The following is a 54,034-nucleotide window of genomic DNA, read 5'->3' on the forward strand; positions in this document are numbered from 1 at the left end:
TCGTCGGCACGGACGGCGCGCTCGATTCCCTTCCTGGCGCTTCGCTCGATCGCGTCCGCCGTTCGCCCGTCGACCTCGGTCATCGTTCGATCGACCCGGTTTCCGAGCGCGGCCATGCCGGGCCGGGCATCGAGCAGGTCGCGTGCCAGCACCGCGAGTTCCTCCCATCCCTCCGCGCCGTCCCCGTCGTCCGCCAGCGCACTGGCCCGATCGCGGAGCACCTCGAGTGCTCGGATGGAGACGTACGCCGAGCCGTGGAGCGCGTCCTCGCGAACGCTCTCGACCGTCGGCGCGATCGCCTCGTACGCCTTCCAGAGCGACGGCACCGTCTCCCGGCGACGGATCTCGGTCGGATGCACCCACTCGACGTGCTCGAACTCCCGGTTCGACGTCGCCTCGCCCGGCCCGCAGTCGAAGAGGTACGGATGGACGACCCACGTTCGCTCGCCGTCGACGACCTCGAGGGGGTCGCCCGCGCGGACGAACGAGACCGCTTCGAGCAGCCTTACCTCCTCGTCGATCTCGCGACGAGCGGCGGCGTCCGGATCCCCCTCGGCGTATCCCGAAACCGCGCCCCACTGTCCTCGATACGTACCGACGGCCTCGCTCCGCCGTCCGAGGAGTACCCGTCCCTCACGCCGGAGGAAGCAGGTGACGACGTCCGCGCTCATCGACCGTACTCCGAGCCGGATCGGCTTCAACCTCCGGCTGCTCCTTTCTCGATTTAATTGGTAAGAAATTATATGTATACGGGAGTACGTATCATCTGATGGATATGAAATCGCCACAGAACCGCCGTCGATTCCTCGCCGCGCTGGGAGTCGGCACTGCGACGCTCGCGGGCTGCATGGACGTGATCGGCTCCACCGATCCAGACGCGGACGACGAGGACGAGGGGACGAACGGCAACGAGACCGGCGGCGAGGACGAGAACAAGAGCGGGAGCGGGAACCGCGAGATCGTCGCACCCGCCATCGAGGCGGGCGATCTGGTCGACGACTTCGAGGCGATCGAGTGGAACCCGATGCACGACCACACGACCGTCTCGAGCGACGAGGAAGCGCTCGTCGGCGAGAGCTCGATGCTGGTCGAGTCCGAGAACGAGGACGCCGCCGGCGCGTTCCGAGTGTTCTCGGAGGGACAGGACTTCTCGGGGAAGGACCTCTCCTTCGCCGTTCGGGTCGAGTCGCCCCTGCCGGCACGGGTGGTCCTCGACGTCCGCGCACCTGGGGCGAGCGACCGGCTCGTGAGCGCCCGGTCGATTCCGGGGGAGTTCGACGGTTGGCTTCGGGTCGAGGGCGGCTACACCGGGAAGCGCGGCGAACCCAACCTTGGGAACGTCCAGGAGATACGGATCCACGTCGAGCCGCGCGGCGACGCCGAGGGGCCGATCCGCTTCCGGATCGACGACCTCCGGGTGACGGAACGGTCGGACCAGGGTAAGGTGATCCTCACGTTCGACGACGCCGTCGAGAGCCAGTACACCACCGCGCGGCCGATGCTCGAGGAGCGCGGCTGGCCGGGCGTCGCCGCGATCATCCCGGGCTCGCTGAACCAGCCCGGTCGGCTCAACATCGACCAGTGTCGCCAGCTCCGCGACGCCGGCTGGGACGTCTCGGCACACCCCCACACGGCGCTGCCCGAGATGGACCCCGACGAGCGCGTCGATTACCTCCAGAACGCCCACGACTACATCGCGAACCGCATCTCCGAGGACGGCGCGCGCCACTACTTCGCGCCCTACAACCGGATGGACGCCGACTCCATCGCTGACGTCCGCGAGGTGTTCGAGACGTCGTTCATCTTCGGCGGCCAGCCCAACGTCGCCCCGCCGCTCGACGGCCACATGCTCCCCCGGGTCAATGGCCACGACGCCGGCTCGATCGCTTCGATGCTCGATCTCGCCGCCGAATACGGTCAGGTCCTCACGCTGATGGTCCACGGCGTCGGCGATACCGAGAGCGAGGACAGCCGTAACGACGTGACCGAGGAGGACTTCGAGGCCGTCCTCGACGCCATCGAGTCCCGCGATCTGGAGGTCACTACCGTCTCCGGCCTGATCGACGACTGACCGCTTCGCTTCGGCCCTCCCCGTCTTCTCCGGTGTCGGCGGCCTTTTGATCCGCCGACCCCGACCCCCGCTATGGAACTCATCGCAGTCCCCGGGATTCCCGAGATCGACCCCGGCGACGACCTCGCCGACCTCGTCGCCGACCGGATCGATCTCGACCCGGGAGCGCAGTCCGACGAGCGTGACCGGCCAGGATCGCCGCCGGTCGGCGACGTGCTCTGTATCGCGAGCACGGTCGTCTCGAAGGCCGAGGACCGGCTCGCGGATCTCGAGGCGTTCCCGGCCGGTCCGCGTGCCCGCGAGATCGCCGATCGTCTCGAGGGGATCACCGGCGAGGAGAGGGATCCCCGGTTCGCCCAGGCGGTCCTCGAGGAGAGCACCGACCTCGTGATGGAGGCGCCGTTCCTTCTGACGGAGACGCGCTTCGGACACGTCTGCGTCAACGCCGGGATCGACCGTTCGAACACCGGGGGCGCCGACCTGCTGTTGCTGCCGAAACGTCCCTCCGAGAGCGCCGCCCGGCTGAGCGAGGCGCTTTCCGTCCCCGTGATCGTCACCGACACCTGCGGACGGCCGTTTCGCCACGGCCAGCGCGGCGTCGCCATCGGCTGGGCCGGCTTGCCTGCGAGCCGCGACTGGCGCGGCGAGCGCGACAGGGACGGTCGCGAGCTCGGCGTCACCGTCGAGAACGTGGTCGACGAACTCGCGGGCGCCGCGAACCTCGTCGCCGGCGAGGGCGGTGGCGGGACGCCGGCGGTCGTCGTTCGTGGCTTCGAGTTCGGTGCGATGGCGGGGAGCGACGAGCAGTTCCGCTCGGTCGAGACCGACTTCGTCCGCCAGGCGCTCCGGGGGTGGTCGCATGAGTGAACGAAGTGAGCGATTGCGACTATGCCGAGGCGAAGCCTCGGAGGTGGTCCCATGAACGAGCGTAAGCGAGCGAACGGGACTACGTCGGATCTTCGATCCGACGGTGGTCGTATGAGTGACCGCGGCGAACGAGGACGGATCGACCGAACCGTCGTTTCCGAGGAGATTCGATGAAGGGAATCGAGCTCACGCCGGAACACCCCCTCGACCGGATCGCCGACCTCGGTGCGGCCGCCGAGGCGGCGGGCTTCGATGCGGCCTTCGCGAGCAGTCACTACAACAACCGCGACCCGTTTCTCGCGCTCGATCGGATCGCCGCGCGGACCGAGTCGATCCGGCTGGGACCGGGCGTCGCGAACCCCTACGAGACCCACCCGGTGACGCTGGCCTCGCGGACCGCGACGCTCGACGAGGTGAGCGGCGGGCGAGCCGTCTTCGGGATCGGCGCGGGCGATGGCTCGACGCTCTCGAACCTGGGCTACGATCGCGACCGGCCGCTGCGCCGCGTGCTCGAGACGTTCAAGGTCGCAAAGCGGCTCTGGGCGGGCGAGCGGGTGAACCACGAGGGATCGTTCACCGCGATCGACGCGGGGCTGAACTACTCGTCGAACGAGATCCCCGTCTACGTCGGCGCCCAGGGACCACACATGATCCGCATGAGCGCGAAGCACGCGGACGGCGTGCTGCTCAACGCCGCCCATCCCGACGACTTCGCGTGGGCGAACGAGCGGGTCGAGGAGGGGCTCTCCGAGCGACCCGATTTTCGTGGTGAGTTCGAGTTCGTCGCGTTCGCGAGCCTCAGCGTCGCCGAGGACGGCGACGCTGCCCGCGAGGCCGCCCGTCCGCCCGTCGCGTTCATCGCCTCGGGGGCGGCCCCGCCGGTGCTCGATCGCCACGGGATCGACGAGAAGCGAGCCGACGCGATCGGCGAGCGCATCGAGGCCGGCGAGTTCGGCGAGGCGTTCGAGGCCGTTACCCCGGCGATGATCGAGGCGTTCTGCATCGCGGGGACGCCCGACTCGGTGACCACACGAGTGGGGGAAGTCCTCGAGTACGCCGACGGCATCGTCGCGGGATCGCCGCTCGGTCCGGACCTCGAGGAGGCGGTCAGTCTCGCGGGGGCGGCGATCGACCGAGGCTCTCGGGCATGACCGAGTCGAGGACGGCGCCGGCGGCGAGCCCGAAGAAGAGGAGGAAGGTGAAGGCGAAGATGAGGTTGCTTATCAGGATCAACAGCCCGGCGATCGGGTCGTTGAGCGCGACCTCCGTCGTGTAGCCCAGAAGCTGGAACAGCTCGGCGATCGGGTTGACCATGTCGGCCGTTCGCGTGGCGGGTATTTGTGTGTGGCGCTCCGCCGGGGATCCCCTCCGACGAGTGCTGGCGGTCACATGGACGAGAACGCCCGTTCGATGCGTTCGAATACGTACCAGTCAAGCGGCGCTCGGATCGTGCGTCGTCTCACCGATCGTTCGGGATCGCGTCGGCCTTCGGTTGTTGCCCCGACAGTGTTTAATAGGTCGATTTCGTACGTTTGGCTGTAATGTCGGAAGTCTGCTCGACGTGTGGACTGCCCCAGGAACTCTGCGTCTGCGAGGACGTCGCCAAAGAGTCCCAGCAGGTTAACATCCGCATCGACGAGCGCCGCTACGGAAAGGAGGTAACGATCATCGAAGGACTCGACCCACGGGACGTCGATCTCGACAGCCTCTCGTCGGACCTGAAGTCGAAGTTCGCCTGCGGAGGCACCGTCGAGGACGACTCGATCGAGCTCCAGGGCAACCACACCGGTCGCGTCGAGGACTTCCTCCGCGACAAGGGGTTCTCGGTCGCCTGATACGTACGCCTCCCACTCGACCCGACCGATCAGAACGGCGCCTCGGGCGACGACTCGCCGTCGCTCCCGTCGCGCTCCTCGTTTCTTCCGTTTTCGAGGCCGTAGTCACGACTCCACGCGTCCAATCCGCCCGCGAGGCTTCGAACCTCCGTTCCCTCAGCCCCCTCGTAGGACTCGATCAGCCGCATCGCCCGAAGGCTCGCCTTGCCGTGGGGACAGACGGTGACGACGCGATCGGCGTCGGCGAACGCTTCGACGTGTCCCGGCAGCTCCCCGAACGGGACGTTCTCGCTCCCGGGTATCGCACCCCGATCGAACTGCGCGGGCGCACGGATGTCGACGATCCGCACCTCCTCGTCGCTCTCGAGCAGTTCCTCGAGTTCCGCCGGCGCGATCTCGTCGTCTCGATGGTCCATGCCGAACGGTAGCCCCCGCCGGCTGAATAGTTCGTCGGCTGGCGTCCTCAGCGAACCAGGCGGCGTGGACGGATCCCCGCCTCATAGACGTCGGCGGCCCTCTCGAACGGCGGCGCGACGACGAGTGAAACCGTTTATCAGGCTCGGCGATGGAGCGCCGGTATGAGCGACGGTCCGTTCGACGCGACGATCCGGGTCGCCCAGGTCGAGGACGCCGAACCGTTCCCCGAGGCGAACAAGCCGGAGATGGTCAAACTCCGTCTCGATCTCGGCGACGAGTCGCTCCGCTCCGCAGCACAGTTGGGCTACCACCACGACGTCGACGACCTGGTCGGACGGCAGGTGCTCTGTGCGACGAACCTCGGGTCGGTCCGGATCGCGGGCTTCGAGTCCGAGGCGCTGACCGTCGGCGTCCCCGGCGACGACGGAAACCCGGTTCTCGTCACGCCTGACGAACCGGTCCCGCTCGGTGGCGCGCTCTACTGAGCCCGTCGTCGCCGGTCTCTCCGTCGGCGATACCGCCCGCCATACTGAGGTCACGTCCGGCGGGACTCGAACTTGACCTGACGCTAAATCAATCCCTCCTCGCGGGCGAGCAGGATCCCCTCGACGGTCGCCTCGTTGGTCGGTTCCTCGCGCGCTCTCGTAAGCGCCCCCTCGATCGGCACCGACCTGATCGTGAGGAACTCGTTCTCGTCGAGCGTCTGTTCGACCGGGGTGAGTCCCTCCGCGAAGACGATCGCGCGTTCGTGGCGCATCGCGCCCGTCGCGACCCACATCCGCTGGAGCAAGGAGACGCCCTCGGGATCGAACCCGGTCTCCTCGCGGAGTTCGCGCGCGCCGGCTTCGGTGAACGACTCGCCCTCCTCGACGATCCCGGCGGGGAGTTCGAGGTGTGTCTGGCGGATCGCCGGCCGGTACTGTTCGACGAAGACGATCTCCTCGCCGGTGGAGGCGACGATCACGACCGCGGGATCGAGGTCGGCCCAGTAGTATCGTTTCGTCGACCCGTTGGGCTGTTCGACGAGGTCGTAGCCGCCGGTGTACCAGCCGGTCTCGTACTCCACCACGGACTCGAGGACCTCCCACTCGCCGTTTGCGTCGTCGGAGCCGCTCGCGTTCATGGCTCCCGTGTGATCTCGACCCGGTAAAGCGTCCCGTTTCGCTCGACGGACGCCGCCTCCTCGTCGCGCCCCTACGGCGTTCGAGCGTCGTTCGCTTCGCCCTCGAACAGCGGCCGGTAGAACCGCCCGAACGCCTGTCGTCTCAGGGTCCCTCGGGCGGCCTCGGGTTCGTTCTGGTAGGTCGCCGCCACCGCCCGCCCGTCGAAGGCGTGCCAGACGGCACGATCGACGTTCTCGCTGCCGAGCAGCTCACACTCGCCGTCGTAGGCCTCACGCCAGCGTTCGAACTCCTCGAGCGACCCCCCCTGGACCTCGAGGAGGGAGGCGAACAGCGCGTCGCGCGCCGTCGCGATCACCTCGCCGGTGACGCGCTCGCGGTACTCCTCGCGGCCGAGCCCCATCGCCTTCGCGACCTCCTTGGTAACGACCTGTGCGGTCGGCCCGACCGCCTCGTACGCGGCCCGTGCCTCCTCGGGGGTCTCGGGGGCGAGCAGTCCGTCGGTCTCGTTCATACCGACGTGTGTATCGCTCGCCTCCTTACCGTTACGATGCGATCGTAGCGGCGCTCACGACACTCACATCCCGAGCAGCCGGAGGACGACCCCTGCGACGAACACCACCAGCCCACCTCCTGAGACGATCGGCGGGAGGACCGGCAGAGGGAGCAGGAACAGTGCGATCCCGAGGATCATCACGACGGTGGAGATTCGTACCATACCGGGTGGACGGATCGGAACCGAATAGTCCTGCTCACTCCTCGTCGCTCTCGCGGAGCATCTCGCGAGTCATCGCCTCGGCCTCCGCGAGCACCTCCGTCGCGTCGGCGTTCGCCGCCTCGCGGCCACGTTGGCGGGGGATCGACTCCTCGAACCGCGGCGCGCGCTCGCGCTCGTGGTCGTGATCGTCGGTCGTGTCCTCGAACAGCTGGGGGAACTCCTCCTCGGGGGCGTACTCCGCCACTCGCGGACCGAGCGTTTCGGGATCGAGCGACTCCCACTCGGTGACGTGGTCCCCGAGCCACGTCTCGTGGTCCTCGCGGCCGAGCATCGCGGTGAAGGCGAGGTGGTTCGCGAGGTGTTCGGCGTCGCGCTGGGGGTCGCCGCAGACCGGACAGGCGTATCCCATGTCTCTCGGTATGCGGGCGAACCCTAACGGGTTTACGCCTCTCTACCGACTCACCTCGTCTACGTCCGAAGCGGCGCGACGAGTACCAGCGCGGTCTCGCCGTCGTCGTAGTACCGTGGAACGCGTCGGTGGAGGTCGAACCCGAACTCGCGATACAGCGCGATCGCCGGCTCGTTGCCCTCGCGGACCTCGAGCTTCACCCACCCGGCCCCCTGCGAGGCGAGGACCGACAGCGCGCGCTCGAGCAGGCCGCGGCCGATTCCCCGGCTCCGGTGCTCCGGATGGACCGCGAGGTCCTTCACGTGGCCGATCGTCCGGCCGTGGTTCGGGACGCCGTCGGCGACGACGAAGCCGACCATGCGCTCGCCCTCGTGGGCGACGAGAAAGCCCGGCTGGCCGAGAAATCGCTCGAACGCCGAGTAGGGCCACGGCTGGGGAAACGACGCCTTCTCGATGCGAAACACCGAGAGGAGGTCGGCCCGTTCTGCCTGTCGGTACTCGACGGCGGGCACGGACGGGCTACGACCTCCGCGGATAAAAACTCCCTCTCCTCGAAAAAACCGAATCGACGTGCGCGATCAGTCGTCCGCGGGACTGGCGTCGAGACCGCCCTCCTCTGCCTGCTGCTTGGTGTAGGAGAGCTTGCCGCCGGAGGTGACGATCTCGCGCTCGCGCTCGCTCGCGTCGAGGCGGGCGGTCGCCTCCCAGTCGTCATTCACGCGGATGGTGAACTCGTTCTGGCCGGAGGCGATCGCCTCCTCGACGTCGTCGACGATCTCGATGTCGTCGCCCTGTTCGATGCGATCGTAGGTGTCGTCGTCGATCGTGAGCGGGACGATTCCGAAGTTGAAGAGGTTCGCCTTGTGGATCCGGGCGAAGCTCTTCGCGAACACCGCCTCGATGCCGAGGTACATCGGACAGAGCGCGGCGTGCTCACGCGAGGAGCCCTGACCGTAGTTCTCTCCGGCCACGAGGACGCCGCCGTCGGCCTCCATCGCGCGCTCGGGGAAGGTGTCGTCCACCCGCGAGAGGGTGAACTCCGAGATCTTCGGGATGTTCGAGCGGTACATCAGGATGTCGCTGGAGGCGGGCACGATGTGGTCGGTCGTGATGTTGTCCTCCATCTTGAGCAGCGCCTCGCCCCCGATGTGGGCGTCGAGGGGGTCCTTCAGCGGGACGTCGGCGATGTTCGGACCCTTGATGAGCTCGTCGTCGACGGCCTCGTCGGGCGCGATGAGGTCGGCCTTCGATCCCGTGTACTCGTCGGGCATCTCGAAGCCGGGGTCCTCGAGGTCGCCGAGTTCGTCCGCCAGGTCGCGCGGGTCGATCAGCTCGCCCTTGATCGCCGCTGCCGTGGCGACCTCCGGCGAGGCGAGGAACACCGAGTCGTCCTCGATGCCCGAGCGGCCCTCGAAGTTGCGGTTGAACGTCCGCACCGAGACCGAGTCGCTGCCGGGGACGTGACCGATGCCGATACACGGCCCACAGGTCGACTCGGAGAAGTTGACGCCCGCGGCCATCAGCTCCGCGGTCCAGCCCTCGCGGGCGAGCATCTCGCTCGCCTGCTTCGAGGCCGGCGCGACGATCATGTCGGTCTTCATGTCGATCGTACGCCCCTCGAGCATCTTCGCGGTCGGCAGGATGTCCTCGTAGCCGCCGTTCGTACAGGAGCCGATGATGACCTGGTCGACGGCAGTGCCCGCGACCTCGCGCACCGGAACGATGTTGTCGGGCATCGACGGCTCGGCGACCAGCGGCTCGAGCTCGGAGAGGTCGAGCGTGATCTGGTCGTCGTACTCGGCGTCCTCGTCGGGACCGATCTCGACGTACTCGTCGCCCCGTCCGAGGCTCTCAAGGAACTCCTCGGTCCGCTCGTCGGTCGGGAAGATCGAGGAGGTCGCGCCGAGCTCCGTGCCCATGTTGGTGATCGTCGTCCGCTCGGGCGCCGAGAGCGTCTCGACGCCGGGGCCGGTGTACTCGAAGATCTTACCGACGCCGCCCTTCACCGTCAGCCGGCGCAGCATCTCGAGGATGACGTCCTTCGCGGTCGCCCATTCCTCGAGTTCGCCCTCGAGGCGGACCTCGACGATCTCGGGCATCTCGATGTAGTAGGGGCCGCCGCCCATCGCGACGGCGATGTCGAGACCGCCCGCGCCGATCGCGAGCTGGCCGAGTCCGCCCGGCGTCGGGGTGTGGCTGTCCGAGCCCAGCAGCGTCTTGCCGGGCGCGGCGAAGTTCTCCTTGTGGACGTTGTGGCAGATCCCGTTGCCGGGTCGCGAGAAGTGCGCGCCGTAGGTCCCCGCGGCCGAGCGCAGGAAGCGGTGATCGTCGGTGTTCTTGAAGTCGAACTGGTAGGTCTGGTGATCGCAGTACTGGGCGGCGATCTCCGTCTGGACCTGGTCGAGTTCGAGCGCCTCGAACTGGAGCCAGACCATCGTCCCCGTCGTGTCCTGCGTGAGCACCTGGTCGATCTCGATGCCGATCTCCTCGCCCGGCTCGAGCTCGCCGTCGAGGAGATGGTCCTCGAGAATCTTCTCCGTTAGCGTCTGTCCCATATCGAGCTAGGGTCGGCCGTCCACGGATATAAATCCCGCGTGTCTAATTACCGATAATCGTGGTAAATCGGCCGACGGAACGGCAACTCTTGCGGCTCGGCGGATCGCTTCGTCAGGGTTTAATCCGCCGACCGGAACCCTCCGACATGTACCGCGATGGCGCCTTCGTCTCCGACTACGTCAGCCCGACGACCCACGCCCAGATCCAGCCCAACGGGGTCGACCTCACCTTCGATGCGGTGTTCGAACCGGTCGAGTCGGGCCGGATCTCGCGGAACGACAAACAGGTCGGCGAGCGTCGACGGGTCCCCGCCGAGGAGCGCGAGCGAAAGGGCCCCGAGACCTACGTCCTCCCGCCGGGCGGCTACGTCGTGCGCTACGACGAGCTCATCCGCGTTCCGGAGGGCCACGTCGGCTTCGTCTACCCCCGTTCGTCGCTCATGCGCAACGGCTGCATGCTCAACACCGCCGTCTGGGACGCCGGCTACGAGGGCCGCGGCGAGGGCCTGCTACAGGTCCACCACGAGATCGAGCTCGAACGCGGGGCGCGCATCGCCCAGTTCGTGCTGAGCGAGGCGGAGCACGAGGGGACCTACGACGGCAGCTATCAGGGCGAGAACCGGTAGCCCTGCCGGCCGACCCCGATCGTCCTCCACGCCGGCTCACCGCAGGCGCAGCTTCTCGCGATACCGACGATACGACTCGTAGGGCTTGATCACGTCCCAGTCGACGCCGCCCTCCTTCTCGTCGAGGAAGAACAGCTGTTCGAGGGTGCGGGCGCTCTGTGCCGAGTGGGCCTCGGGGACGAACTCGACCTCGCCGTCGAGCCGGCGGGGGAAGAGCAGCTGCTCCTCGATCATCACCCGCAACAGCGCCTGTCCGTCGCGCTCGAGCCGATAGCCGCCGGCGTCGAAGTACGCCTCGGTCCTGATCGCCCGGTTCGACCCGCTGACCCAGTCCAGTCCGAGAAGCGGCAGGCCGTACTGCATCGCGAGCCTGATCGCGGCGTCGACGTTGCCCCTCTTCTCGCCGCCGACGGGGCCGTAGGTCAGCGCCACGTCGTCGTCCTCGAGGGGCGCGAGCAGCGCCTCGAGGAACCCCGGCGGGTAGACGCTGTCGGCGTCGACGGCGACGACCACGTCGCCGTGTGCGAGCTCGAACCCCCGGTGGCGGGCGTGGAGGATCCCGGGCTCGACGAAGTCCACGCAGTCGACGACGGGGTGGGCCCGGGCGATTCGGGCGGTGGCGTCGTCGCTGTAGGAGTCGAGCACGATCACCTCGAACTCGTACCGGTCGGGTGCGGCCTCTATCGACGCCTCGAGGCTGTCGAGACAGCCCGTTATGTGGCGCTGTTCGTTGAGGCTCGGAAGGGTGATCGAGATCTGGAGGGACATCGGGACCGTCGTTTCGGAGTTCGTCAACGGGTTGATTTAGGTGTTATGGCGAGAGAGCTTAGGCCGTACACCCCGTCAGTTCCGCTTACATGCACTTGCCGGCCGTCTCGTCCGCCCTCGTTCTCGCCATCGACTGGAGCGAGTGGCTCGAGCCGTTCGAGGAGCTCATCGCGACCGCGACCGGCTGGCCGGGGCTGGCGATCGTCTTCGTCTACTCGTTCGTCCTCGGATTCGCGGTGGTGCCGCTGCCGAGCGAACTCGTACTGATCGCACCCCTCGATCTCGGGTTCGGGGAGACCGTCCGGCTGGGGCTGATCATGCTCGTCGCCGGCCTCGGAAAGGCGCTCGGCAGCGTGATCGTCCTCTGGTTCAGCGTTGCGGTCCGCGAGTCGGATCCGGTCCAGCGAGCCCTCCGGAGCTCGCGCTTTCGGTTCCACGAGTGGTCACGCCGAGCGACGATCCGGATGGCGAAACGCTACGGGTATCTCGGGATGGCGATCGTCCTCTCGATCCCCTTCTTCCCCGACACCGCCTCCGTCTACGCCTTCTCCGTCCTCGAGGACGATTACCTCCGGTTCTCGATGGCCGCCTTCGTCGGCAGCGTCGGTCGACTGCTGGTCGTCGCGCTCGTCCTCGAGGAGACGATCGGTCTCTGAACGCTTTTGCCGGCGGCCGCCGACGCTCCGACATGAATCGCACGTTCGGTTTCGGAGCGGGGCTGACCGTGAGCGGACTCGTCGGCTACGCGATCGGCGTCACGATCGCCTACCCCGGTCGGGCGCTCTCGGTCACGGCCGTCCTGATCGGGATCGCGATCGCCGCGGCCGGGCTCGACGGCCCATGATCGAGGCGATCGTCGGAACCGACCGCGAGGCGTCGGAGACGTCGCTCGCCGACGCGGTCGAGGCGGCCGATCCGGTCTGGGTTCGGGTGACCGACGCCTCGAACGAGGAGCTCGACCGCGTCGCGGGGGCGTTCGGGATCCATCCGCTCACGGTCGAGGACCTCTCCGGCGTGGTGCGGACCAAGACCGAGGAGTACGCCGACTACACGTTCGTCCTGCTCAAGACCGCCAAACTCGCACGCGGCGAGACCACCTTCGACGAGGAGCTGCTCGTCGAGCCGGTCGGGATCTGCGTCGGCGACGACTGGCTGGTGACGATCTCCTACGGCTCGACGCCCGCCGGCCGCCGGGCGTGGCGAGCGGTGAGCGACGACCGCCGGCTCCTGGTTCGCGGGCCGGACTTCGTCGCCTCCAAGATCGTCGACGGCCTCGCCGAGGAGTACTTCTCGATCCTCGAGCAACTCGAGTCGGCGATCGAGGAGGTCGAGGACGGCGTTCTCGAGGCGAGCGGACCCGCCACGCTCGAACGGATCAACAGCCTCCGTCGCGAACTGCTCCAGTTCCGAAAGCTCGTCTGGCCGGTCCGCGAGGCCGTCGGCTCGCTCGCGGCGACCCCGATCACATCCGTCCCGAGACCGAGAAGTACTTTCGCGACGTCTACGATCGGCTGGTCCACCTCATCGAGCTCGTCGAGACCTATCGCGAGCTGGTGAACGGCGCCCGGGACATCTACCTCAGCACCGTCTCACAGTCGACCAACGAGGTCATGAAGCGGCTTACCGTCGTCGCGACGATCGTCCTCCCAATCACCTTCGTCGCCGGCGTCTACGGCATGAACTTCGAGGCGATGCCCGAACTCTCCTGGACGTGGGGCTACCCCGCCGTGGTGCTCGGCATGGCCGGTATGACGGCGGTGCTCGTGCTCCACTTTCGGCGACGGAACTACCTCTGAGACACGGCGGGACGGACGTCGGCTGACGCTCGGCGAGCAGAAGCAGTTAAATGGATACCCTGCAACTATCAGCAATAACGCAGTATCGGGCGCTCCCCCGCATCGAGGCACCAGTACATGACGAACGAGATCACGATCGCCGTCGATCCGCACGTTCACTCGGACGGATCGTACGACGGGCACGAGCCGGTCGAGCTCATCCTCGAACACGCCGCCGACATCGGGCTCGACGGCGTGGTCATCACCGACCACGACGAGATCGAGGAGTCGCTCTACGCGGCGGAGATCGCCCCCGAGTACGGGCTGATCGGCATTCCAGGCGTCGAGGTGTCGACCGCCCACGGTCACCTGCTCGCGCTCGGCGTCGAGGAGCAGCCCTCGCCGGGCCAGCCCTTCGCCGACACCGTCGAGGAGGTCCGGGAGTTGGGCGGCGTCGCGGCAGTCCCCCACCCCTTCCAGCGCAGCCGCCACGGCGTCAGAAAGCGTCGCATCGACGACTGTGACGCCGTCGAGGTGTACAACTCGATGCTCTTCACCGGCTATCGGAATCGCCGGGCGCGGGCGTTCGCCGAGCGAAACGGCTATCCCAAGCTCGGGGCCAGCGACGCTCACTACCTTCCGAACGTCGGGCGGGCCTACACCGAGATCACGCTCGAGACCGATCACGGCCTGACGCGGGCCGACGTCACCCGCGAGACGATCATCGAGGCGCTAGCGGAGGGCTCGACCGCGATCCAGGGCAAGCGCACCCCGATCCACAAGAGCACGAGACAGTACGCGAAGGGCGCGGTCAAGAAGGCGTCCTATCTCTTCACCTCGCGGATGCCGGTCGTGCCGACGATTCCGGCCTCGATGGATCGATAGCCACGCCGAACCCGACGATCGCGTCGGTCTACCCGTCTTCGAGCAGGCTCTCGACGTGCTCCGCGTACTCCGCCGGCACCGCCGAGCGCAGCCGCTCGGGATCGGTCTCGCCGTCGGTGCTCACGAGGTACGTCCGTCCCGGCGCCGAGCCGTAGACGCCCTGGAAGTCGTAGACGAAGCCGTAGATCCGCTCGTCCTCGGGCACCTCGTCGGATTCCTCGAGGAACTCGACCTGTCGGCGGACGTTGTACTCGACGAGCCGGTTGATCACCTCCGAATCGGACGCGTCGGTGTCGACGACGCCGTGTTCGATCGCCTCCCCGACCACGGGAACGAGCAGTTCGACCCGCCTCCGGATGCCCGCCGGCTCGTCGCCGCCGTCCGACCGGACGGCGTCGTAGGCGGCCGTCACGGCCCCACAGCCGGTGTGGCCGACGACGGCCGTCGTTCGCGTCTCCGTGTGACGGATCGGGTAGAGCACCGACCCGTCGACGACGAGCTCGCCGTCGTGGCGATCCCAGACCTGATTGCCGATGTTGCTCGGCGTGAACAGCCAGCCGGGCTCGTCGACGCTCCACATTCCCTCCTGGGGAACCCGGGAGTCAGAGCAGCAGATCGAGACCACCTCGGGCCGCTGGCCGTCGCGGACGGCGTCGAAGTGCCCCCCGGGTAGCGAATCCACGTGTTCTCGGTTCCGTTCGAGCAACGTCTCGAGCGAGGCTCCTGGCATACGTTCGCCTTCACGGATGATGCCAAAAGAGTTATCGGCGTGATCTCCTCGCACGGCGTTCGGTCGGGACGTCCGCTCTCCCCACGGGAGACCCGCTATCGCAGCCGATCGATCAGCTCCCGAAGCGTCGCGAGGTCGTACTGGCCCGGCGCGGTCGCGTTCGCCGGATCGACCGGCGCGTAACCGATCCGCGAGCCGTAGATCGGCGCGATCGCCCGCGAGTGGCGTCCCGCCTCGCCCATCGCCATCGTCGCCACCCGCCGGTCCTCGCTCGCCAGTTCGTGGGTGACCGAGAGCAGCGTGAGGGCGTCGCCCGGGTCCGCGGCGGTGACGGCGAGCTTGCCGACGTCGCCGTGCTCGGTGGCGCGGACGAGCGTCTCACGCAGTTTCTCGCCGGCGGGCGTTCCCTCGAAGTCGTGGGTGGAGACGACGACCGTGGTTCCCTCCTCGCGTGCCCGTCGGACGGCCCGCTCGCCGTCGGCTCCCTCCTCGTCGAGCGCGGCGAGCTCGACGTCGATCGCGCCGACGCACTCGAACTCCGCCGCGCGACCCAGGTCGTCGAGCCGGTTCTCCTCGCGTGCCTCGCCGCCCTCCCAGTCGGCGCGGTTGGTGGCGATCAGCGGCAGTTCGCCGTCGTAGGAGGCGAGCGCCGTGAGCGGATCGTTCGCGAGGTCCATCCGGAACTCGACGGCGTCGGCGTGCTCGCGGGCGCGTGGCTCCTCGTCCAGGTCGGCGGTGGCGGCGGCGAGAACGAACGAGTCGAAATCGAGGTCCATGTCCGGTGCTCGACTGGCCGGCGGTTAAGCGTTCACGTCGATTACGACGGCGGCCAACCGCGAGAAAAAGCCGCTACGCGACGCCGATGTTCTCCTCCGCCTCGAGGAGCTCGTGGTAGCGGTTCCTGATGGTGACCTCGCTGATGTCGGCGACCTCGCTGACGGCGGCCTGGGTGGTCTTCTCGTTGGTGAGCAGCGCGGCGGCGTACACCGCGGCGGCCGCCAGTCCGACCGGCGACTTCCCCGAGTGGACGCCCTTCTCCTTGGCGTTGCGGAGCAGTTGGCGTGCGCGGTGTTCGGCCTCGTCCGAGAGCTCGAGTCCGGAGGCGAAACGGGGGACGTAGCTCTCGGGGTCGGCGGGCTGGACCTCGAGGCCGAGCTCCCGAACGACGTATCGGTAGGTTCGGGCGACCTCGCTCTTCTCGACCCGGGAGACCTCGCTGATCTCGTCGAGGCTCCGGGGAACGCCGGCCTGGCGGGCGGCGGCGTAGACGCTCGCGGTGGCGACGCCCTCGATGCTTCGTCCGGGAAGCAGGTCCTCGTTCAGCGCCCGGCGGTAGATCACGCTGGCGGTCTCGCGGACGTTGTCCGGCAGGCCCAGCGCCGAGGCCATGCGGTCGATCTCGCCGAGCGCCTGTTTCAGGTTGCGTTCCTTCGAGTCGCGGGTGCGAAAGCGCTCGTTCCACTTTCGAAGCCGCTGCATCTTCTGGCGCTGGCGGCTCCCCAGCGAGTTGCCGTAGGCGTCCTTGTTGCGCCAGTCGATGTTGGTCGAGAGCCCCTTGTCGTGCATCGTGTTCGTCGTCGGGGCGCCGACGCGGGACTTCTGGTCCTTCTCACGGGAGTCGAAGGCGCGCCACTCGGGACCGCGGTCGACCGAGTCCTCGGCGACGACGAGTCCACAGTCCGTACAGACCGTCTCGCCGTGTTCGTCGTCGCTGACGAGCTGCCCGCCGCACTCGGGGCAGCTGTACTCCTCCTGTTCGGTCTCCTGCTCCTGTTCGTCTTCCGTCTCGCGCGTTCGTTCGCGGATGTTCTCGCTCATTGTGTAGGCCTCGGTGAGAGGGCGGGCGCTGGCCGGGCAGGGGTACCTGGAAAAATCCCGGAACTACTGGTTGATAACTGGTTAGTCCGAAACTTACTTAGTCGTTTCGATGACGCGCTCCGATCAGCCACGAAACCCGTCAATACCCGCGCCTCCTCCGTTCTTCACGAAAGATTTAATTACTCTCGTCGGCGCCACAGCAGAAACGCGACCGTCGCCGCACCGGGAAGCGAAACGGTCGCCACCGGACGTCGGCACCGACGACGCTCGAGGGTTAGGGAGCCGTACCAATCGGCCCCCTGTTTCGGCCGTCTCCGCGCCCTCATGTCGGAAAACCGCCGGACGTGATCGGGTTAACCGATCGTACCAAACCCGCTAAAGGAACCCGTTCCGTAGCGGGAGACATGAGTCGAGTCGCGACCGTCAGCCTGAACGAGAAACAGGAGCGCATCCTGCAGTACCTCCGCGAGCACGCCGAGTCCCGGACGTACTTCAAGTCCAGGATCATCGCGAAGGATCTCGGTCTCACGGCCAAGGAAGTCGGCACGAACATGGGCGCGCTCCAGGCGGGGGAGTTCGACGTCTCCGTCGAGAAGTGGGGCTACTCCTCCAGCACGACCTGGATGGTGAACGTTTAGGGTCGACGGCGCGCTCAGGGATCGTATCGGAGCAGGTCGTCGGCCCGGTCCGCGATCTCCACCGCCGCGGGACCGAACGAGTCGGCGTATCGAACGAGCAGGGTCAACAGCGTCTCGGGCCGTTCGACGGCGTAGCCGTCCGTTCGGGAGATCAGCCCCGCCTCCTCGAGGTCCGCGGCGGTGTTGCTCACCGTCGCCGTCGAGACGTCGAGCCGTTCGGCGATCGCGCTGCCGGTCGTTCCCGGCTCCGAGAGCAGCGCGATCAGCATTCCCCGCGGCGTCTCGCGGCGGAGATATCCCAGCGCTCGCCGTTCGAAGGCCGAGAACCGACCGACCGGGAAGTATCGGCGGTACTCCCCGTCCGGGTGGCTCTCGATCGCGCCCGCCTCGACGAGCCGTCGGAGGTGGTGTTGGGTCTCGCCGGTACCCAACGAGAGGTCGTCACGGATCTTCGAGAAGTGTGCGCCGGGGGTCGTCGAGAGGTAGCCCGCGATCGCCCCGCGGGCGTCGCTGTCACGATCGGGCGAGCCGACGAACGCCGCCAGCGGGCTCGCGGCTCCGACCGCGGCGAACCGCCGAAGCGTCGTCCGTTTCTCCCGATCGACGGGCTCGCGATCCGGCATCTACGGTCTAGTAGGGTGAACGGTCGGTAAAACAGCTTCGGCTTACTCGGTCTCCGGTTCGGTCTCGAGGTCCTCGCGGTCCGACCACTCCTCGTCGTCGGCGTCGAACTCGTCGCTCATGCCGCTGACCGCCTCGTCCGGGTCCTGGATCGCCTCGATGTCCTCGCCCTCCTTGATCGCCTGGGCCTCCTGTTCCATCTCCTCGACGTCCAGGTCGGCCTCCTCGTCGATCTGGCCGAGGATCTCGTCGATGTTGTCGAGTCCGAGCATCTCCCGGGTCTCCTGGTCGAAGTCGAGGCTGTCGAGTTCGCCCTCGGTGATCTTGGTGTCGCTGCCCGTGAGATGCTTGCCGTACCGGCCCACGAGCGACGTGAGCTCCTGGGGCATGACGAACGTCGTCGACTCGCCCTGGCCGATCGATTCGAGGGTTTCCATCCCCTTCTCGATGATCGCGCGCTCGCCCATCGATTCGGCGGACTTCGCTCTCAGTACGGTGGAGACGGCGTCACCCTGCGCCTCGAGGATCTGGCTCTGTTTCTCACCCTGTGCGCGGATGATGTTCGACTGTTTGTCCCCCTCTGCGGTCTCGACCGCCGACCGGCGTTCACCCTGTGCCTCGAGGATCATCGCGCGGCGCTTCCGTTCGGCGCTGGTCTGTTGCTCCATCGCACGCTGGACGTCCTGGCTCGGGTTGACCTCCCGCACCTCGACGCTCTCGACGCGGATGCCCCACTCGTCGGTGGGCTCGTCGAGCTCGAGTCGGATCTTGGCGTTGATCTCCTCGCGCTTGCTCAGCGTGTCGTCGAGCTCCATGTCGCCCAGCACGGCTCTGAGGGTCGTCTGGGCGAGGTTCGAGACGGCCCGCTTGTAGTCGTCGACCTCCAGAAACGCCTTCTTCGCGTCCATCACCTTGATGTAGACGACGGCGTCGGCCGTGACGGGGGAGTTGTCACGCGTGATGGCCTCCTGGTGGGGAACGTCGAGCGTCTGGGTCCGCATGTCGAAGCGATGGGTCGCCGAGACGAACGGGGGGATGAAGTGGATCCCCGGCTCGAGCAGTTTCCGGTACTCGCCGAAGACCGTCAGCGCGCGCTTCTCGGTCGCGTCGACGATCTCCACCATCTGCCAGACGGTGACGATGGCGAGAAACAGCAACAGCAACGCGACGAACGTGAGCGTGAGCGCCGCCTGCAGCGGTACGAGTGGTAACATATCCCCTCGTTAGTATGTCGTTACCAAAAGGGTTCCCCCGGTCGTCAGGTCGCCCCACTCAGACAGGTCGGGAAGCTACCGCTCGCGCTCGTGTTCGTACTCGTACTCCCGTTCTCGCTCGCCCTCGCCGTCGGTCTCGGCGCGACCCTGCCGGAGCGCGCGGTCGATCTCGTCCTCCGCTACGCCGAGCGACTCGACCGTCACGACGTTGCCGCCGCCGGGATCGATCACGATCACCTCCTGGCCCTCCTCGATGGTACTCTCCATCGACCGCGCGGTGTAGTAGGGATTGAAGCCGCCCTTCTCGAGTTTGATCTGCCCTCCGTTGGGGGTGACGCGCTCGGTGACTCGGCCCGTTCGGCCCTTGAGCGCGCTCGAGTCGCTCGTGCGTCCCGTACCCTTGCCGCCGTAGATGTCGAGTTCTCGATAGGCGAACAGAGTGACGCCCCCGACGACCATCACCGTCAGCGCGAGCGCGATGGCGAGCGCGCCCCCCGAGACGAACGGGCCCAGCGCCAGTCCAACGAGACCCGCGACGAGCAGGGCGATCCCGAGGACGATCAGGTGAGCGCCCGGCGCCATCGCCTCCGCGATCGCCAGTGCGACCCCGGCCACCAGCAGGATCAGCGGGAGCGATTCCCCGAGAATCTCTACCATACCTCCTGTTGGAACGCGGACCGATTAACGCTTCGGACTCAGATGAGTCCGAGTCCGTGGACGACCGTACCGAGCGCCAGCAGCGCGCCCAGCACTACGAACAGGGCGTTCTCCAGGCTCGGTGATCCCGGTTCGATCCGCCGGTCGACCGCCTCGGGATCGGCCGGCTTCTCCGCCTTCGTCCCCGGAGTCTCCCCGTCCTCCGAGTTCTCAGCGTCCTCGCCGACGTCCTCGATCGAGTACTTCCACTTCCCGTCCGAATCGTTGGCCATGGTTATCGTCTCTCCTCCTGCAGTGAAAAGCTCGTCTCCCGACGGGCCTTCGGATCGGCGAGTTCTCCCTCGTAGATCACGCCGCGTTCGGCGTCGACGGTCGCGAGCGTCCCCTCGGGGACCGCGCCCAGATCGGCGCCGCTCACCATCGGGATTCCGAGTTCGCGCGCGATCATCGCGGGGTAGCCGGTCATCCCCGAGCGGGCGTCGACGACCGCGCCGATCCGTGCGAGATTGCCCGTGAACTCCGCGTCGAAGCCCGGCGGGAGCACGACGATCGTGCCGTCCTCGATTCCCGAGAGATCGCCGTCCGCACAGCGGACGACCGGTCCGCTCGCCCGCCCCGAGACGACGCCCGTCCCCGTCGCGAGCGTCTCGGCGGCGATGTGGACCTTGAGCATGTTCGTCGTCCCCGCACCCTCGATCTCGGTCATCATCCCCGAGAGCACCACGACGGTGTCGCCGCTCTCCGCGGCGCCGGCGTCGAGCGCCGCCTGGACCGCGTTGTCGATCACGGCGTCGGCGCCCTCGTCGGTGAAGGGTGCGTACTGGGCCTGGACCCCCCACGAGAGGGCGAGCTGTCTGCGGACCCGTTCGGTCGGCGTCGACGCGACGACGGGAACCCCGGGGCGGTACTTCGCCATCTTCCGTGCCGTGTAGCCCGACTCGCTCGCCGCCACTACCGCGCTCGCGCCCAGATCGCGTGCGAGGTAGCGGGCGGCGCGGGCCAGCCCCTCGGTTCGCGATTCGCTCGGGGCGGGCACGCGCTGTTCGCGCAGTTCGTCGTACTCCGTCGAGTTCTCGACCTCGCGAATGATGCTACTCATCGTCTCGACCACGCGCACCGGGTGGTCGCCGATCGCGGTCTCGCCCGAGAGCATCACCGCGTCGGTGCCGTCGAGGACGGCGTTAGCCACGTCCGAGGCCTCCGCGCGGGTGGGCCGTCGGGAGTGGACCATCGAGTCGAGCATCTCCGTCGCCGTGATCACGGGCACGCCCGCGTCGCGACAGCCCCGGATGATGCGTTTCTGGATCATCGGGACGTCCTCCATCGGACACTCCACCCCCAGGTCGCCGCGCGCGACCATGATCCCGTAGGAGGCGTCGATGATCCCCTCCAGGTTCTCGACCGCGCCGGCGCGTTCGATCTTCGCGATGATCGGGATCTCCGCGTCGAACTCCTCGAGGACGGCCCCGATCTTGTAGACGTCGCTCGCGTCGCGGACGAAGCTCGCCGCGACGAAGTCGACCTCCTTTCGGGCGGCGAGTTCGAGGTCCCGTCGGTCCTTCTCGGTCACGACGTCGAGGTCGAGATCGACGCCGGGGACGTTCACTCCCTTGCGCGCGCCCAGCTCACCGCCGCTCTCGACGCGGGCCACCACGGCGTCGTCCTGGATCTCGGTGACGGTCGTCTCGATCCGGCCGTCGTCGAGCAGGATCCGGTCGCCCGGCTCGACGGCATCGATCGAGAGCGAGAGGCCGACCTCCTCGCTCGTGGCGTCGTCGCCCTCGACGAAGCGCACCTCCGTGTCGGTCTCGAGTCGGATCGGCTCCTCGATCTCGGCCGTGCGGATCTCCGGACCCTGGGTGTCGAGCATCGCGGCGAGGGGCTCCTCCGAGGCCTCGTCGACCTCGCGGATGGCGTCGATCATCTCCGCGCGGTCCTCGACGCTGCCGTGGCTCGCGTTCAGCCGGGCGACCGACATCCCCGCGTCCGCCAGCCCGCGGATCATACGCCGGTCGTCGGAGGCAGGCCCGAGCGTACAGACGATCTTCGCGTTTCTCATATGGACCGGTAGACGACAGGCGGTCAAAAACCCCAACGGTTAGCTCGGGACCGAGTGAGTTCTCGTCGCCGACGACTTCCTGACGCAGGCTCGAAGCGGCCACAAAGGACTTTCAACGCCGATACGAGACGTACCCCATGTCCACCGATCGGATCGGGGGACGGATCCCCGCTCGGTACCGGAGTGCGCTCCTCGTCGCGCTGCTCGCGGGCCTCGCCTACGCACTCCTCCTCGCCGACCTCTCCTCGTGGTTGTTGGTCGTCGCGGGTTCGTTCTCGATCGGCGCTTCGATTCTCTTCCTCTATCTCCTCTACAGGCTGGTTCTCGCGGTCGAACGGATCTCGTACGAGCTGTAGCCGCCCGCGTACGAGCCGTAGTCGTCCGTCCCGGTCCCGTGTCGACGATTTAGGCGGCGTGGATCGATGGCCTCGAGACCGATGACCCGGGTCTCGATCGACTCGAACGGCCGCGACCGACGACGACGTTTCCGCGGTGCCGTTCCGGAGACCGCGGGTTCACCTGACCTTCGTCCCCGGCTCGCTGTCGCCGAGCGTCGTCAACAGGTCTGCGTCCTCGCCGGCCGCGAGCAGCATGCCGTTCGACTCGACGCCGAACAGCTCCGCGGGCTCCAGGTTGGCGAGGATCACCACCCGCGTTCCGGGAAGCGCGTCGAGGTCGTGCAGGCGCTTGATCCCTGCGACGATCTGTCGGGTCTCGACGCCGATGTCGACCTCCAGCCGCGCGAGGTCGTCCGCGCCCTCGATCCCCTCAGCCGCGAGGACCTCGCCGACGCGGACGTCGAGCGACTGGAACTCCTCGAAGTCGATGCGCTCGTCGGTGACGGGTTCGAGTCCCTCGGTTTCCGTCCCCTCGTCCTCGCTCGCATCCCCGCCCTCGTCCTCGGCATCGGCCGTCTCGTCGCCGCTATCGCTATCGGCGCTCGCGGCCGCAACGCGCTCCTCGAGTCGTTCGTTGAGTCGCTCGACGCGCTCGTCCTCGATCTTCTCGAACAGCGCCTCGGGCTCGCCGAACTCGGCGGGCGGGTCCTCGAGACATGCAGTCAGATCGACGTCGTGGACCGACCCCTCCTCGCCGAGCTGTGCCCAGAGCCGTTCGGTCGTATCCGGAAGCACCGGCTCGAGAAGGACCGCGGCAGCCTTCGCGAGCTGGACGCAGTCGCGGATCACCTGCGCCGCCTCCTCGGGCTCCTCGTCGACGAGCTTCCAGGGCTCGTGGCGCTGGATGTACTCGTTGCCGAACCGCGAGAGCCGGACGCCGGCCTGGCTCGCCTCGCGAATCGAGTACTCGTTCAGGTCGGCGCGGAACGCCTCCATCGCGTCGTTGATCTCCGAGAGGACCTCCTCGCTGGGATCCGCCTCGGGCGTGCCCTCGAAGTTCCGGCTGGCGAACAGCAGCGAGCGGTAGACGAAGTTGCCGACGTTGCCGACGAGTTCGCCGTTGACCCGTTCCTGGAAGCGCTCCCAGGAGAAGTCGATGTCCTGCTGGAAGCCGCCGGTCGTCACCAGGTAGTACCGCAGGAGATCGGACTCGAACCCTTCATCGAGGTAGTCGTCGGCCCAGATCGCTCTATTCCGTGAGGTCGAGAACGCCTTTCCGTCGAGGTTGACGAACCCGCTCGCCATCACCGCCCGCGGCTCGTTGTAGCCCGCCCCGCGGAGCATCGCGGGCCAGAAGACCGTGTGGTGCTGGATGATGTCCCGGCCGATCACGTGGAGGATCTCGCCGCCCTCGGCGGACGGGTCGTCCATCGGTTCGCCCGGCCCGGGCGCACCCTCCTTCCAGGCGGCCTCCCAGTCGAACTCGTCGCTGCCGACCCGATCGCTGTACTGCTTCGTGCTGGCGACGTACTCGATGGGGGCGTCGACCCAGACGTAGAGCACGAGGTCCTCCTTGCCCTCGCCGGGATACTCGATCCCCCAGTCCATGTCGCGGGTGATACAGAGGTCCTGGAGCTCTCCCTCGATCCACTCGCGGGGCTGGTTGCGCGCGTTGTCGGTCCCTTCGAGCCGTCCCAGAAAGCCTTTGAGATACTCCTGGAAGTCCGCGAGACGCAGGAACTCGTGATCGCGGCTGCGGTACTCGGCGGGGTTGCCGGTGATGGTGCTGGTCGGGTTCTCGATCTCGCCGGGTTCGAGGTGGCGCTGGCAGCCCTCGTCGCACTCGTCGCCGCGGGCGCGCTCCCCGCAGTAGGGACAGGTCCCCTCGACGTACCTGTCCGGAAGGGGCTGGTCGACCTCGGGATCCCAGGCGACCTGGATCTCCTTCTCGTAGACGTGGTCGCCGTCGATCCACTCGCGGACGAACTCCCGGGTGAGCTCGGCGTTGGTCTCGTCGTGGGTGTGTCCGTAGTTGTCGAACTCGACGCCGAACTCCGGGAACGTCGCCTCGTACTTCTCGTGCCACTCGAGGGCGAACTCCTCGGGCGTGACGCCCGCCTTCTCGGCGTTCACCGCCACGGGCGTGCCGTGCATGTCCGAACCGGAGACGAACGCGGTGCGCTGGCCGAGTCGCCGCAGCGAGCGCGCGAGGGCGTCGCCCGAGACGTAGGTTCGAAGGTGGCCGATGTGCAGGTCGCCGTTCGCGTAGGGCAGCCCGCAGGTGACCACCGCCGGCTGGTCGGTCGGATAGTCGTCTCTGCTCATACCGATCGATGGCGCGCGGCGAGTGGTAAACTCGCCGGTTCTCCGCCGATGCTACACCGGCGATGGATCGTAGTCGATCTCGATCGGGCCGTCGCGGATCCGGACGTCGAGACCGTCGATCTCCCGGATGTCGACCTCGTCCCCGCAGGGTTCGAACCGCACGTCGACGTGGTCGTCGCTGAGTGCGGACTCCCGGAGCAGTTCGCTCTCGAACTCGGACTCGTTGGCCGGCGGGGCGATCACGTCGCTCGGCGTCGCGGATTCGCCGCATTGGGGACAGACGCCGATCTCGGCGACGAGCGCCCTGATTCGCGTGAGTTCGCGCTCAGCGACGGCGCCACTGAGCTCGTAGCTCAGCCGACGGACGTTGATGATCCTGTTGCCGGCCATGTCATTACGGTAAACTTACATATTAATATAGACATCGGCTGCGATCGCCGGTCCGACGCCCGCCCTACGACTCGGCGCTACAGACCAGCGTCGGACGCCTCGTTCCGACGATCACGTCCTGCGTGACGCTACCGAAGATCGCCTTGCCCGTCGGACTGCGGTCCCGTCCCGCGACGCAGATGCAGTCGGCGTCGCGTCGCTCGGCCGTGTCCAGGAGACACAGCGCGGGGTCGCCCTGCGCACCCTCGGCCCGCACGTCGACCCCCGCCTCCTCGAGCGCCGACCGGGCCTCCGCGACCGATTCGACGTCCTCGACCGATCCCTCGTCGTCCTCGAGGACGTGGACGAGGGTCGCCCGGATCTCCTCGTGTCCCGGCAGCCCGGTGATGGCGTTCGTCTGTGCGAGCGCGCGGTCGACGTTCGCGTCCACCCCGACGACGATCTCGTACATGCCTCCCCCTACGAACTCCTCCGATTTAGCTCCCGGTGACGTACCGATCGAGATCCGCGAGGAACCGTTCGAGGACGCCGCGGGTGACGTGGGGCATACAGACCACGCGCAGCTCGCCCGCGCCGGTCCGCGAGATCCGCCAGCCGGCCTCGCGCAGCGCGTCGAACGAGACCTCGGGAACGTCCGCGGCGACGATCGGCAGCTCGGGCTCGACGACGTCGAGTCCGCGAGCCGCGCACTCCTCCGCGAGCCACTCGGCGTTCGCCCGCGCGCGTTCGTACTCCTCTCGGTAGCCGTCGGGCCAGAGCGCCTCGCAGGCGGCGACGGTGCTCGCCACGCCCGCCCCGCTTCGCGTCCCCGTCAACGAGATCTGGCTCCGCGACTCCAGATAGGGGGTCTCGACCGCGAGCGCGTCGAGGGTGCGCTGCTCGCGCGCGAGAAAGCCGCCCGCGGGTACCGCGGCCCGGCCGAGCTTATGGGGGTCGATGGTCATCGTGTCGATCCGGGCGTCGGCGAAGCTCCACTCGCGGTCGGCGAAGGGGAGGTAGAACCCGCCCCAGGCGGCGTCGACGTGCATGCGCACGTCCCGTTCCTCGGCCAGCGCGGCGATCTCGGGGATGGGGTCGACCCGGCCGTACTCGGTGGTGCCCGCGACCGCGACGACCAGCGCCGTCTCCGCGTCGATCGCCGCCTCGAGCGCCGCGAGGTCGGCCCGGCCGTCGACCGTCGGCACGAGCCGAAGCTCCACGCCCAGGAGTTCCGCCGCCTTCCGGAAGCTGAAGTGGGCGCTCTCGGGAGCGACGACGTTGACGTCGCCCGCTGTGAGGTTGCGCGCGGCCCGGACCGCCTGGATGTTCGCCTCGGTACCGCCACTGGCGACGTAGCCGTGGGGCTCCGCCAGGGAGGCGATCTCGCCCAGGAGCTCGATCGCTCGCTCCTCGAGTTCGGCGACGCCCGCGTACGTGGCCGGATCGCCCGGGTTCGTCGCGAGGAAGCGCTCGGCCGCCTCGCGTGCGTCGGGGTGTGGCGGCGTACACATCGACGAGAGCACGCGATCGAACGACTGTGGCTTCGGCGCCGACTCGGCCCGCTGCATACCCGTACGACCCACCGAGGCGTTTAGCCGCTTTCGTTCCCGGTCCCGTCTCGCCGAAACCGCCTGAAAAGACCCGATACGCGGCCGGGAAACTGAGCGGGCCTTGCGTCTCCCGGCACCGAGACTAAACGGTATGCGACCATCGTTTGATTCGCAATGGCACTGTCAAACGACGACGAGCACGGAGAAGAGCTAGAGGAAGCCAAAGAGAGCGCCGAGGCGGCGTTCGATCCGATGGCCGAGCCGGTAGTGTTCGCGGCGATCGCGTCCATCGCGTTCTCCTGGTACCTCTACTACATCAAGGGAGACAAGACCCACGGCCTCTTCGTCGGCCTGTGGGCGCCGACGCTGTTCGGTGCCGCGAACTACTTCAAGAACCTCCGGGTCGCCGAGAAGCTCGACGCTGGCCTCTCCTTCCAGTAGACCCGCGACCGATCCGCCTTCAGCGGATCGAATCGAGAAGCAACTTTTGTTCTATGCGCTTTGCCTCGTGCTGAACGTCACGAACCGCGTCGATGTTCGCGCTGATCGAGCTCACGCCGGCGTTGACGAGGAACTGCACCATCTTGGGCTTCGAGCCCGCCTGCCCGCAGATGCTCGTCTTCACGCCGTGTTCCCGGCAGGTCTCGATGGTGCTGCCGATCAACTCTAGAACGGCGGGGTGGAGCTCGTCGAACCGGTCCGCGACGTGTTCGTTGTTGCGGTCGACCGCGAGCGTGTACTGGGTGAGGTCGTTGGTACCGAACGAGGCGAAGTCGATGCCCGCCTCAGCCATTCCCTCGATGCCCAGCGCGCTCGCGGGCGTCTCGATCATCACGCCCCAGGAACGCTTCTCCGAGTCGATGCCTGCCTCCTCCATTAGCCGGCGGGCGGCGCGGACGTCGTTCGCGTCGTTGACCAGGGGGAACATGATCTCGACGTTGTCGTAGCCCATCTCGTAGAGCCGCTTGAACGCTCGGAGCTCGTGTTCGAACACGTCGGGTCGATCGAGGCTCCGCCGGATGCCCCGATAGCCGAGCATCGGGTTGTGCTCGTGGGGCTCGTCCTCGCCACCCTCGAGCTGACGGAACTCGTCGGTCGGCGCGTCGAGGGTTCGAACGCGGACGGGCCGCGGGTAGAACTCGTCGGCCACCGCCCGGATCCCCTGGACGATCTCGTCGACGTAGGCCTTCTCGCCGTTGTCGGCGATGTATTTCCCCGGCGTCTTGCCGAGCGAGAGGACCATGTGCTCGAGCCGGAGCAGGCCGACCCCGTCGGCCCCCGTCGCGGCGGCGCGCTCCGCGGCTTCCGCTATGGAGACGTTCACCTTCACCTCGGTGGCGGTCATCGGCTTCACGGGCGTCTCGGGGCGGACCTCCTCGACCGCCTCCCGTTTCACCCGCTCTTCGTCCTCGTCGCTCGCGACCGCGCCCGCCTCGACGCTGCCGCGCTCGCCGTCGATGGTGATGCGCTGGCCGTCCTCGATGACCGTGGTGGCGTTGCCGGTGCCGACCACGGCGGGAACGCCGAGCTCGCGCGAGACGATCGCCGCGTGGGAGGTCATCCCGCCCTCGTCGGTGACGATCCCGACGGCGCGTTTCATCGCCGGCACCATGTCCGGCGTCGTCATCTCCGTGACGATGATGTCGCCCTCCTCGACCTTGTCGAGCTGGTCGAGCTTGGTGACGATCCGGGCCGTCCCGCTCACCGTTCCCGGGCTCGATCCGAGTCCGTGGACGAGCTCCTCGCCCTCGGCCGGCTCGTCGTGTCCGCGTTCCTCGCGCTCCGCGAACTCGCCGCTCTGTCCCTGAGCCTGGCCGTTGCCGTCTGCGATCCCCTCCCGACCGCTCGAGTCGGCCTCCTCGATCTCGCCTCCGGCGATCGTCGTGATCGGTCGCGACTGGAGCATGAAGACGTCCCCGTCGGCGATCGCCCATTCGACGTCCTGCGGGGTCTCGTAGTGGCTTTCGACGCGCTCGCCGAGTTCGATCAGCTCCGCGAGCTCGTCGTCATCGAGCACGCGCTCGGTCCGTTTTCCCTCGGGAACCTCGCGTTCGACCGTCTCGCCGCTCTCCTCGTCGCGGACGCACATCAGCTTCTTCGTGGCGATCGTCTCCTCCTCCACGCGGCCGGTCTCGCGATCGAGGACGTAGTTATCGGGCGAGACCGAGCCCGAGACGACCGCCTCGCCGAGTCCCCACGCGGCCTCGACGATGATCCGGGGGTCGCCCGTCGAGGGGTGGCTGGTGAACATCACGCCGCTCTTCTCCGCGTCGACCATCCGCTGGACGACGACCGCGATGTTCACCTCCTCGGCGTCGAACCCCTGCCGTTTGCGGTAGTAGATCGCTCGCTGGGTGAACAACGACGCCCAACACTCCTTGACCCGATCGAGCAGTCCCTCGCGGTCGACGTTGAGGAAGGTCTCCTGCTGGCCGGCGAAGGAGGCGTCGGGCAGGTCCTCGGCGGTCGCCGAGGAGCGCACGGCGACGAACGGTTCGTCCTCGAAGGCGTCGTACGCACTGAGGACCTCCTCGCGCAGCTCCTCGGGAAACGACGTCCCGAGGATGAGCTCCTTCGCACGCTCCGCGGCGCCGGCGAGGGCCTTGGAGTCCTCGACGTCGACGTCGACGGCGGCGTCGAGTTCCCCGTCGATCCCGGCGTTCTCGACGAACTCGCGGTAGGTCCCCGCGGTGACGATGAACGCCGACGGAACCGGAAGCCCCGCACCCGTCAGCTCCCCCAGCGAGGCGCCCTTCCCGCCGACGGTCTCGAGGTCGTCCGAACCGATGTCCTCCAGCCAGGTTACTGCCATTTACGTTCGGGAGCACACCGAGGCCGGTAAAGAAGGTTGCGACCGTGTCGAACTTTCGTGTAACAAACCACTCGAATCCGAGTGAACCTCGGCTACGCCTCGACGATCTCTTCCTCGCCCGAGTCGGGAAGCCGGAGCGTCCCCGAGAGCGCGCTCTCGGCCCGGCCGCCGACCCGAACCGCCCCGTCGACCCGAACGCGGACCTCGCCCGGCCGGTCGAGGAAGTGACCCTGCTCGAAGCACATCTCGTCGGGGAGGTCGTCGCCGAACGCATCGAACCGACGGAGGTACGCACCCGCCGCTCCGCTGGCCGTGCCCGTCACCGGGTCCTCGGGGATTCCCGCGGACGGCACGAACGCCCGGGCGTGGAGCGTCGAGTCGGTTCCGAGCGTGTCGAAGGTGAACGCGTAGAGGCCGGCCGCGTCGACCGCCGAACAGAGGGCCTCGATCGCACCGTGGTCGGGCTCGACGTCGCCGAGGGTCGCGAGGAAGTTCACCGGCACGACCAGGAAGGGGAGCCCGGTCGAGGCGACCGCCAGCGGCAGGTCCCTCCCGACGTCAGCGAGCGCCGCGGGATCGATCCCCAGCGCGGCCGCGACCCGCTCGTAGTCGAGGTCGACGCGCTCGACGCTCGGCTCGTCCTGGCTCATCCAGACGACGCCCGCCTCGGTGACCTCGACGTCGAGCACCCCGACGTTCGTCTCCAGGCTGTGGGTACCCGCGTCGATCTCCCCCTCCTCGAAGAGGCGGGCGTGGCTCGCGATCGTCGCGTGACCACAGAGATCCACCTCCGTGGCGGGCGTGTAGTAGCGGATCCGACGGTCCGCACGGTCGCTCTCGGTCAGGAACGCGGTCTCGCTCACCGCGAGTTCGCGCGCGACCGCCAACCGCTGGTCGTCGGTCAGTCCCCCCGCCTCGGGGACGACCCCCGCGGCGTTGCCCGAGAGCGGCTCGTCGGTGAACGCGTCGACGACGGCGACGCGGAGCGCTCGGCTCTCCTCGGTCATCCTCGGGGGGATGTGCGCCGACACAATAGGTGTACGGTTCGAACCCGTGATCGGGCGGCGTCCGGCCGCTTCTCAGAGGGCCGCCTGCCTCCCGTCCGCCGATCGGACCGCCCGACGGACCTCGGGGATCGGATCGAGCGTCCGGTCGGTGTCGCCGAGGACGAACAGCGCGTAGTAGCGCAGATACGTTCGGATCGGCACCTGGATCAGGAGCGCGGCGAGGATCAACAGGGCGACGAACGGCAGCCCGAGGACGACCGCGACGGCCACGAGCAGCGTCTCCGCGGCCAGCAGCGCGACGGCACCGACGACGACGGCGAGCGGGATCACGAGGACGACCGCGACGACGGCCAGCAGGAGTCCGAAGACGATCCCGGCGACGACCTCGAGTACGAGGGCGGCGATCGCGTAGGCGAGATACTGCCTCCACGCCCCGACGAGCGTCGACCGGAACGCACGCCACCCCGCGATCACGCCGGAATCGCGCACGAGCATGACGGGAACGACGAACGCGGTGGTGAAGGCGTCGACGACCGCGACGAGGACGAGCGCGAGGCCACTCACGAACGCGGCGAGCGCGAACAGGAGCCCGCCTACCTCGGCCGTGGGGAGCGTCCCGGCGGCGAGCAGCCCCGATCCCGCGACGACGGCGATCGCCAGCAGGCTCACGATCCCCAGCGCCACCCGGAAGCCGAACAGCCGGAGCCCCTGCTCGAAGTGGCCGCGGGCGTAGCCCCAGAACCGCACCTCGTCGGTCCGCAGCGACTCGACGAAGACGAACTCCATGACCGAGCCGACGAGCAGGAACGCGAGACCGACCGCGAGGACGGCCCCGACGAGCAGCCCGATGGCGAACAGGTTCTCGACCAGGAACCCCCGGACGATCTCGAGATCCGAACCCGAGGCGGGTTCGGCGCCGCCGGTGCCGCCCGTCCCGCCGCCGCCCGGAACGCTCGTCCCGCCGACGAAGAGGACGATCACCGCGAGCACCGATAGCCGTTTGATCGAGAACGGCGTGAGAAACTCGCGGGTCGCGACCCACGCATCCTCGAGATCGTCGATCGCGTACAGCGCCATACGCGTCGTTCATCCGGTTTCAGTAAAACAGTACCGACCGGTGACAGCTCCGTGCCGCCCGAGAACCGTCGAGCTCCGCCGCAGAACGGAGTTCGACGCCGTTTCACGCCCGCTCGCTTCCATCGAACGACGCCCGGCGGCACTTCACGGCGAGCGCGCTCCGTCGGTCATCGGTCGGACCCCCGACGGTCGGATAGGCGTACCGTCGGGTCCGTGGGCCGGTCGAGCCGTCCGTCTCCGATCGAGGACGCTACTCGAACTCTCCCTCCCTGATCTCCGACTCCGGGCGGGCCGCCATCTGGACCCGTTGTCGGGGAAGGAAGTGGGCGAGGTCGGTCGTGGTGACGATGCCGACGGGCCTGCCCTCCTCGGTGACCGGGAGCTTCTTGACCTGGTTCTTGCCCATCAGTTCACCGGCCCTGCGCACGGTGTCGGTCGGCCTCGCGGTGACGACGGGACTCGACATTAGCTCGCGAACGGACATCCTCGCCGGATCGTGTTCCTCGACGATGCTGGCCACGACGTCGGTCTCGGTGATGATCCCCTCGATGCGGTCCTCGCCGACGACGAGCGACCCGATCCCCCGTTCAGTGAGCGCGCGGGCGGCCGAGGCGACGGTCGCGTCAGCGTCGATCGATCGGGGTGGGGTCGTCATGATCTCGTCGACGGTGGTTTCGATCTCGCTCATCGGAACGGGGTAGGACGACCGCCCACATTAACCTAATGATCGTTAACGACATACTCGCCCGGGTACCGCGGCAACGGGATCGAAGGGAGGGATTCGACTCGATGAGGCACCACTCCTCGCGATCGCATTACCCCCGTCGTCTCTCCTCCACGAGCTCGACTTCGGAGAGCGGACACTCCGCATACAGCTCGATTGCGAACTTCTGGAGCGTGGAGACCGACGGAGACGGGCTGCCCTCACCTTCCGCGAGCCTCCTCGCACACGTGGCTATCTCCTCATGGAACCGTCCCGAATACCGGAGTCCCAGATCGGTATCCACGATCCCCTTCTCGCCGTCCGCGTCGACGAACGTTATCTGTAGCATGACGGTTCTCTCTACCGGATGTATACGTTAATCGTACATATCTCTGATGGTTCCGAGCGGCGACGTCGACCGGCGTCCACGGTCGGTACGACGCTCGTCCCGGGGTTCGGGGTTGACCCAGACGACTTAACTCCGGTCCAGTCGTGCATCCGGCCGTAATGTCCGACCTCCCCGACGAGTTCAAGTGCACCATCACCAACTGGGAGTACATCTACGGTCTCTGTCGCGCGGTGAGCACCGACGTCAAACGCTCGGAGTTCGAGCCCGACGTCGTCGTCGCGCTGGCCCGGGGCGGCTGGTTCGCGGGTCGGTGCATCTGTGACTTCCTCGGTCTGGACGATCTGACGAGCCTGAAGATGGAACACTACGTCGGCACGGCCCAGGCGAGCGACGAGCCCCAGATCCGCTACCCCATGCCCGAGGGATCGGTCGAAGGCAAGGACGTACTCATCATCGACGACATCGCCGACACCGGCGGCTCGATCGAGCGCGCCCACGAATACGTCACCGAACGCGACGCCAACGAGGTACGCACCGGCACGCTCCAGCTGCTCCAGACCAGCGAGTTCGAGCCCGACTTCGTCGGCGAACGCCTCGAGGAGTGGGCCTGGGTCGTCTATCCCTGGAACTTCATCGAGGACATGATCGACCTGATCGGCGGCGTGATGGAGAAGGGCGACGGCGAGACGTTCTCCCCCGAGGAGATCCGCCAACTGCTCGGGGAGTTCCACCAGGTCGAGCGCATCCAGATGGAGATCGCCCAGCCCAACCGGCTGAACGAGGTGCTCGTCGAGATGGAGCGCCGTGACGCCATCGAGCGCAACGGCGCAAACGAGTGGCGTCTCCTCGACGACTGAACGGAGCGCTCGGCCATCGATCCGTCCGGCCGGCGGCCGAACGCCGGGAGAACGAGGTTCGGGAGTTTTGGTCGGTCGCCGGCGGTTTCGGCGGTTCGTCGCTTCGTCTCGCCCCGGGAATCGAATCGTACCTGGCGGCAGGAAGCGTTCCGGCCATCGAGATCTCCCTGGATCCTCGACGGACCCGGTCCGTGCTCGACGTCGTCGCTCGTGGCACGGACGGGCCGATTCCGTGTTCAGTCGCCGTACTCGTCCTCGATGACGACGGTGCCCCGTGCGTCGACCAGCGCGAGCGTACCGCCGTCGCGGGTGAGCTCGCTAGGTTCGAACTGGACCACTATCGTGCTGTCGCTCCCGACCTCGGTGCCCTCCGGGAAGACGTACTCCCCGCCCTGGGTCGTCGTGACCGACCAGCCGCTCAGGTCGATCGAACGATCGTGGCTGTTCAACAGCTCCGTCGAGTGGGGGGGCCGCTCCTCCGCGTCCTCGTAGGCGATCTCGACGAACGTGAACTCCGCGGCGTCGTACTCCTGGATCGGCTCGTCGGCCTCGTCGGTCTCGTTCTCGTCGGTCTCGTTGCCCTCGCCGTCCGACTCGTTCGGGTCGTCGATCGATGCGTCGTCCGTGTCGCCATCGTCGCTCGTTCCGTTACCCGCGTCCCCGTCCGTATCGGACGTGCCGCCGCTCTCGTCGCCCTCGTCGTCGGCCGCCTCGGTCGCATCGTCCTCATCGGTCGTGTCGTCCACATCGGCCGTGCCGTCTTCATCGTCCCCGTCGGCGGCTGGTTCGGCGTCGTTCCCTTCCTCGTCCGTGTCGGATTCGTCCTCGTCAGTGGGCGGTTCGACGTCGTTCGCCGAACTCGAGGTCGGCGGATCGTCCTCGTCCGCGTCCTCCTCGACGGTCGACTTCTGGTCGCCCTCGTCTCGTTCGTCGGTCGGCTCCTCGGTCTCCTCGGGACCGTCCTCTCCTCCCACGGTGTCGGCGTCGGCGGGGCCGTTGCCCCCCCAGCCGGCACACCCCGATAACGTCGCCATCAGCACGACAACGACGACCACGATCGTTTGTCCGTTGTTCGCCCACTTCATACGGTACTGCGCTCCATTATATTATGCAATACAAAACAGTATACAATTAATGTATCGATTAGTGTAATCTATTTGGCGTTCCGTGTGCTTCACGAGGAGATTCCGGTCGGGACCGAACCGTTTAGGCCCGCTCCCGCACGACGGCGAAGTATGATCGGTTTCATCGGCGGGAGTGGGATCTACGACGCACTGCCGCTCGAGAACACCCGCGAGGAGGAGATCGACACGCCCTACGGCGAACCGAGCGCGCCCGTGACGATCGGCGAGTTCGGGACGACGGGGAGGGAGGTCGCCTTTCTCCCGCGCCACGGCCCGGACCACGGCGCCTCTCCGACGGACCTCCCCTATCGCGCGAACATGTACGCACTCAAGACGGTCGGCGTCACCCACGTCTTCGCCTCGAACGCCGTCGGCTCGCTGCGCGAGGACCTGGAGCCGGGCACGCTCGTGATCCCCGATCAGATCTTCGACCGGACGCGCCATCGGGAGATGTCGTTCTACGGCGACGGCGTCGTCGTCCACCAGCCGTTCACACGGCCCTACAGTCCGTCGCTGGTCGATCACCTCACGGAGGCCGCGACCGAGGCGACGGACGCGGACGTCGCGAAGGGCGGGACCTACGTCTGCATCGAGGGGCCGCAGTACTCCACTCGCGCCGAGAGCGAGTTCTACCGCGCACAGGGCTGGGATCTGGTGGGCATGACCGCGATCCCGGAGGCGAAACTCGCCCGCGAGGCCGAGATCGCCTACGCGACCGTCGCGGGCGTCACGGACTACGACGTCTGGAAGGAGGACAGCGAGGTCACCCTCGAGGAGGTGCTCGAGAACGCCGAGCGCAACCAGAACGCGATCGAGGCAACCGTCGAGGAGGCGATCCGGACCCTGCCCGAGGACCACGAGTGTCCGGCCCACTCCTCGCTCGAGGGGACGGTCAACACCCCCTCGAAGGCGATCCCTGAAGGAACGCGCGAGCGCGTCGAACCGTTGCTCGGAGAGTACCTCTGAACGTGGCTCCTAGAGCGGTGCGGTCGCTACGTCGACCTGGTTCGGTCTCGTTCGGTCGCTGGCAGGCCCCTCACTTACCTCGGACGTAGCTCAGCGCCGAGACGTACTCCTCGGGGTCGACGCGTCCCTCGGTCTCGGTGAGTCGCTCCTGGATCTTCGTGGGAGACATGTGTTATCATACTACTCGACCCCTCATAACTGTACTGGTGAACGTTAGCACGGTTCGCGCGTCGGGGCCCGTTGACGAGCGCCACTGCGACGGGAGAACACGAGCGTGTACTCGAAGCCATCCCCGTCGACGAAGCCGCTCGACTCGGAAGGTGGACGGCGGTGGCGATCGCTAGCTCGACACGAACCACTTCCTATCCGCGATACGCGTCGTCGCCTCTCGCCTCGTCCGGTACGAGGCGAGCTACGACGGCTCGTTCTCGGTGGGCTCAGTCCGCGACCGCCTCGTTCGCCTCGCTCACCGCAGCCGGGTTCCGGATCCAGAGGTCGCCGAACAGCTCGTCCTGCTGGAGGCGGACCTGGCCCCGGTGGGAGAGGAAGAGCAGCGCGAGGAACGTCTCCACGCGCGAACCGCCGGTGGTCTCGATCTCCGCGAACAGCACCTCGTCGCGGCCGGCGCTGTACTGGTCGTCGAGCGCCTCGTACACCCGGTCGATGGTCTCCTCGATGTCCTCGCCGTGGGCCGTCCCGGTGACGTCATCGGCGGTGGGCTCGTCCTCGGCGCGGAACTCGTCGGCCGAGTGGTAGTCGAGCGTCTGGGTGCCCCGCTGGAACCCGCGCGGCGAACCGCTGGTGTCGTACTCCCGGGACTCCTTCCACCACGAGTCGCGCTCGGCGTCGCGAAGCTCCCTCACCAGCTCGTCGAGCGTCTCGGGCGACCCGCGGGCCTGTTTGCGCTCGAGACGTCGCTCCATCTCCGCCTCGAGGCCCGCGATCGGGTCCTCCGCGGGCGGGGCATCGGGATCGTCCATTCCCATGCCCATCCCCAGCTCGGCCTCCCAGTCGTCGAACGCTTCCTCCTCCTCTTGCTCGTCCGACGCGAGCATCTCGTCGCTCTTCATCCGGAGCAGGACGCTCGCGTAGAACAGCGCTCTGCCCGAGGTCCGCAGGTCCGCGGCGTCGAGCTTCGCGAGGAAGGCGTCGGTCACCTCGACGATGTCGATGTCCCAGGGCTCGATCTCGCCCTCCTCGGCGAGCTGGACGAGCAGCTCGACGGGCTCGACGGCGTCGTCGTCCTCGGTCGTCGGCGGAGGCGCGGCGTCGAGATTCGCGTCAGTCATCGGCGGGTGCCACCTCCCCGGCGAGGTCGATCCCGGTGACCGCGCTGACGTTGTTCTCCTGCATCGTGACGCCGATCGCGCGCTCGGAGCGCTCGAGCATCGCCGAGCGGTGCGAGACGACGATGAACTGGGCGTCGTCAGCGAGCTCGTCGACCAACTCGCCGACGCGTTCGGCGTTCGCGGCGTCGAGGAACGCGTCGACCTCGTCGAGCGCGTAGAACGGCGCGGGGTTGTAGCGTTGGATGGCGAAGATGAACGCCAGGGCGGTGAGCGACTTCTCGCCGCCGCTCATCGCGTCGAGACGCTGGACGGGCTTGTCGCCGGGTTGGGCCTTCATCGTCAGTCCGCCCTCGAAGGGATCCTCCTCGTCCTCGAGGTGGAGCTCGCCGGTCCCCGCCGAGAGCCGTTCGAAGATCTCCTGGAACTGCTCGTCGATCGCCTCGTAGGCGTCCATGAACGTCTGGCGCTTCTGGCGCTCGTAGGACTCGATCCGATCCGTGATTCCCTCCCGTTCCTCGACCAGCACCTCCTTTCGCTCTTGGAGCTCCGAGAGGTCGGCTTCGACCGCGTCGTACTCGTCGATCGCGAGCATGTTCACCGGCTCGAGCGCCTCCATCTCGCCCTCCAGGCGGTCGATCGTCGACTCGACCTCGTCGTGGTCGGGGATCGCCTCCGGGTCGTACTCGCCGACCTCGCTCTCGAGATCGTGAACGTCCATCTCGAGGCGCTTCGCGCTCGCCTCGAGGCTCTCGAGGCGGTTCTCGACCGAGGAGACCTCCTCGCGAACCTCGTCGCGGGCGTCGCTCGCCTCGCCGAGCGTCCCGCGTAGCTCGCGGCGCTCCTCCTTTCGCTCCTGGAGCTCCTCCTCGAGCTCCTCGACCGCCTCGCGTTTCTCCTCGAGCAGCGCCTCCTGCTCCTCGATCCCCTCCTCGAACTCCGCGATACGCTCGCGCTTCGCCTCGGCGCGCTCCTCGGCCTCCTCGACGCGTTCCTCGAGGTCGTCGATCGCCTCCTCCGCGTACCCCTTCTCGAGCTTGAGTTCGCTGAGGCGGGCGTCGTGGTCGTCGATCTCCTCCTCGAGGTCCGCGATCTCCGCGTCGATACCGTCGAGCTTCGCCGTCAGCTCCGGGATTCGCGAGTCGGCGAGCTCGGTCTCGAGCTCGTCGATCTCCCCCTCGAGCTCGTCGATCTCCGCCTTCGCGCGTGCGATCGACGACTCGATCTCGCTCATCCGCTCGTCGACCTCCCCGCGGTCGGACTCGAGTTCCGCGATCTCCTCCTCGAGCTCGTCGATTTTCGCCTCCCGCTCCGCTCGTTCCTCGCGTTTTCGCTCGATGTCGCTCTCGATCTCGCGCACCTGCTCCGCGGCGTCGGACTTGCGATCGCGCGCGCCGTCGAGGCGCTCCTTGACGCCCCGCAGGTCGGCGCGGACCGATTCGCGTTCGTCCTGTAGATCGGTGATCGCCTCGGCCACACGCTCGAGTTGGCCCTTACCCGACTTCGAGAAGGAGTAGCGCGAGCCGCTGGTGCTGCCGCCGGTCATCGCGCCGCTCTTCTCGACGAGCTCCCCCTCCAGCGTGACCAGCCGGTAGTCGCCCATCAGATCACGAGCGGTGTCGATGTCCTCGACGACGAGGGTGTCGCCGAGCACGTAGGAGAAGATCCCCGCGTATCGCCCGTCGAAGTCGACGAGGTTGTACGCGAAGTCGATCACGCCATCCCGGCGCGGCGGGGATGGGAGCGAGCGCTTTCGCATCTCGGTCAGCGGGAGGAACGTCGCCCGCCCCGCGTTGCGCGACTTGAGGTGCTCGATGCAGCGCTTCCCGACGCCGTCGTCGTCGACGACGATGTTGGCCAGCCGCCCGCCCGCGGCGGTCTCACACGCCGTGGCGTACTGGGGGTCGACCCCGCCGAGCTGGCCGACGGTGCCGTGGACGCCCTCCATGCTCGCGTTCAGTACGGTCGAGACCGCCCGGCCGTACGAGGAGTCGCCGCTCTCGCCCGCGCGGGCCTCGAGCTCCGCGTACTCCTGCTGTTTCGCCTGGAGGTCGTCCTCGATCGTGTCCAGCGTCGACTGGAGCTCGCGCTTCTCCTCCTTCAGGTCCTCGACGACCTCGTCGATCTGCTCGCGGTTCGCGACCGCCCGCTCGCGTTCGGTCTCGAGATCCGCGATCTCGCTCTCGATCTCGGGGATCCGCTCTCTCGCCCGCTCGCGTTCGGCCTCCTTCTCGTCGATCGCGTTCGAGCGACGGCGGGCCTCGTCGAGCAGGCGGTCCTGTTCGCGCTGGTGTTCGTTTCGCTCGTCGCGGGCCTCCTCGAGGGCGGCCTTTCGCTCCCGGAGCTCGGCCTTCAGCTCGTCGTACTCGGTGTCGACCGCGTCGATCTCCGCCTCGATCTCCTCGCGCTCGGCCTCCTTCTCCTGGACGTCGGCCTTCACGGAGGCCTTCTCGAGCTTGGTCTCGCGGATCTCGCTCTCGAGGTCGTCGATCGTCTCCTCCTTGCGGTCGATCGCGACGAACGCCTCGCGGCGATCGGCCTCGGCGGACTCGATCGCCTCCTCGGCGCTCTCGATGCGGTCCTCGAGCCGGCTGATCTCGCCCTTGACCTCCTCGATCTCGCGTTTAATCGCGAGCTGTTCGTCCTCGCCCTTGCGTTCGATCTCGGCGTTGAGGTCCTCGAGGTCCTCCTGCAGCCGGGTCACCCGGTTCTGCTTCTCCTCGAACTCCCGCGTGAGCTCTGCGAGCTCTCCCCGCCGGTTCTCGATCTTCCCTTCGGTCCGCTCGAGCTCCGCGCGTTTCTCCTCGAGCTCCGCGGCCTTCAGGTAGCCCTCGTACTCCTCTTTCTCCTCGCGCAGTCGCTTGTACTCGAGGGCCGTCTCGCGCTCCTCGGCGAGCTGATCCAGCCGTTCTTGCTTCTCCTCGATGCGGAGTTCGGCCTCCTCGATGCGCTCCTTTACGACTTCGAGCTCCTCGTAGGCGGACTCCTTCTTCGCGTCGAACTCCGCGACGCCCGCGATCTCGTCGATGATCTCGCGCCGCTGGCCGGCGGTCATGTTGATGATGCCGGTGACGTCGCCCTGCATGACGACGTTGTAGCCCTCGGGGGTGACGCCCGCCTGGGCGAGCAGGTCCTGGATGTCCGAGAGGTTGACCGAGCGGCCGTTCAGGTAGTAGTATGAGTAGTAGTTCTCCTCCGTGCGTTTCACCCGTCGGCGGACCGAGATCGTCTCGACGTCGCCGACGTCCTCGCTGCCGGCGGCGCTCACGACCTGCTCGCGTGCGAGGGTGCCGTCGGCGTTGTCGAGTACGACCTCGACGCTGGCCTCGCGGGGGCCCCCCGAGGCGTCGCCGTCGTCGTTCGGGTTGTAGATCAGGTCGGTGAGCTTCTCGGCGCGGATCCCGCGGGCGCGCGAGAGTCCCAGCGCGAACAGCACGCTGTCGATGATGTTGGACTTCCCCGAGCCGTTCGGGCCGCTGACGGTGGTGAAGTCCTCGTAGAAGGGAATCCGGGTCTTACGCCCGAAGCTCTTGAAATCGTCCAGTACGAGCTCTCGAATATGCATGGGTAGGGCCTACGCGACGATGATGTCGTCGGAGGAGTCGGCCTCCTCTTCGGGTTCGTGTCGCTCCTCCCTATCGCTTTCGACTCCGACCTCCCGGTGCTCGATCTCGGTCTCCTCCTCCACCCGTGATTCGAGCTCCCGGACGCGTTCGTTCGCCTCGACGAGCTCCTCGGTCAGTCCGCGTACCGTCGACTCGAGCTCCGCGACGCGGGACTCGAGTTCCTCGACTCTGTTCGACATACGTTCATTAGGTCGCCCGCTCGACATAAGTCTGTGTCAGACGTTCGTCAGACGGCTGACGGATAGGGGTTCGTCGCTCGGGCGCGTGCGGCCGGCACGGCAACCCGCGCCGTGTTCGAGAACCGGGTGCGGTTCGAGGGGACCGACATGCAGGGGGTCGTCCTCTACGACAACTATAGTAGCGCTTGAACCGGTCACCCACGTCGCGGTCGACGAGTCGGGCGAGCCGACGCGGCTCCCAGCGGCGTTCCGCGAGGCGATCGTCGCGTTCCAGGACGATCGCCCCGAGAACGCCTGAGCCGAGGGCGTTCGATCGGCCGACGGCTCCCGTTAGCCTTTACTCGGCCCGCGTCGAATCCCGCCCAATGACTGCTCAGGCGACCACGGAACGCGATCTCACGGTCGTGATCGGTCTCGAGGTCCACGTCCAGCTCGAGACCGAGACGAAGATCTTCTGTGGCTGTTCGACCGCGCTGGCGGACGCCGAACCGAACACCCACACCTGCCCGGTCTGTCTCGGCCTGCCGGGCGCGCTGCCCGTCGTGAACGAGGCCGCCGTCGAGAGCGCGGTGAAGCTCGGGAAGGCGATCGACGCCGGGATCCCCGAGGAGACCCGGTTTCACCGGAAGAACTACTACTACCCCGATCTGCCGAAGGACTTCCAGATCACGCAGTACGACGCCCCGCTCTGTCAGGACGGCGAACTCGAGATCCGCGTCGAGGGCGAGCGACGCGAGATCGGCATCGAGCGCGCCCACCTCGAGGAGGACCCGGGCAGCCTCCAGCACGAGGGCGGGAGCATCGAGACCGCGGACTACACGCTCGTGAACTACAACCGCGCGGGCGTCCCGCTGATGGAGATCGTTACCCGCCCGGACTTCAGAGGACCGAAGGAGACGCGCGCCTTCCTCGCGAAGCTCGAGGAGGTCCTCGAGTACCTGGGGATCTTCGACAGCACGCGCGACGGTTCCTTGAGAGTCGACGCCAACGTCTCGCTCGTGCCGGGCGAGGAGGTCGCCCGGGACGGCTCGATCGGCGAGGAGGCGCTCGCGGCGGCCAACCGCACCGAGGTGAAGAACATCTCGAGCCACAAGGGTGCGGAGAAGGCGCTGGCCTACGAGGTGACCCGCCAGCGCAACGCGATCCGACGGGGGCGCGGAATCGACCAGGAGACGCGCCACTGGGACGAGTCACGCGGCATCACCGTCTCGATGCGCTCGAAGGAGGAGGAGAAGGACTACCGCTACTTCCGCGAGGCCGATCTGCCCGTTCTCAGGGTCTCGGACTGGAAACAGGAGATCGAGATCCCCGAGCTTCCCGACGCGCGCCGCGAGCGCTTCCGCGAGCAGTACGGGCTCGGCGAGGAGGCCGCCGCGAAGCTCACCTCGACGAAGCAGGTCGCGGACTTCTACGAGGACCTCGCGAGCGACTTCGACCCCGACCTGGCGGCGACGTGGGTCGCCGACGACCTCCTGGGAGAGCTCAACTACCGCGACATGGAGATCGCCGAGATGGAGGGACGACTCGACGAGGTCCGCCGGCTCGTCGAGCTCGTCGCCGAGGAGGAGATCACCGCGAAGAACGCGCGCGAGACCGTCCTCCGCGAGATGCTCGATTCGGGGACGGATCCCGACGCGGTCGTCGAGGCGGAGGGGCTGGGGAAGACCGACGAGAGCGAGGTCGAGGCCGCCGTCGGCGAGGCGATCGAGGAGAACCCGGACGCCGTCGCGGACGTCGAGCGCGGCGAGGACGGCGCGATCAACTTCCTCGTCGGCCAGGTGATGGGGAAGACCGGCGGCAGCGCCGATCCCGGCACCGTGAACGAACTGCTCCGCGAGCGACTCGGCTAACGCGCCGGCGACGATCGCGATTCGGTCGGTCGGGTGCGTCCACCCGGCGGCCGTCGCCGGACGTGGTGTCGGTTGGCCGCTCTCGGGCGCGTACGTCCTATCGGGGCGACGGGGTCGCTGGTACCAGTCCGATTCAGAACAGCGCGAGCGCGGCGTCGAGCACGAACTGCGTGCCCGCCAGGCAGGGTTCGACGATCTCCATCTGTGTCGTTGAGGTGGCGCTTTCGTTCATGTCCGATTGTATCACTGACGTGAGAGGCGTAATAGGTTTCGATGGTACGATCAGGTCCACGTCCCGGACGTGCCCGCGAGCGTCGGGTAAACCACTATACTGCTGGCCTACGACGTTTCGAACGCAATGGCGAACACTACAGCCGACGAGCAGGACGTGTCGCGAGACGAGGCGGCCGATCTCCTCCAGAACCTCGCCCGCGAGATCCGCGGTGAGGGTCCAGCGAACGTCGAGGTCGGCAATAAGACGGTCGCGCTCCACCCGTCGTCGGCGATGAGCTATAACATCGAGATCGAGGAACGCTCCCCGATGCTCGGCGGCGAGCGCCAGGCAGTGACGGTGACGCTCGACTGGGAGAGCGAGGGCGAGTAGTCCGTCACCGGCCGTCGGCCGCGGCCGTTCCGACGGTCGGCTCGTCGCTGGCGCGCTCGGCCAGCACGACGTTGACGACGGCGCCGAGCAGTAACACGACGGCGCCGCCGTAGAGCCAGAGGAGGAACAGGAGCGCGCCGCCGATAACGCCGAAGACGTCCGCGAGCGTCGTGATCGAGACGTAGATCTGAAACAGCGAGTTGAGGAGCACCCATCCGACCGCGGCGATCGCCGTCCCCGGTAGCGCCTCGCGGGGATTCATCTCCACGTTCGGGAAGACGTAGTAGAGGGGGAAGAACACCGTCGCCAGCCCGATGATCAGCAACAGCGGGCTGAGCACGCTGACGTACGGGACGTCGGGAAACAGCGTGATCGCCACCCCCGATGCCGCCGACGCGAACAGCGCGGCCGAGATCGCGAACAGTCCGACGATGGCGTCACGGAGGCCGTCCACGATCGACTGATCGGCCTTCGTTCCGTAGAGCTGAGCGAAGGCGATGTCGATCCCCCGGAAGATCTGGAACGCGCTCCACACCAGCACGAGGAAGCCGAGGATCGAGCTCCCGACCCAGCCAGCGGCGTCGGTGATCGCGGTCGCGAGTAGCTCCTGTCCGGTCGGGCTGAGGTACTGGCGCGTCAGCGCGATCAAGTGATCCGAGGTCGCGTCGCCGGCGAACACCGACGCGACGATGAGCACCAGCAACAACAGCGGCAACAGGGAGACGAAGGCGTAGAACGCGAGACTCGCCGCGAGAAACGGGACGTTCTGGCGTTCGACCTCTCGAACGACCGCTCTGACGACGGTGCTCGCGTCCTTTCCTCGCATTCCGTTAACCGTCGGAACTCGAGCGCCGTCACGGCTTCGCTTGCCGGATCCGCCGCCTCCTCGACGTTCTCCCAACGACGCGAAACGTTTAGGCGCCGCGTCGGCCTATCTCCCCCAATGACGCACGCGCCGCGAGGGGGATCGCCGTGGAGCTGATCATCACCGAGAAGGACAACGCCGCCCGCCGGCTCGCCGCCATCCTGAGCGGCGACTCCGCCGAGGTCGAGCGAAAGAACGGCGTCAACGTCTACCGCTGGGGTGGAACGCGCTGTATCGGGCTCTCGGGCCACGTCGTCGCCGTCGACTTCCCGTCCGAGTACTCGGACTGGCGCGACGTCGAGCCCGTCGAGCTGATCGACGCCGACGTCGAGAAGACCGCGACCCAGGAGAACATCGTCCGCACCGTCCGGTCGCTCGCCCGCCAGGCGAACCGCGTGACGATCGCCACCGACTACGACCGCGAGGGCGAGCTCATCGGCAAGGAGGCCTACGAGATCGTCCGCGAGGTCAACGACGACGCGTCGGTCGACCGGGTTCGGTTCTCCTCGATCACCGAGGGCGAGGTCAGGAAGGCGTTCGAGAACCCCGACGAGATCGACTTCGACCTCGCGGCGGCCGGCGAGGCCCGACAGATCATCGACCTCGTGTGGGGTGCCGCGCTCACCCGGTTCCTCTCGCTTGCCGCGCGCCAGCTGGGCAACGACTTCATCTCGGTCGGGAGGGTCCAGAGCCCGACGCTGAAGCTGATCGTCGACCGCGAGCGCGAGATCGAGGCGTTCGACCCCGAGGAGTACTGGGAGCTGTTCGCGGCGCTCGCGAAGGAGGACGACGCCGGCGAGGGGTTCGACGCCCAGTACTTCTACCGCGACGAGGACGGAAACGAGGCCGAACGCGTCTGGGACGGCGAGCGAGCCGAGACGGTCTACGAGGCGCTTCGGGAGGCGAACGAGGCCCGTGCGGAGGAGGTCTCCCGACGCAGCCGAACCGACGAGCCGCCCGCGCCGTTCAACACCACGCAGTTCATCCGGGCCGCGAGCTCGCTCGGCTACTCCGCGAAGCGGGCGATGAGCATCGCGGAGGACCTCTACACCGCCGGCTACGTCACCTATCCCCGGACCGACAACACCGTCTACCCCGAGGACCTCGACCCCCGCGAGCTGCTCTCGGCGTTCACGTCGAACCGGACGTTCGGCGAGGACGCCGAAACCCTCCTCGAGACTGAGGAGATCAGCCCCACGGAGGGCGACGAGGAGACGACCGACCACCCGCCGATCCACCCCACCGAGGAGCTTCCGACGAGGGGGGAGCTCTCGGAGGACGAGTGGGAGGTCTACGAACTGATCGTCCGGCGCTTCTTCGCGACGGTCGCCGATCCCGCCCGCTGGCAGCACCTCCGCGTGGTCGTCGCCGTCGGGGAGCACCGCTTGAAGGCAAACGGCAAGCGGCTGGTCGAACCGGGCTACCACGCGGTCTACCCCTACTTCAGCACGAGCGAGAACTACGTCCCCGACGTCGAGGAGGGCGAGACCCTCTCGGTGACCGACGTGAGCATCGAGGAGAAGGAGACCCAGCCACCCCGACGCTACGGCCAGTCGCGCCTGATCGAGACGATGGAGAAGATGGGGATCGGCACCAAGTCCACGCGCCACAACACCATCGAGAAGCTCTACGACCGGGGCTACATCGAAAGCGACCCGCCGCGTCCGACGAAGCTGGCGATGGCGGTCGTCGAGGCCGGCGAGGAGTACGCCGACCGCGTCGTGAGCGAGGCGATGACCGCCCAGCTCGAGGAGGACATGGCCGCGATCGCCGCCGGCGAGAAGACGCTCGACGAGGTGGCGGACGAGTCCCGCGAGATGCTCTCCCGGGTGTTCGAGGACCTCGAACGCTCGCGCGAGGAGATCGGCGACCACCTCCAGAAGTCGCTCAAGGCCGACAAGACCCTCGGACCCTGCCCGGAGTCGGGCCACGACCTGCTGGTCCGGCGCTCCCGTCGGGGGTCGTACTTCGTCGGCTGTGACGGCTACCCCGACTGCGAGTACACGCTGCCGCTTCCGAACACCGGCAAGCCGCTGATCCTCGACGAGCGCTGTGAGGACCACGACCTACGTCACGTGAAGATGCTCGCCGGACGGGGGACGTTCGTCCACGGCTGCCCACAGTGTAAGGCCGACGAGGCCGACGAGGCAGAGGATCGGATCATCGGCGTCTGTCCGGAGTGTGGGGAGGAACACGGCGGCGAACTCGCGATCAAACAGCTTCGAAACGGCGCGCGGCTCGTCGGCTGTACGCGCTATCCCGACTGCGACTACTCGCTCCCGCTGCCGAGACGCGGCGAGATCGAGATCACCGACGAGCACTGTGAGGAACACGGCCTTCCCGAACTGCTCGTCCACTCGGGCGACGAGCCCTGGGAGCTGGGCTGTCCGATCTGCAACTACCTCGAGTACCAGGCCAGAGAGAGCGACTCCGGCAGCGACCTCGAGAGCCTGGAGGGCGTCGGCGCGAAGACCGCGGAGAAGCTCGCGGCCGCGGGCATCGAGAGCGTCGTCGACCTGCGCGAGGTCGAGCCCGAGACGGTCGCGAGCGAGGTCGAGGGGATCAGCGCCGACCGCGTCAGGAAGTGGCAGGCGAAGGCGAGCTGATTACTTCCGGTACTCGTGCTCCCGAAGCGTCTCGGGATCGACTTCGTCGAGCGCCCGCTCGTGGGTCGCCTCGAGGACGATCGGCGGGGCGACGCCGGCGTCACGGGCCTCGACCCAGCGGGGCAGACAGAGACACCAGCGATCGCCCGGCTCGAGCCCCGGGAAGTCGAGTTCGGGCCGGGGCGTCACGAGGTCGTTGCCCCGTGCCTTACCGAACTCGAGGAACTCCTCGGTCAGCACCGCACAGACCTCGTGGCGGCCCGGATCCCGCCGGAGGTGTCGACAGCGGCCGTCCCGGAGGAAGCCGGTCTCGGGGTCCTCGCTGCAGGGACGTAGCTCCGTGCCGTAGACGTTCCGCTCGGCGTCCGCTGGTTCGTCCGCCATACGGTTCCGGTCCGGATCGAGGGCGAAAACGCTTGGCATCGACCGATCCCGCCCCGGTCCGTGGCGTCGGTCGTCCCCCCGTGCTCCCCCCGCCTCGACGGCGGGTTCGCCCGGCTTGAGCATCCGAAGGGGTTTTAGTCCGCCCTTTGAATTGAACCGGTATGAGCGCGCCGTGGGCCGACTGGGATCACATCGTGAAGATCGACCCCGACAAGGAGCTCGCCGACGGCGAGACCTTCGAGGACGTCTGTCGGACGGGGACCGACGCGATCGAGATCGGGGGGACGACGGGCATGACCCAGGAGAACATGCAGGCCGTGATCGACGCCTGTGCGAAGTACGACGTCCCGCTCTACCAGGAGCCGAGCAACCCCGCCGTGGTCGTCGAAGACGAGGCGCTCGAGGGGTATCTGATCCCGACGGTGTTCAACGCGGGCGACGTCTTCTGGGTGGTCGGCGCACACAAGGAGTGGCTCCGCATGAGCGCGAACTTCGACTGGACGCGAACGTTCACCGAGGCGTACATCGTCCTCAACCCCGACTCAAGCGTCGCGGAGTACACCGACGCGGACTGCGACCAGTCCGCCGAGGACGTCGCGGCCTACGCCGAACTCGCCGAACACATGTTCGGCCAGCCGATCGTCTACATCGAGTACTCGGGCATGTTCGGCGACCCCGAGAAGGTCCGCGCGGGACGGGACGCCCTCGACGACGCGACCCTGTTCTACGGCGGCGGCATCGGCGACTACGAGTCGGCGAACACGATGGCCCGACATGCGGACGTCGTCGTCGTCGGCGACCTGGTCCACGACGAGGGCTGTGGGGCCGTCGAGGAGACCGTCGAAGGCGCGAAGGACGCGCGCTCGGAGGTCGCCGGACCGAGCTGATTCGAACGAGTATCGGAACGTTGAGGAGGGAGACGTTCCTATCCGTGACCGGTTAGGCCGACGTGAGAGACCACGGGCGGTCGAACTCGTCCGTTCTCCGAGTACCGTCCCTCTCGAGCCCGCCGAGTCACCGCGTCCACGCCGACCGTCAACTGGCCATGTCAACGGATACCAACCCCACCAACGTCGTCCTCGTCACGGTCGATTCGCTGCGTGCGGACGCGATCGAACCCTACTCCGAGGAACACCGGACGCCGACGTTGCGGCGGCTGGCCGAGCGGGGCACCGTCTTCGAGCACGCCTTCGCGACCGGCAACTGGACGCCCTTCTCGTTTCCCGGGCTGCTCGCTTCGCGTCCGGTCTTCGCCGACTCGGGGACCGTCGGCGTCACCGAGAGCGAGACGCTCGCCGACGCGCTCTCCGAGGCGGGCGTCGCCACCGGCGGGTTCAACGCCGCGAACGGCTTTCTCACCCCCCACTGGGGCTACGACAGCGGGTTCGACGAGTTCGAGTCGTTCGTGGCCGATGCCGACTCCTTCTACGGGAAGTATCTCGCTACCCACCCCACCGTCGAGGCGTGGTTGCAGCTCGCGAGCGCCCCCGTTCGGCGCCTCGTCTCACGGCTGCGCGGCGAGGACGACGACCGGCCGTTCATGGACGCCTCGAGGATGCTCGACGTCGAACGACGGGCGAAGGAGTTCGTCGAGCGCTCGCAGACGCCCTTCTTCCTCTGGATCCACTACATGGACGTCCACACGCCGTACGCGCCGGCGCCGCGACACTTCCGGGAGGTCTCGTCGTCGACCCTCGGGACTCCGGAGATGCTCCTGGCTCACGCCCGAGCGGGGCTCGGGCAGGGCGTGAACGAGCGAACGCTCGCGGGCCTCAGGACGCTCTACCAGGCGACCGTTCGCCAGGTCGATGCGAGCATCGGACGACTGCTCGAGACGCTCTCGGCCGCCGGCCTCCGCGAGGAGACCTGCGTCGTCGTCGCCGGCGATCACGGCGAGGAGTTCCAGGAGCACGGTCATCTGGCACACTACCCGAAGCTCTACGACGAACTCCTCCACGTACCGTTGATCGTCGACGCGCCGGGCGAGTCGTCACGACGCATCGAGCGGGCGGTCGGGCTCGACGACGTCCCGCCGACGATCACCGCACTGCTCGGCGTCTCGCCGCCGAAGACGTGGTCGGGGCACTCGCTCGTCGGCTCGATCGAGACCGGCGAGCGCCCCGACGGCGAGCCGGTGATCTCCGTGACTGTTCGCGACGACCCGGTGACACGCCAGCCGATCCCCCGCGACCTCGAGGACGGCGACCTGCTGGTGAGCGCGCGCACCGACGATTGGACGTACATCGAGAACGTCGACAGCGAGACCGCCGAACTGTACCACCGTCCCTCCGATCCGGTCCAGCGGTACGACCGGTCGGTGGATCCCGGCCCGGAAGCCGACGCGGCGATCGAACGACTCCGGCCGCTCGTCCGCGAGCACGCCCGATCGATTCGGGCGGCGGGATCGGCGTCGACGCCGGCCGGGCCGGCCGACGAGGCGGTCGAGACGAGACTCGAGGCGCTTGGCTACCGATAACCGATGGTCCGGGAGCTCCTGAGGGCGACGTTGGAGGGGCCGCTGGCGGCCCGCCTGCGGCGGTTCTTCGTCGTCGGGGCCGTCGCGGCGGGCCTCCAGACGCTGTTACTCGCGGGCTTCGTCGAGTACGGGCAGGTCCACTACCTGCTGGCGGCGGCGGTCGCCATCGAGATCACGATCGTCTTCCAGTACGTGCTCAACAACGTCTGGACGTTCAGGGCCGCCAAGAACACGGGCTGGGGCGAGTACCTCTCCGGGTTGGCGAAGACGAACCTCGTCCGCGGCTCCGCGATCCCGCTCCAGCTCGGGGTGCTGTACGGGCTGGTCACCTGGCCCGGGATCGCCTACCTGATCGCCAACGGCATCGCCATCCTCGTCAGCGGCGTCTACCGGTACGTCCTCGACGCCCGCTGGACGTGGGACGTCTGACCCACCTCGTCGTCTCTCACTCGGAGCAGGGCTCCTCGTCGCTTCGGCCGGACTGCGAGCCGTTCTCTCCCGTCGTGAGTCGTCGATCCACCGCGAAAACGGCGAGCGCACGGACCAGCGCCGTCGCGAGCACGCGCAGGTCGGCCGAGACGTAGAGGTCCGGCGCCGGGTGGCGCCACCAGGTCAGCGGGTAGAGCCAGGTACCGGAACGGCCGTCGGCGTGGAGCTTCAGCGCGTCGAGCAGGAGATGTGAGAGCCGCCGGCCGCCAGCACCGTGAACGCCCGGCGTCGTTCGGCGAAGAGGAACGCGAGGAGGCCCGCCAGCAGCGCGACGCCGCCGACGTGGTTCGCGTAGTCGGTCGTCAGCTGCTCGCCAGTCGAATAGGGCCAGCCCGTCTCGTAGGTCGCGCCGTAGTGGACACAGAGTCCCAGGGTGGCGGCGAGGAGGACGGTCGCGGACAGCAGTCGAACCCGTCGATCCATGGCGTGGGTCGGACGCCGACGCGCAAACGATCGTCGGTCGTCGCTCCCGTTGCGGCGAAAAGACGGACTTTAAGCCCCGCCCTGGCAAACCCGGGAGCATGCAGGATCGAACCTACACGGCCGACGCCGAACCCGGCGAGACCGTCACCGTGGCGGGCTGGGTTCACGAGATCCGTGATCTCGGCGGCATCGCGTTTCTCATCCTTCGCGACAGGAGCGGCAGGATCCAGGTCAAGTTCGAGAAAGAGGAGATGGACGACGAACTGGTCGAGACCGGCCTCGATCTCGCGCGCGAGAGCGTGATCTCGGCGACGGGCACCGTCGAGGAGGAGCCCCGGGCGCCGACGGGCGTCGAGATCACGCCCGACTCGCTTTCGGTGATCGCCGAGGCCGAGCCCGGACTCCCGCTTGACCCCTCGGGGAAGGTCGACGCCGAGCTCTCGACGCGGCTGAACAACCGTACCCTCGACCTCCGAAAGGAGGAGACGAAGGCGATCTTCGAGATCCGCGCGGAGGTGCTTCGCGCGGTGCGCGAGAGCTTCCGCGCGATGGACTGTACGGAGATCAACACGCCGAAGATCGTCGCCACCGGTACCGAGGGCGGCACGGAGCTGTTCCCGATCACCTACTTCGGCGAGGAGGCGTTCATGAACCAGTCGCCCCAGCTGTTCAAGCAGCTGATGGTCGGCTCCGGGCTCGAACGCGTCTTCGAGATCGGCCCCATCTTCCGCGCCGAGGAGCACAACACGCCACGACACCTCAACGAGGCGACGATGATCGACTTCGAGAGCGCGTTCATCGACCACGAGGAGGCGATGGACGCCTGCGAGCGAACCCTGCTCGCGGCGTACGAGGGCGTCGCGGAGAACTGCGAGGAGGAGCTCGAGACGCTCGGCTACGACGACTTCTCGGTACCCGATGCGGGCTTCCCCCGCCTCAGCTACGAGGAGGCGATCGAGCGGATCAACGCCACCGGCGAACTCGACGAGCAGTTGGTGTGGGGCGACGACCTCCCGACGGAGGGCGAGAAAGCCCTGGGGAAGGACGTCGGCGGCCACTACTTCGTGACCGACTGGCCCAGCGAGATCAAGCCGTTCTACATCCAGGACTACGACGACGACCCAGACCTCTCGAAGGGGTTCGACCTGATGCATCCCCGCATGGAGCTCGTCTCGGGCGGCCAGCGCGAACACCGTCACGACGAGCTCGTCGCGGGCTTCGAGGCACAGGGGCTCAACCCCGAGCAGTTCGACTACTACACCGAGATGTTCAAGTACGGGATGCCGCCCCACGCGGGCTGGGCCTACGGCGTCGAGCGCCTCGTCATGACGATGCTCGACCTGGAGAACATCCGCGAGGCCGTCCTCTTCCCGAGGGATCGTCAGCGACTGAGCCCATAGGCGAACTCCCTGGGAACCAGCGAGGCGAACGGAGTGAGTGCCCCACGGCGATCGCAACCGGCTGTCCGCGTGAGAACGCGTCGAGGGACGACGGTCGTCAGCGGCCGAGTCCGCGGACCGAGACGTCGGAAGCCGGCAGAGGCTTTATTCGCCGCTCGTCCCTCGTTCGAGACGATGGTCGATACCAACCAGCAGGTCATCGAGGAGGCGCGACAGCGTGGCGAGACGCTCACCAGTCGGGAGCTGCTTCTACTGATCGAACGATACCACCAACCTGGTGATCCGGGCGTCGATCAGGAGGTGCTCGAGGCCTACGACGCCGAGCTCGCTCGGGACGACGTCATCCCCTATAAGGAGGGCCAGTTTCTCGGGAGCATCGAGCGAGACCTCGGCGACGACGAGTCGTGGGTCGGCGAGGGGACCTACTACCCCGTCGGCGACGGTCGGATCAGTGCGTTTCCGGCGGCGTGGCACGACGAGCTCGGCGATACGGCCGATGTACGGGCGTACGTCGACGTGATCGGCAACGAGCTGGGCGGATCGGACACCGATTCCGACTCACAGCGCGGCGGGAGGGGGACCGGCGTACCCGAGGGGCTGTTGCTCGAGGCGGCGAGGGCGGTCGGCGGACTGGATCAGGAGACCGCGAAGAGCCGTCTGGAGGAACAGCGCGACGCCGGAGAGCTCGTTCAGGACGCGGACCAGCACCCCGACGCACGCGTCCACCTCTCCGAGGACACCGACGAGATGCGCGACGGCTCGCTCGAGGACTGATCGTCACCCCGTATCAGCTCTGCTGGAGCCGCTCGAACCGTTCTCGTCGAACTAATCTAGACTAGATAGTATTTACTATCGGCCGACATGTATATGCGGGAGGCCCGCGTGTATTAGTATGAATTCTGTCATGAACGTGCGCGACTTCACCTTCGATCACTACACGCGCCTGCTCGACGGCGCCCTCGAGAACGACTACACGTTCTACACGCTCGGCGAGTACGTCTCGATGAGAGAACACGAGACGCCGTGCGTCGTGATCCGACACGACGTCGACCGGAAGGTCAGCACGGCGCGAGCGATGGCCCACGAGGAGGCAACGCGGGGGATCTCCACGACCTACTACTTCCGGACGTCGACGTTCAGTCCGGAGGTCGCACGGGAGACCGAGCGACGGGGCCACGAGGTCGGCTACCACTACGAGGACCTCGTCAAGACCCGCGGCGACTTCGAGGCGGCCCACGAGCGGTTCGCACGGAACCTCGATCGGTTCCGCGAGCACGCCGACGTTCGGACGATCTGCCCGCACGGAAGTCCGCTGTCGCCCCACCACAACCTGGACATGTGGCGCGGCGATCGAACGATCGAGGAGTACGGACTGCTCGGCGAGGCGTATCTCTCGATGGAGACCGCGAACGACGACCCCGGGAAGGCGTCGTACGTCTCCGATACCGGACGATCGTGGGGAGCGCCGATCTCCGGGTTCGGCCGGGTCGAGACGACCGACGACCTGATCGCGGCCTTCGAGTCGGGCGCCTGTGAGCGGTACTGTCTGCTCGTCCATCCCGGTCGGTGGTCGCGTTCGCCGACCGAACAGCTACAGCGCGTCGCCTGGGATCTCGGCGCCGAGACGGCGAAGACGGCCGCGAGGACGGTCCACGGTCTCACCCGCTCCGGGCTCCCGTCGGCGTCGATCGGGTCGGACTCCGACGATCGGACACCGCGGCGTCCCGCCCCCGCGGCGCCGGAGGGTGAGACGACGGGCGAGGCGGAGAGCCGGCCCTGACGGACCGTCGCGTCGGGATCGAGTGAAAGGCTTAAGCGTTCAGTGGGTCGATTTCGCGGATATGGTCGAGCAGGAGGGATCGGTCCGTGCGTTCGTTCCCGGTCACGTCACCGGGTTCTTCAGCAGCCACCCCGACGAGGATCCCGAACGGGCGGGCTCGCGGGGCGCCGGAGTGACGCTCACCGACGGCGTCTCCGTCGAGGTCGTTCCGGCCGAGTGCGTCGAGACGCGTCTCAACGGCACTCCGATCTCGATCCCTCCCGTCGAGCGGGTGCTCGACGCGCTGTCGATCTCCGCGCGGGTCGTCGCCACGACGGATCTGCCGCTCGGAGCGGGCTTCGGCGTCTCGGGAGCGATGGCGCTCGGGACGGCGCTCGCAGCCAACGAGGCGTTCGACCGGCGTCTCTCGGAGAACGACCTCATCACGATCGCCCACGTCGCCGAGGTCCGCTCGGGAACGGGTCTCGGCGACGTGGTCGCACAGGCGCGCGGCGGGGTACCGGTCAGACTCGATCCCGGCGGGCCGGCGTACAACCGTCTCGACGGGGTGCCCGCCGGCACGCGCGTCGAGTACCTCACGTTCGGCGAACTCTCGACGGAGTCGGTGCTCTCGGGCGACACCGAGCGGCTGACCGAGGCGGGCCTCGAATCGCTATCGATGCTGATCGAGGAGCCGACGCTGTCGGCGTTCGCGTACGCCTCGCGACGGTTCGCCCGCGAAGCCGACCTCCTCACCGATCGGATCACGGACGTGATCGAGGACGTCTCCGACGTCGGCGGCGAGGCCTCGATGGCGATGCTCGGC

At 67.6% G+C, this 54,034-nt stretch carries 58 protein-coding genes and 1 pseudogene (2 of these 59 cut by a window edge); 25 read left to right on the top strand and 34 right to left on the bottom strand.

What is annotated here, in order from left to right; genetic code table 11:
- Nucleotides 1-671, bottom strand: the 5' portion of a protein-coding gene (locus V0Z78_RS15815) for an NUDIX domain-containing protein (protein WP_336345635.1). 595 nt of this gene lie to the left of the window's left edge; the window shows 671 of its 1,266 coding nt (coding positions 1-671); the start codon lies at nt 669-671; the stop codon falls past the left edge of the window.
- Nucleotides 672-775: 104 nt separating this feature from the next.
- Between V0Z78_RS15815 and V0Z78_RS15820 the strand changes: the two genes are divergently transcribed.
- The 3 genes from V0Z78_RS15820 (at nt 776) to V0Z78_RS15830 (ending at nt 4,089) form a co-directional block, all read left to right on the top strand.
- Nucleotides 776-2,071, top strand: coding sequence for a polysaccharide deacetylase family protein (locus tag V0Z78_RS15820; protein WP_336345636.1), 1,296 nt, complete (start codon nt 776-778; stop codon nt 2,069-2,071).
- A gap of 72 nt (nt 2,072-2,143) precedes the next feature.
- Nucleotides 2,144-2,938: a coenzyme F420-0:L-glutamate ligase gene (locus V0Z78_RS15825; protein WP_336345637.1), complete on the top strand. Its 795-nt coding sequence runs from the start codon at nt 2,144-2,146 to the stop codon at nt 2,936-2,938.
- Between the two features lie 170 nt (nt 2,939-3,108).
- Complete coding sequence (locus V0Z78_RS15830; RefSeq protein ID WP_336345638.1) at nt 3,109-4,089, top strand: 5,10-methylenetetrahydromethanopterin reductase; 981 nt, start codon at nt 3,109-3,111, stop codon at nt 4,087-4,089.
- Here the strand turns inward: V0Z78_RS15830 and V0Z78_RS15835 are convergent.
- Nucleotides 4,046-4,252, bottom strand: coding sequence for a hypothetical protein (locus tag V0Z78_RS15835; RefSeq protein WP_336345639.1), 207 nt, complete (start codon nt 4,250-4,252; stop codon nt 4,046-4,048). The genes V0Z78_RS15830 and V0Z78_RS15835 overlap by 44 nt on opposite strands.
- Before the next feature lie 227 nt (nt 4,253-4,479).
- Here V0Z78_RS15835 and yciH point away from each other — a divergent pair, with 227 nt between their 5' ends.
- Complete coding sequence (yciH, locus tag V0Z78_RS15840) at nt 4,480-4,773, top strand: stress response translation initiation inhibitor YciH (RefSeq protein WP_336345640.1); 294 nt, start codon at nt 4,480-4,482, stop codon at nt 4,771-4,773.
- A gap of 29 nt (nt 4,774-4,802) precedes the next feature.
- Here yciH and V0Z78_RS15845 read toward each other — a convergent pair whose 3' ends face one another.
- The gene (locus tag V0Z78_RS15845; RefSeq protein ID WP_336345641.1) at nt 4,803-5,189 is read right to left on the bottom strand and encodes a rhodanese-like domain-containing protein; all 387 of its coding nucleotides are present in this window, start codon (nt 5,187-5,189) and stop codon (nt 4,803-4,805) included.
- A gap of 162 nt (nt 5,190-5,351) precedes the next feature.
- Here V0Z78_RS15845 and V0Z78_RS15850 point away from each other — a divergent pair, with 162 nt between their 5' ends.
- Nucleotides 5,352-5,675, top strand: coding sequence for a tRNA-binding protein (locus V0Z78_RS15850; protein ID WP_336345642.1), 324 nt, complete (start codon nt 5,352-5,354; stop codon nt 5,673-5,675).
- 83 nt (nt 5,676-5,758) lie between these two features.
- On the opposite strand, the gene V0Z78_RS15855 is transcribed toward V0Z78_RS15850, so the two are convergent.
- From V0Z78_RS15855 to V0Z78_RS15880, 6 genes are all read right to left on the bottom strand, one after another.
- Nucleotides 5,759-6,313 carry an NUDIX hydrolase gene (locus tag V0Z78_RS15855; RefSeq protein WP_336345643.1) on the bottom strand — a complete coding sequence of 185 codons (555 nt, stop codon included), beginning with the start codon at nt 6,311-6,313 and terminating at the stop codon, nt 5,759-5,761.
- A 71-nt stretch (nt 6,314-6,384) separates the two neighbouring features.
- Nucleotides 6,385-6,825 (bottom strand): DUF5809 family protein, encoded by a 441-nt coding sequence (locus V0Z78_RS15860; protein WP_336345644.1) that lies wholly within the window; start codon nt 6,823-6,825, stop codon nt 6,385-6,387.
- Between the two features lie 63 nt (nt 6,826-6,888).
- On the bottom strand, nt 6,889-7,029 hold the full coding sequence (locus V0Z78_RS15865) for a transporter (RefSeq protein ID WP_336345645.1): 141 nt from the start codon (nt 7,027-7,029) through the stop codon (nt 6,889-6,891).
- A 34-nt stretch (nt 7,030-7,063) separates the two neighbouring features.
- Nucleotides 7,064-7,438 carry a DUF5810 domain-containing protein gene (locus tag V0Z78_RS15870; protein WP_336345646.1) on the bottom strand — a complete coding sequence of 125 codons (375 nt, stop codon included), beginning with the start codon at nt 7,436-7,438 and terminating at the stop codon, nt 7,064-7,066.
- Between the two features lie 59 nt (nt 7,439-7,497).
- On the bottom strand, nt 7,498-7,950 hold the full coding sequence (rimI, locus tag V0Z78_RS15875) for a ribosomal protein S18-alanine N-acetyltransferase (RefSeq protein ID WP_336345647.1): 453 nt from the start codon (nt 7,948-7,950) through the stop codon (nt 7,498-7,500).
- A 66-nt stretch (nt 7,951-8,016) separates the two neighbouring features.
- On the bottom strand, nt 8,017-9,993 hold the full coding sequence (locus V0Z78_RS15880) for an aconitate hydratase (protein ID WP_336345648.1): 1,977 nt from the start codon (nt 9,991-9,993) through the stop codon (nt 8,017-8,019).
- Nucleotides 9,994-10,139: 146 nt separating this feature from the next.
- On the opposite strand from V0Z78_RS15880, the gene V0Z78_RS15885 reads away from it, so the two are divergent.
- On the top strand, nt 10,140-10,619 hold the full coding sequence (locus tag V0Z78_RS15885; protein ID WP_336345649.1) for a deoxyuridine 5'-triphosphate nucleotidohydrolase: 480 nt from the start codon (nt 10,140-10,142) through the stop codon (nt 10,617-10,619).
- A gap of 36 nt (nt 10,620-10,655) precedes the next feature.
- On the opposite strand, the gene V0Z78_RS15890 is transcribed toward V0Z78_RS15885, so the two are convergent.
- Entirely contained in the window at nt 10,656-11,387 is a 732-nt protein-coding gene (locus V0Z78_RS15890) for a glycosyltransferase family 2 protein (RefSeq protein ID WP_336345650.1), read from the bottom strand.
- A gap of 89 nt (nt 11,388-11,476) precedes the next feature.
- Between V0Z78_RS15890 and V0Z78_RS15895 the strand changes: the two genes are divergently transcribed.
- The 4 genes and pseudogenes from V0Z78_RS15895 (at nt 11,477) to V0Z78_RS15910 (ending at nt 14,047) form a co-directional block, all read left to right on the top strand.
- Nucleotides 11,477-12,043: a hypothetical protein gene (locus tag V0Z78_RS15895; RefSeq protein WP_336345651.1), complete on the top strand. Its 567-nt coding sequence runs from the start codon at nt 11,477-11,479 to the stop codon at nt 12,041-12,043.
- 32 nt (nt 12,044-12,075) lie between these two features.
- Nucleotides 12,076-12,231 carry a hypothetical protein gene (locus tag V0Z78_RS15900; RefSeq protein ID WP_336345652.1) on the top strand — a complete coding sequence of 52 codons (156 nt, stop codon included), beginning with the start codon at nt 12,076-12,078 and terminating at the stop codon, nt 12,229-12,231.
- Nucleotides 12,228-13,183 (top strand): annotated as a pseudogene (corA, locus tag V0Z78_RS15905) (magnesium/cobalt transporter CorA). The gene V0Z78_RS15900 and the pseudogene corA overlap by 4 nt, the downstream one beginning before the upstream one ends.
- Nucleotides 13,184-13,300: 117 nt before the next feature.
- Nucleotides 13,301-14,047, top strand: a complete 747-nt coding sequence (locus V0Z78_RS15910) for a PHP domain-containing protein (protein ID WP_336345653.1) — start codon at nt 13,301-13,303, stop codon at nt 14,045-14,047.
- Nucleotides 14,048-14,075: 28 nt separating this feature from the next.
- Here V0Z78_RS15910 and V0Z78_RS15915 read toward each other — a convergent pair whose 3' ends face one another.
- The 3 genes from V0Z78_RS15915 to V0Z78_RS15925 all read right to left on the bottom strand — a co-directional run bounded on the left by V0Z78_RS15915 (nt 14,076) and on the right by V0Z78_RS15925 (nt 16,595).
- Nucleotides 14,076-14,777 carry a carbonic anhydrase gene (locus V0Z78_RS15915; protein WP_336345654.1) on the bottom strand — a complete coding sequence of 234 codons (702 nt, stop codon included), beginning with the start codon at nt 14,775-14,777 and terminating at the stop codon, nt 14,076-14,078.
- Nucleotides 14,778-14,872: 95 nt separating this feature from the next.
- A complete protein-coding gene (locus tag V0Z78_RS15920) occupies nt 14,873-15,553 on the bottom strand; it encodes a type I 3-dehydroquinate dehydratase (RefSeq protein WP_336345655.1) in 681 nt (226 codons plus the stop codon).
- Nucleotides 15,554-15,626: 73 nt separating this feature from the next.
- Nucleotides 15,627-16,595, bottom strand: a complete 969-nt coding sequence (locus V0Z78_RS15925) for a transcription initiation factor IIB (RefSeq protein ID WP_336345656.1) — start codon at nt 16,593-16,595, stop codon at nt 15,627-15,629.
- Between the two features lie 404 nt (nt 16,596-16,999).
- Between V0Z78_RS15925 and V0Z78_RS15930 the strand changes: the two genes are divergently transcribed.
- Nucleotides 17,000-17,233, top strand: coding sequence for a DUF7123 family protein (locus V0Z78_RS15930; RefSeq protein ID WP_336345657.1), 234 nt, complete (start codon nt 17,000-17,002; stop codon nt 17,231-17,233).
- A gap of 14 nt (nt 17,234-17,247) precedes the next feature.
- On the opposite strand, the gene V0Z78_RS15935 is transcribed toward V0Z78_RS15930, so the two are convergent.
- From V0Z78_RS15935 to pyk, 5 genes are all read right to left on the bottom strand, one after another.
- Complete coding sequence (locus V0Z78_RS15935; RefSeq protein WP_336345658.1) at nt 17,248-17,856, bottom strand: winged helix-turn-helix transcriptional regulator; 609 nt, start codon at nt 17,854-17,856, stop codon at nt 17,248-17,250.
- Between the two features lie 42 nt (nt 17,857-17,898).
- Nucleotides 17,899-19,068, bottom strand: a complete 1,170-nt coding sequence (locus V0Z78_RS15940) for an SPFH domain-containing protein (RefSeq protein ID WP_336345659.1) — start codon at nt 19,066-19,068, stop codon at nt 17,899-17,901.
- A gap of 75 nt (nt 19,069-19,143) precedes the next feature.
- Complete coding sequence (locus tag V0Z78_RS15945) at nt 19,144-19,725, bottom strand: NfeD family protein (protein ID WP_336345660.1); 582 nt, start codon at nt 19,723-19,725, stop codon at nt 19,144-19,146.
- Between the two features lie 38 nt (nt 19,726-19,763).
- On the bottom strand, nt 19,764-19,997 hold the full coding sequence (locus tag V0Z78_RS15950; protein WP_336345661.1) for a DUF7312 domain-containing protein: 234 nt from the start codon (nt 19,995-19,997) through the stop codon (nt 19,764-19,766).
- 2 nt (nt 19,998-19,999) lie between these two features.
- Nucleotides 20,000-21,784: a pyruvate kinase gene (gene pyk, locus V0Z78_RS15955; protein ID WP_336345662.1), complete on the bottom strand. Its 1,785-nt coding sequence runs from the start codon at nt 21,782-21,784 to the stop codon at nt 20,000-20,002.
- A gap of 137 nt (nt 21,785-21,921) precedes the next feature.
- Here pyk and V0Z78_RS15960 point away from each other — a divergent pair, with 137 nt between their 5' ends.
- A complete protein-coding gene (locus tag V0Z78_RS15960) occupies nt 21,922-22,140 on the top strand; it encodes a hypothetical protein (protein WP_336345663.1) in 219 nt (72 codons plus the stop codon).
- 159 nt (nt 22,141-22,299) lie between these two features.
- Here V0Z78_RS15960 and metG read toward each other — a convergent pair whose 3' ends face one another.
- The 4 genes from metG to mfnA form a co-directional block, all read right to left on the bottom strand.
- On the bottom strand, nt 22,300-24,447 hold the full coding sequence (metG, locus tag V0Z78_RS15965) for a methionine--tRNA ligase (RefSeq protein ID WP_336345664.1): 2,148 nt from the start codon (nt 24,445-24,447) through the stop codon (nt 22,300-22,302).
- A gap of 51 nt (nt 24,448-24,498) precedes the next feature.
- On the bottom strand, nt 24,499-24,837 hold the full coding sequence (locus V0Z78_RS15970) for a hypothetical protein (protein WP_336345665.1): 339 nt from the start codon (nt 24,835-24,837) through the stop codon (nt 24,499-24,501).
- 64 nt (nt 24,838-24,901) lie between these two features.
- The gene (locus tag V0Z78_RS15975; RefSeq protein ID WP_336345666.1) at nt 24,902-25,288 is read right to left on the bottom strand and encodes a universal stress protein; all 387 of its coding nucleotides are present in this window, start codon (nt 25,286-25,288) and stop codon (nt 24,902-24,904) included.
- A gap of 25 nt (nt 25,289-25,313) precedes the next feature.
- Entirely contained in the window at nt 25,314-26,384 is a 1,071-nt protein-coding gene (gene mfnA / locus V0Z78_RS15980) for a tyrosine decarboxylase MfnA (RefSeq protein ID WP_336345667.1), read from the bottom strand.
- Nucleotides 26,385-26,540: 156 nt separating this feature from the next.
- Here mfnA and V0Z78_RS15985 point away from each other — a divergent pair, with 156 nt between their 5' ends.
- Nucleotides 26,541-26,807, top strand: a complete 267-nt coding sequence (locus V0Z78_RS15985) for a hypothetical protein (RefSeq protein ID WP_336345668.1) — start codon at nt 26,541-26,543, stop codon at nt 26,805-26,807.
- Nucleotides 26,808-26,826: 19 nt separating this feature from the next.
- Here the strand turns inward: V0Z78_RS15985 and ppsA are convergent, their stop codons facing one another.
- The 5 genes from ppsA to V0Z78_RS16010 form a co-directional block, all read right to left on the bottom strand.
- Nucleotides 26,827-29,178, bottom strand: coding sequence for a phosphoenolpyruvate synthase (gene ppsA, locus V0Z78_RS15990; protein WP_336345669.1), 2,352 nt, complete (start codon nt 29,176-29,178; stop codon nt 26,827-26,829).
- A gap of 92 nt (nt 29,179-29,270) precedes the next feature.
- On the bottom strand, nt 29,271-30,185 hold the full coding sequence (locus V0Z78_RS15995) for a PhzF family phenazine biosynthesis protein (RefSeq protein ID WP_336345670.1): 915 nt from the start codon (nt 30,183-30,185) through the stop codon (nt 29,271-29,273).
- A gap of 72 nt (nt 30,186-30,257) precedes the next feature.
- The gene (locus tag V0Z78_RS16000) at nt 30,258-31,262 is read right to left on the bottom strand and encodes a DUF7544 domain-containing protein (RefSeq protein WP_336345671.1); all 1,005 of its coding nucleotides are present in this window, start codon (nt 31,260-31,262) and stop codon (nt 30,258-30,260) included.
- A 250-nt stretch (nt 31,263-31,512) separates the two neighbouring features.
- Nucleotides 31,513-31,950: a CBS domain-containing protein gene (locus tag V0Z78_RS16005; protein WP_336345672.1), complete on the bottom strand. Its 438-nt coding sequence runs from the start codon at nt 31,948-31,950 to the stop codon at nt 31,513-31,515.
- A gap of 127 nt (nt 31,951-32,077) precedes the next feature.
- On the bottom strand, nt 32,078-32,314 hold the full coding sequence (locus tag V0Z78_RS16010) for a hypothetical protein (protein WP_336345673.1): 237 nt from the start codon (nt 32,312-32,314) through the stop codon (nt 32,078-32,080).
- Nucleotides 32,315-32,472: 158 nt separating this feature from the next.
- On the opposite strand from V0Z78_RS16010, the gene V0Z78_RS16015 reads away from it, so the two are divergent.
- A complete protein-coding gene (locus V0Z78_RS16015) occupies nt 32,473-33,171 on the top strand; it encodes a phosphoribosyltransferase (RefSeq protein ID WP_336345674.1) in 699 nt (232 codons plus the stop codon).
- 236 nt (nt 33,172-33,407) lie between these two features.
- Here V0Z78_RS16015 and V0Z78_RS16020 read toward each other — a convergent pair whose 3' ends face one another.
- Entirely contained in the window at nt 33,408-34,256 is an 849-nt protein-coding gene (locus tag V0Z78_RS16020; protein ID WP_336345675.1) for a hypothetical protein, read from the bottom strand.
- A 150-nt stretch (nt 34,257-34,406) separates the two neighbouring features.
- Here V0Z78_RS16020 and mtnP point away from each other — a divergent pair, with 150 nt between their 5' ends.
- Nucleotides 34,407-35,261 (top strand): S-methyl-5'-thioadenosine phosphorylase, encoded by an 855-nt coding sequence (gene mtnP / locus V0Z78_RS16025; protein ID WP_336345676.1) that lies wholly within the window; start codon nt 34,407-34,409, stop codon nt 35,259-35,261.
- A gap of 437 nt (nt 35,262-35,698) precedes the next feature.
- On the opposite strand, the gene V0Z78_RS16030 is transcribed toward mtnP, so the two are convergent.
- From V0Z78_RS16030 to V0Z78_RS16040, 3 genes are read right to left on the bottom strand one after another with little or no spacing between them, the layout of a single operon-like run.
- A complete protein-coding gene (locus V0Z78_RS16030; RefSeq protein WP_336345677.1) occupies nt 35,699-36,550 on the bottom strand; it encodes a ScpA family protein in 852 nt (283 codons plus the stop codon).
- Nucleotides 36,543-40,112, bottom strand: coding sequence for a chromosome segregation protein SMC (smc, locus tag V0Z78_RS16035; protein ID WP_336345678.1), 3,570 nt, complete (start codon nt 40,110-40,112; stop codon nt 36,543-36,545). Before smc ends, V0Z78_RS16030 begins: the two co-directional genes overlap by 8 nt.
- A gap of 9 nt (nt 40,113-40,121) precedes the next feature.
- Nucleotides 40,122-40,352, bottom strand: a complete 231-nt coding sequence (locus V0Z78_RS16040; RefSeq protein WP_336345679.1) for a DUF7518 family protein — start codon at nt 40,350-40,352, stop codon at nt 40,122-40,124.
- A gap of 365 nt (nt 40,353-40,717) precedes the next feature.
- Here V0Z78_RS16040 and gatB point away from each other — a divergent pair, with 365 nt between their 5' ends.
- Together gatB and V0Z78_RS16050 are read left to right on the top strand one after the other, a co-directional pair.
- Complete coding sequence (gene gatB, locus V0Z78_RS16045) at nt 40,718-42,202, top strand: Asp-tRNA(Asn)/Glu-tRNA(Gln) amidotransferase subunit GatB (RefSeq protein ID WP_336345680.1); 1,485 nt, start codon at nt 40,718-40,720, stop codon at nt 42,200-42,202.
- A gap of 358 nt (nt 42,203-42,560) precedes the next feature.
- Complete coding sequence (locus tag V0Z78_RS16050; protein WP_336345681.1) at nt 42,561-42,806, top strand: amphi-Trp domain-containing protein; 246 nt, start codon at nt 42,561-42,563, stop codon at nt 42,804-42,806.
- A gap of 4 nt (nt 42,807-42,810) precedes the next feature.
- On the opposite strand, the gene V0Z78_RS16055 is transcribed toward V0Z78_RS16050, so the two are convergent.
- Nucleotides 42,811-43,632: a YihY/virulence factor BrkB family protein gene (locus tag V0Z78_RS16055; RefSeq protein WP_336345682.1), complete on the bottom strand. Its 822-nt coding sequence runs from the start codon at nt 43,630-43,632 to the stop codon at nt 42,811-42,813.
- A 146-nt stretch (nt 43,633-43,778) separates the two neighbouring features.
- Here V0Z78_RS16055 and V0Z78_RS16060 point away from each other — a divergent pair, with 146 nt between their 5' ends.
- The gene (locus V0Z78_RS16060) at nt 43,779-46,277 is read left to right on the top strand and encodes a DNA topoisomerase I (protein ID WP_336345683.1); all 2,499 of its coding nucleotides are present in this window, start codon (nt 43,779-43,781) and stop codon (nt 46,275-46,277) included.
- Here V0Z78_RS16060 and V0Z78_RS16065 read toward each other — a convergent pair whose 3' ends face one another.
- Nucleotides 46,278-46,661 (bottom strand): DUF2237 family protein, encoded by a 384-nt coding sequence (locus tag V0Z78_RS16065; protein WP_336345684.1) that lies wholly within the window; start codon nt 46,659-46,661, stop codon nt 46,278-46,280.
- 161 nt (nt 46,662-46,822) lie between these two features.
- Here V0Z78_RS16065 and V0Z78_RS16070 point away from each other — a divergent pair, with 161 nt between their 5' ends.
- From V0Z78_RS16070 to V0Z78_RS16080, 3 genes are all read left to right on the top strand, one after another.
- Complete coding sequence (locus V0Z78_RS16070) at nt 46,823-47,548, top strand: phosphoglycerol geranylgeranyltransferase (protein WP_336345685.1); 726 nt, start codon at nt 46,823-46,825, stop codon at nt 47,546-47,548.
- A 158-nt stretch (nt 47,549-47,706) separates the two neighbouring features.
- Complete coding sequence (locus V0Z78_RS16075) at nt 47,707-49,137, top strand: sulfatase-like hydrolase/transferase (RefSeq protein WP_336345686.1); 1,431 nt, start codon at nt 47,707-47,709, stop codon at nt 49,135-49,137.
- A gap of 3 nt (nt 49,138-49,140) precedes the next feature.
- Nucleotides 49,141-49,566 (top strand): GtrA family protein, encoded by a 426-nt coding sequence (locus tag V0Z78_RS16080; RefSeq protein WP_336345687.1) that lies wholly within the window; start codon nt 49,141-49,143, stop codon nt 49,564-49,566.
- Nucleotides 49,567-49,794: 228 nt separating this feature from the next.
- Here the strand turns inward: V0Z78_RS16080 and V0Z78_RS16085 are convergent, their stop codons facing one another.
- A complete protein-coding gene (locus V0Z78_RS16085) occupies nt 49,795-50,049 on the bottom strand; it encodes a hypothetical protein (protein WP_336345688.1) in 255 nt (84 codons plus the stop codon).
- Between the two features lie 98 nt (nt 50,050-50,147).
- Between V0Z78_RS16085 and aspS the strand changes: the two genes are divergently transcribed.
- From aspS to V0Z78_RS16105, 4 genes are all read left to right on the top strand, one after another.
- Nucleotides 50,148-51,449, top strand: a complete 1,302-nt coding sequence (aspS, locus tag V0Z78_RS16090) for an aspartate--tRNA(Asn) ligase (protein WP_336345689.1) — start codon at nt 50,148-50,150, stop codon at nt 51,447-51,449.
- A 174-nt stretch (nt 51,450-51,623) separates the two neighbouring features.
- On the top strand, nt 51,624-52,223 hold the full coding sequence (locus tag V0Z78_RS16095; RefSeq protein ID WP_336345690.1) for a hypothetical protein: 600 nt from the start codon (nt 51,624-51,626) through the stop codon (nt 52,221-52,223).
- A gap of 118 nt (nt 52,224-52,341) precedes the next feature.
- Nucleotides 52,342-53,229 carry a hypothetical protein gene (locus V0Z78_RS16100; protein ID WP_336345691.1) on the top strand — a complete coding sequence of 296 codons (888 nt, stop codon included), beginning with the start codon at nt 52,342-52,344 and terminating at the stop codon, nt 53,227-53,229.
- Nucleotides 53,230-53,290: 61 nt separating this feature from the next.
- Nucleotides 53,291-54,034, top strand: the 5' portion of a protein-coding gene (locus V0Z78_RS16105) for a pantoate kinase (protein WP_336345692.1). 165 nt of this gene lie beyond the right edge of the window; 744 of the gene's 909 nt are visible here — the first part of the coding sequence; its start codon is at nt 53,291-53,293; its stop codon lies beyond the right edge, outside the window.

The sequence above is a fragment of the Halalkalicoccus sp. CG83 genome, from assembly GCF_037081715.1.
Lineage (GTDB): Archaea > Halobacteriota > Halobacteria > Halobacteriales > Halalkalicoccaceae > Halalkalicoccus > Halalkalicoccus ordinarius.

Coding starts and splice junctions, on each gene's coding strand:
- V0Z78_RS16095 (WP_336345690.1), top strand. CDS start 51,624: ATGGTCGATACCAACCAGCAGGTCATCGAGGAGGCGCGACAGCGTGGC.
- V0Z78_RS15845 (WP_336345641.1), bottom strand. CDS start 5,189: ATGGACCATCGAGACGACGAGATCGCGCCGGCGGAACTCGAGGAACTG.
- V0Z78_RS16085 (WP_336345688.1), bottom strand. CDS start 50,049: ATGGATCGACGGGTTCGACTGCTGTCCGCGACCGTCCTCCTCGCCGCC.
- V0Z78_RS16065 (WP_336345684.1), bottom strand. CDS start 46,661: ATGGCGGACGAACCAGCGGACGCCGAGCGGAACGTCTACGGCACGGAG.
- V0Z78_RS15890 (WP_336345650.1), bottom strand. CDS start 11,387: ATGTCCCTCCAGATCTCGATCACCCTTCCGAGCCTCAACGAACAGCGC.
- V0Z78_RS16005 (WP_336345672.1), bottom strand. CDS start 31,950: ATGAGCGAGATCGAAACCACCGTCGACGAGATCATGACGACCCCACCC.
- V0Z78_RS16000 (WP_336345671.1), bottom strand. CDS start 31,262: ATGGCGCTGTACGCGATCGACGATCTCGAGGATGCGTGGGTCGCGACC.
- V0Z78_RS15960 (WP_336345663.1), top strand. CDS start 21,922: ATGTCCACCGATCGGATCGGGGGACGGATCCCCGCTCGGTACCGGAGT.
- V0Z78_RS15885 (WP_336345649.1), top strand. CDS start 10,140: ATGTACCGCGATGGCGCCTTCGTCTCCGACTACGTCAGCCCGACGACC.
- V0Z78_RS15855 (WP_336345643.1), bottom strand. CDS start 6,313: ATGAACGCGAGCGGCTCCGACGACGCAAACGGCGAGTGGGAGGTCCTC.
- V0Z78_RS15830 (WP_336345638.1), top strand. CDS start 3,109: ATGAAGGGAATCGAGCTCACGCCGGAACACCCCCTCGACCGGATCGCC.
- V0Z78_RS15925 (WP_336345656.1), bottom strand. CDS start 16,595: ATGAGCGAGAACATCCGCGAACGAACGCGCGAGACGGAAGACGAACAG.
- V0Z78_RS15930 (WP_336345657.1), top strand. CDS start 17,000: ATGAGTCGAGTCGCGACCGTCAGCCTGAACGAGAAACAGGAGCGCATC.
- V0Z78_RS16080 (WP_336345687.1), top strand. CDS start 49,141: ATGGTCCGGGAGCTCCTGAGGGCGACGTTGGAGGGGCCGCTGGCGGCC.
- V0Z78_RS16015 (WP_336345674.1), top strand. CDS start 32,473: ATGTCCGACCTCCCCGACGAGTTCAAGTGCACCATCACCAACTGGGAG.
- V0Z78_RS15880 (WP_336345648.1), bottom strand. CDS start 9,993: ATGGGACAGACGCTAACGGAGAAGATTCTCGAGGACCATCTCCTCGAC.
- V0Z78_RS15865 (WP_336345645.1), bottom strand. CDS start 7,029: ATGGTACGAATCTCCACCGTCGTGATGATCCTCGGGATCGCACTGTTC.
- V0Z78_RS15985 (WP_336345668.1), top strand. CDS start 26,541: ATGGCACTGTCAAACGACGACGAGCACGGAGAAGAGCTAGAGGAAGCC.
- V0Z78_RS15940 (WP_336345659.1), bottom strand. CDS start 19,068: ATGTTACCACTCGTACCGCTGCAGGCGGCGCTCACGCTCACGTTCGTC.
- V0Z78_RS15995 (WP_336345670.1), bottom strand. CDS start 30,185: ATGACCGAGGAGAGCCGAGCGCTCCGCGTCGCCGTCGTCGACGCGTTC.
- V0Z78_RS15975 (WP_336345666.1), bottom strand. CDS start 25,288: ATGTACGAGATCGTCGTCGGGGTGGACGCGAACGTCGACCGCGCGCTC.
- V0Z78_RS16050 (WP_336345681.1), top strand. CDS start 42,561: ATGGCGAACACTACAGCCGACGAGCAGGACGTGTCGCGAGACGAGGCG.
- V0Z78_RS15850 (WP_336345642.1), top strand. CDS start 5,352: ATGAGCGACGGTCCGTTCGACGCGACGATCCGGGTCGCCCAGGTCGAG.
- V0Z78_RS15895 (WP_336345651.1), top strand. CDS start 11,477: ATGCACTTGCCGGCCGTCTCGTCCGCCCTCGTTCTCGCCATCGACTGG.
- V0Z78_RS15945 (WP_336345660.1), bottom strand. CDS start 19,725: ATGGTAGAGATTCTCGGGGAATCGCTCCCGCTGATCCTGCTGGTGGCC.
- V0Z78_RS16070 (WP_336345685.1), top strand. CDS start 46,823: ATGAGCGCGCCGTGGGCCGACTGGGATCACATCGTGAAGATCGACCCC.
- gatB (WP_336345680.1), top strand. CDS start 40,718: ATGACTGCTCAGGCGACCACGGAACGCGATCTCACGGTCGTGATCGGT.
- V0Z78_RS15835 (WP_336345639.1), bottom strand. CDS start 4,252: ATGGTCAACCCGATCGCCGAGCTGTTCCAGCTTCTGGGCTACACGACG.
- mfnA (WP_336345667.1), bottom strand. CDS start 26,384: ATGCAGCGGGCCGAGTCGGCGCCGAAGCCACAGTCGTTCGATCGCGTG.
- V0Z78_RS15820 (WP_336345636.1), top strand. CDS start 776: ATGAAATCGCCACAGAACCGCCGTCGATTCCTCGCCGCGCTGGGAGTC.
- V0Z78_RS15950 (WP_336345661.1), bottom strand. CDS start 19,997: ATGGCCAACGATTCGGACGGGAAGTGGAAGTACTCGATCGAGGACGTC.
- V0Z78_RS16100 (WP_336345691.1), top strand. CDS start 52,342: ATGAATTCTGTCATGAACGTGCGCGACTTCACCTTCGATCACTACACG.
- aspS (WP_336345689.1), top strand. CDS start 50,148: ATGCAGGATCGAACCTACACGGCCGACGCCGAACCCGGCGAGACCGTC.
- ppsA (WP_336345669.1), bottom strand. CDS start 29,178: ATGGCAGTAACCTGGCTGGAGGACATCGGTTCGGACGACCTCGAGACC.
- V0Z78_RS16010 (WP_336345673.1), bottom strand. CDS start 32,314: ATGCTACAGATAACGTTCGTCGACGCGGACGGCGAGAAGGGGATCGTG.
- V0Z78_RS15935 (WP_336345658.1), bottom strand. CDS start 17,856: ATGCCGGATCGCGAGCCCGTCGATCGGGAGAAACGGACGACGCTTCGG.
- metG (WP_336345664.1), bottom strand. CDS start 24,447: ATGAGCAGAGACGACTATCCGACCGACCAGCCGGCGGTGGTCACCTGC.
- V0Z78_RS15915 (WP_336345654.1), bottom strand. CDS start 14,777: ATGCCAGGAGCCTCGCTCGAGACGTTGCTCGAACGGAACCGAGAACAC.
- V0Z78_RS15910 (WP_336345653.1), top strand. CDS start 13,301: ATGACGAACGAGATCACGATCGCCGTCGATCCGCACGTTCACTCGGAC.
- V0Z78_RS15870 (WP_336345646.1), bottom strand. CDS start 7,438: ATGGGATACGCCTGTCCGGTCTGCGGCGACCCCCAGCGCGACGCCGAA.
- V0Z78_RS16040 (WP_336345679.1), bottom strand. CDS start 40,352: ATGTCGAACAGAGTCGAGGAACTCGAGTCCCGCGTCGCGGAGCTCGAG.
- pyk (WP_336345662.1), bottom strand. CDS start 21,784: ATGAGAAACGCGAAGATCGTCTGTACGCTCGGGCCTGCCTCCGACGAC.
- V0Z78_RS15970 (WP_336345665.1), bottom strand. CDS start 24,837: ATGGCCGGCAACAGGATCATCAACGTCCGTCGGCTGAGCTACGAGCTC.
- V0Z78_RS15920 (WP_336345655.1), bottom strand. CDS start 15,553: ATGGACCTCGATTTCGACTCGTTCGTTCTCGCCGCCGCCACCGCCGAC.
- V0Z78_RS16055 (WP_336345682.1), bottom strand. CDS start 43,632: ATGCGAGGAAAGGACGCGAGCACCGTCGTCAGAGCGGTCGTTCGAGAG.
- V0Z78_RS16075 (WP_336345686.1), top strand. CDS start 47,707: ATGTCAACGGATACCAACCCCACCAACGTCGTCCTCGTCACGGTCGAT.
- V0Z78_RS15825 (WP_336345637.1), top strand. CDS start 2,144: ATGGAACTCATCGCAGTCCCCGGGATTCCCGAGATCGACCCCGGCGAC.
- yciH (WP_336345640.1), top strand. CDS start 4,480: ATGTCGGAAGTCTGCTCGACGTGTGGACTGCCCCAGGAACTCTGCGTC.
- V0Z78_RS15900 (WP_336345652.1), top strand. CDS start 12,076: ATGAATCGCACGTTCGGTTTCGGAGCGGGGCTGACCGTGAGCGGACTC.
- smc (WP_336345678.1), bottom strand. CDS start 40,112: ATGCATATTCGAGAGCTCGTACTGGACGATTTCAAGAGCTTCGGGCGT.
- V0Z78_RS16020 (WP_336345675.1), bottom strand. CDS start 34,256: ATGAAGTGGGCGAACAACGGACAAACGATCGTGGTCGTCGTTGTCGTG.
- V0Z78_RS16030 (WP_336345677.1), bottom strand. CDS start 36,550: ATGACTGACGCGAATCTCGACGCCGCGCCTCCGCCGACGACCGAGGAC.
- mtnP (WP_336345676.1), top strand. CDS start 34,407: ATGATCGGTTTCATCGGCGGGAGTGGGATCTACGACGCACTGCCGCTC.
- V0Z78_RS15860 (WP_336345644.1), bottom strand. CDS start 6,825: ATGAACGAGACCGACGGACTGCTCGCCCCCGAGACCCCCGAGGAGGCA.